The organism is Pedobacter sp. ASV28, assembly GCF_016428855.1.
Classification (GTDB): Bacteria; Bacteroidota; Bacteroidia; order Sphingobacteriales; family Sphingobacteriaceae; genus Pedobacter.
This window is the reverse complement of sequence record NZ_JAELTN010000008.1, coordinates 57,672-115,342: the sequence shown is the minus strand read 5'-3', so window position 1 is coordinate 115,342 and position 57,671 is coordinate 57,672. Positions and strand designations below refer to the sequence as shown.

At 39.1% G+C, this 57,671-nt stretch carries 51 protein-coding genes and 1 tRNA gene (2 of these 52 cut by a window edge); 38 read left to right on the top strand and 14 right to left on the bottom strand.

Features of this window, described 5'->3' with window-relative positions; translation table 11 throughout:
• On the top strand, positions 1-144 hold the 3' end of the coding sequence (locus JHD79_RS04710; protein ID WP_199118046.1) for a hypothetical protein. It extends 276 nt beyond the left edge of the window; 144 of the gene's 420 nt are visible here — the last part of the coding sequence; the start codon falls outside the window, past its left edge; the stop codon is at positions 142-144.
• A 70-nt stretch (positions 145-214) separates the two neighbouring features.
• Here the strand turns inward: JHD79_RS04710 and JHD79_RS04705 are convergent, their stop codons facing one another.
• Entirely contained in the window at positions 215-1,078 is an 864-nt protein-coding gene (locus JHD79_RS04705; protein WP_199118045.1) for a DMT family transporter, read from the bottom strand.
• 293 nt (positions 1,079-1,371) lie between these two features.
• Here JHD79_RS04705 and JHD79_RS04700 point away from each other — a divergent pair, with 293 nt between their 5' ends.
• The 9 genes from JHD79_RS04700 (at position 1,372) to JHD79_RS04660 (ending at position 12,350) form a co-directional block, all read left to right on the top strand.
• Entirely contained in the window at positions 1,372-2,706 is a 1,335-nt protein-coding gene (locus tag JHD79_RS04700) for a sigma-54 dependent transcriptional regulator (protein ID WP_199118044.1), read from the top strand.
• Between the two features lie 248 nt (positions 2,707-2,954).
• Positions 2,955-3,032, top strand: a complete 78-nt coding sequence (locus JHD79_RS04695) for a potassium-transporting ATPase subunit F (protein WP_199118057.1) — start codon at positions 2,955-2,957, stop codon at positions 3,030-3,032.
• A gap of 74 nt (positions 3,033-3,106) precedes the next feature.
• On the top strand, positions 3,107-4,825 hold the full coding sequence (kdpA, locus tag JHD79_RS04690) for a potassium-transporting ATPase subunit KdpA (RefSeq protein ID WP_199118043.1): 1,719 nt from the start codon (positions 3,107-3,109) through the stop codon (positions 4,823-4,825).
• Positions 4,826-5,038: 213 nt separating this feature from the next.
• Positions 5,039-7,069 carry a potassium-transporting ATPase subunit KdpB gene (gene kdpB, locus JHD79_RS04685; RefSeq protein ID WP_199118042.1) on the top strand — a complete coding sequence of 677 codons (2,031 nt, stop codon included), beginning with the start codon at positions 5,039-5,041 and terminating at the stop codon, positions 7,067-7,069.
• 84 nt (positions 7,070-7,153) lie between these two features.
• The gene (locus JHD79_RS04680) at positions 7,154-7,717 is read left to right on the top strand and encodes a K(+)-transporting ATPase subunit C (RefSeq protein WP_199118041.1); all 564 of its coding nucleotides are present in this window, start codon (positions 7,154-7,156) and stop codon (positions 7,715-7,717) included.
• 215 nt (positions 7,718-7,932) lie between these two features.
• On the top strand, positions 7,933-9,003 hold the full coding sequence (locus JHD79_RS04675; protein ID WP_199118040.1) for a porin: 1,071 nt from the start codon (positions 7,933-7,935) through the stop codon (positions 9,001-9,003).
• Positions 9,004-9,012: 9 nt separating this feature from the next.
• Positions 9,013-10,128 (top strand): sensor protein KdpD, encoded by a 1,116-nt coding sequence (locus JHD79_RS04670; protein WP_199118039.1) that lies wholly within the window; start codon positions 9,013-9,015, stop codon positions 10,126-10,128.
• Positions 10,129-10,154: 26 nt separating this feature from the next.
• Entirely contained in the window at positions 10,155-11,900 is a 1,746-nt protein-coding gene (locus tag JHD79_RS04665; protein ID WP_199118038.1) for an ATP-binding protein, read from the top strand.
• 66 nt (positions 11,901-11,966) lie between these two features.
• Complete coding sequence (locus JHD79_RS04660) at positions 11,967-12,350, top strand: YchJ family protein (protein WP_199118037.1); 384 nt, start codon at positions 11,967-11,969, stop codon at positions 12,348-12,350.
• A gap of 18 nt (positions 12,351-12,368) precedes the next feature.
• Here JHD79_RS04660 and JHD79_RS04655 read toward each other — a convergent pair whose 3' ends face one another.
• A complete protein-coding gene (locus JHD79_RS04655; RefSeq protein WP_199118036.1) occupies positions 12,369-13,268 on the bottom strand; it encodes a WD40 repeat domain-containing protein in 900 nt (299 codons plus the stop codon).
• Between the two features lie 142 nt (positions 13,269-13,410).
• Between JHD79_RS04655 and JHD79_RS04650 the strand changes: the two genes are divergently transcribed.
• The 8 genes from JHD79_RS04650 (at position 13,411) to JHD79_RS04615 (ending at position 19,539) form a co-directional block, all read left to right on the top strand.
• A complete protein-coding gene (locus JHD79_RS04650; protein ID WP_199118035.1) occupies positions 13,411-14,292 on the top strand; it encodes a MerR family transcriptional regulator in 882 nt (293 codons plus the stop codon).
• Positions 14,293-14,520: 228 nt separating this feature from the next.
• Positions 14,521-16,023 (top strand): NAD(P)/FAD-dependent oxidoreductase, encoded by a 1,503-nt coding sequence (locus tag JHD79_RS04645; RefSeq protein WP_199118034.1) that lies wholly within the window; start codon positions 14,521-14,523, stop codon positions 16,021-16,023.
• Positions 16,007-16,861 (top strand): phytoene/squalene synthase family protein, encoded by an 855-nt coding sequence (locus JHD79_RS04640; protein ID WP_199118033.1) that lies wholly within the window; start codon positions 16,007-16,009, stop codon positions 16,859-16,861. Before JHD79_RS04645 ends, JHD79_RS04640 begins: the two co-directional genes overlap by 17 nt.
• Positions 16,862-16,913: 52 nt before the next feature.
• A complete protein-coding gene (locus JHD79_RS04635; RefSeq protein ID WP_199118032.1) occupies positions 16,914-17,357 on the top strand; it encodes a hypothetical protein in 444 nt (147 codons plus the stop codon).
• Between the two features lies 1 nt (position 17,358).
• The gene (idi, locus tag JHD79_RS04630) at positions 17,359-17,886 is read left to right on the top strand and encodes an isopentenyl-diphosphate Delta-isomerase (RefSeq protein WP_199118031.1); all 528 of its coding nucleotides are present in this window, start codon (positions 17,359-17,361) and stop codon (positions 17,884-17,886) included.
• A gap of 2 nt (positions 17,887-17,888) precedes the next feature.
• The gene (locus JHD79_RS04625) at positions 17,889-18,356 is read left to right on the top strand and encodes an SRPBCC family protein (RefSeq protein ID WP_199118030.1); all 468 of its coding nucleotides are present in this window, start codon (positions 17,889-17,891) and stop codon (positions 18,354-18,356) included.
• The gene (locus JHD79_RS04620) at positions 18,356-18,838 is read left to right on the top strand and encodes a sterol desaturase family protein (RefSeq protein ID WP_233164566.1); all 483 of its coding nucleotides are present in this window, start codon (positions 18,356-18,358) and stop codon (positions 18,836-18,838) included. The genes JHD79_RS04625 and JHD79_RS04620 overlap by 1 nt, the downstream gene beginning before the upstream one ends.
• The gene (locus JHD79_RS04615) at positions 18,835-19,539 is read left to right on the top strand and encodes a lycopene cyclase domain-containing protein (RefSeq protein WP_199118029.1); all 705 of its coding nucleotides are present in this window, start codon (positions 18,835-18,837) and stop codon (positions 19,537-19,539) included. Before JHD79_RS04620 ends, JHD79_RS04615 begins: the two co-directional genes overlap by 4 nt.
• Before the next feature lie 129 nt (positions 19,540-19,668).
• On the opposite strand, the gene hisIE is transcribed toward JHD79_RS04615, so the two are convergent.
• The 8 genes from hisIE to hisG all read right to left on the bottom strand — a co-directional run bounded on the left by hisIE (position 19,669) and on the right by hisG (position 27,257).
• A complete protein-coding gene (gene hisIE / locus JHD79_RS04610; protein WP_199118028.1) occupies positions 19,669-20,274 on the bottom strand; it encodes a bifunctional phosphoribosyl-AMP cyclohydrolase/phosphoribosyl-ATP diphosphatase HisIE in 606 nt (201 codons plus the stop codon).
• Positions 20,275-20,437: 163 nt separating this feature from the next.
• A complete protein-coding gene (gene hisF / locus JHD79_RS04605; RefSeq protein WP_199118027.1) occupies positions 20,438-21,193 on the bottom strand; it encodes an imidazole glycerol phosphate synthase subunit HisF in 756 nt (251 codons plus the stop codon).
• A gap of 154 nt (positions 21,194-21,347) precedes the next feature.
• Positions 21,348-22,097, bottom strand: coding sequence for a 1-(5-phosphoribosyl)-5-[(5-phosphoribosylamino)methylideneamino]imidazole-4-carboxamide isomerase (hisA, locus tag JHD79_RS04600; protein ID WP_199118026.1), 750 nt, complete (start codon positions 22,095-22,097; stop codon positions 21,348-21,350).
• A 1-nt stretch (position 22,098) separates the two neighbouring features.
• Positions 22,099-22,716 (bottom strand): imidazole glycerol phosphate synthase subunit HisH, encoded by a 618-nt coding sequence (gene hisH, locus JHD79_RS04595; RefSeq protein WP_199118025.1) that lies wholly within the window; start codon positions 22,714-22,716, stop codon positions 22,099-22,101.
• 148 nt (positions 22,717-22,864) lie between these two features.
• Positions 22,865-23,998 (bottom strand): bifunctional histidinol-phosphatase/imidazoleglycerol-phosphate dehydratase HisB, encoded by a 1,134-nt coding sequence (gene hisB, locus JHD79_RS04590; RefSeq protein WP_199118024.1) that lies wholly within the window; start codon positions 23,996-23,998, stop codon positions 22,865-22,867.
• On the bottom strand, positions 23,995-25,038 hold the full coding sequence (hisC, locus tag JHD79_RS04585) for a histidinol-phosphate transaminase (protein WP_199118023.1): 1,044 nt from the start codon (positions 25,036-25,038) through the stop codon (positions 23,995-23,997). Before hisC ends, hisB begins: the two co-directional genes overlap by 4 nt.
• A 12-nt stretch (positions 25,039-25,050) precedes the next feature.
• Entirely contained in the window at positions 25,051-26,337 is a 1,287-nt protein-coding gene (gene hisD / locus JHD79_RS04580; protein ID WP_199118022.1) for a histidinol dehydrogenase, read from the bottom strand.
• A 68-nt stretch (positions 26,338-26,405) separates the two neighbouring features.
• Positions 26,406-27,257 (bottom strand): ATP phosphoribosyltransferase, encoded by an 852-nt coding sequence (hisG, locus tag JHD79_RS04575; RefSeq protein WP_199118021.1) that lies wholly within the window; start codon positions 27,255-27,257, stop codon positions 26,406-26,408.
• Positions 27,258-27,524: 267 nt separating this feature from the next.
• On the opposite strand from hisG, the gene JHD79_RS04570 reads away from it, so the two are divergent.
• The gene (locus tag JHD79_RS04570) at positions 27,525-29,102 is read left to right on the top strand and encodes a L,D-transpeptidase family protein (protein ID WP_233164565.1); all 1,578 of its coding nucleotides are present in this window, start codon (positions 27,525-27,527) and stop codon (positions 29,100-29,102) included.
• Between the two features lie 52 nt (positions 29,103-29,154).
• On the opposite strand, the gene JHD79_RS04565 is transcribed toward JHD79_RS04570, so the two are convergent.
• The 3 genes from JHD79_RS04565 to JHD79_RS04555 form a co-directional block, all read right to left on the bottom strand.
• Positions 29,155-30,138 (bottom strand): EamA family transporter, encoded by a 984-nt coding sequence (locus tag JHD79_RS04565; RefSeq protein ID WP_199118019.1) that lies wholly within the window; start codon positions 30,136-30,138, stop codon positions 29,155-29,157.
• 10 nt (positions 30,139-30,148) lie between these two features.
• Positions 30,149-30,616: an Lrp/AsnC family transcriptional regulator gene (locus tag JHD79_RS04560; RefSeq protein ID WP_233164564.1), complete on the bottom strand. Its 468-nt coding sequence runs from the start codon at positions 30,614-30,616 to the stop codon at positions 30,149-30,151.
• 585 nt (positions 30,617-31,201) lie between these two features.
• Positions 31,202-31,972: a murein L,D-transpeptidase catalytic domain family protein gene (locus JHD79_RS04555; RefSeq protein WP_199118018.1), complete on the bottom strand. Its 771-nt coding sequence runs from the start codon at positions 31,970-31,972 to the stop codon at positions 31,202-31,204.
• A gap of 271 nt (positions 31,973-32,243) precedes the next feature.
• Between JHD79_RS04555 and JHD79_RS04550 the strand changes: the two genes are divergently transcribed.
• From JHD79_RS04550 to JHD79_RS04470, 17 genes are all read left to right on the top strand, one after another.
• Positions 32,244-34,316, top strand: coding sequence for a BatA and WFA domain-containing protein (locus tag JHD79_RS04550; RefSeq protein WP_199118017.1), 2,073 nt, complete (start codon positions 32,244-32,246; stop codon positions 34,314-34,316).
• Between the two features lie 30 nt (positions 34,317-34,346).
• A complete protein-coding gene (locus tag JHD79_RS04545) occupies positions 34,347-35,606 on the top strand; it encodes a dihydroorotase family protein (RefSeq protein WP_199118016.1) in 1,260 nt (419 codons plus the stop codon).
• 90 nt (positions 35,607-35,696) lie between these two features.
• On the top strand, positions 35,697-36,371 hold the full coding sequence (locus JHD79_RS04540) for a hypothetical protein (RefSeq protein WP_199118015.1): 675 nt from the start codon (positions 35,697-35,699) through the stop codon (positions 36,369-36,371).
• A gap of 4 nt (positions 36,372-36,375) precedes the next feature.
• On the top strand, positions 36,376-36,972 hold the full coding sequence (locus tag JHD79_RS04535) for a DUF4199 domain-containing protein (RefSeq protein ID WP_199118014.1): 597 nt from the start codon (positions 36,376-36,378) through the stop codon (positions 36,970-36,972).
• Between the two features lie 132 nt (positions 36,973-37,104).
• The gene (locus JHD79_RS04530) at positions 37,105-38,052 is read left to right on the top strand and encodes a glycosyltransferase family 2 protein (RefSeq protein WP_199118013.1); all 948 of its coding nucleotides are present in this window, start codon (positions 37,105-37,107) and stop codon (positions 38,050-38,052) included.
• A gap of 72 nt (positions 38,053-38,124) precedes the next feature.
• A complete protein-coding gene (locus JHD79_RS04525) occupies positions 38,125-39,090 on the top strand; it encodes a glycosyltransferase family 2 protein (protein WP_199118012.1) in 966 nt (321 codons plus the stop codon).
• 58 nt (positions 39,091-39,148) lie between these two features.
• Positions 39,149-40,024, top strand: coding sequence for a hypothetical protein (locus tag JHD79_RS04520; protein ID WP_199118011.1), 876 nt, complete (start codon positions 39,149-39,151; stop codon positions 40,022-40,024).
• A gap of 92 nt (positions 40,025-40,116) precedes the next feature.
• On the top strand, positions 40,117-41,616 hold the full coding sequence (locus JHD79_RS04515) for a GH3 auxin-responsive promoter family protein (RefSeq protein WP_199118054.1): 1,500 nt from the start codon (positions 40,117-40,119) through the stop codon (positions 41,614-41,616).
• Positions 41,617-41,710: 94 nt separating this feature from the next.
• Entirely contained in the window at positions 41,711-42,877 is a 1,167-nt protein-coding gene (locus JHD79_RS04510; protein WP_199118010.1) for a 1-deoxy-D-xylulose-5-phosphate reductoisomerase, read from the top strand.
• 19 nt (positions 42,878-42,896) lie between these two features.
• Positions 42,897-44,288 carry an RIP metalloprotease RseP gene (gene rseP, locus JHD79_RS04505; protein WP_199118009.1) on the top strand — a complete coding sequence of 464 codons (1,392 nt, stop codon included), beginning with the start codon at positions 42,897-42,899 and terminating at the stop codon, positions 44,286-44,288.
• A 59-nt stretch (positions 44,289-44,347) separates the two neighbouring features.
• On the top strand, positions 44,348-44,872 hold the full coding sequence (hscB, locus tag JHD79_RS04500) for a Fe-S protein assembly co-chaperone HscB (protein ID WP_199118008.1): 525 nt from the start codon (positions 44,348-44,350) through the stop codon (positions 44,870-44,872).
• Positions 44,873-44,915: 43 nt separating this feature from the next.
• Positions 44,916-45,818, top strand: a complete 903-nt coding sequence (locus JHD79_RS04495) for a LysR family transcriptional regulator (protein WP_199118007.1) — start codon at positions 44,916-44,918, stop codon at positions 45,816-45,818.
• Between the two features lie 59 nt (positions 45,819-45,877).
• The gene (locus tag JHD79_RS04490; RefSeq protein WP_199118006.1) at positions 45,878-47,074 is read left to right on the top strand and encodes a threonine synthase; all 1,197 of its coding nucleotides are present in this window, start codon (positions 45,878-45,880) and stop codon (positions 47,072-47,074) included.
• 80 nt (positions 47,075-47,154) lie between these two features.
• On the top strand, positions 47,155-47,451 hold the full coding sequence (locus JHD79_RS04485) for a DUF3817 domain-containing protein (protein ID WP_233164563.1): 297 nt from the start codon (positions 47,155-47,157) through the stop codon (positions 47,449-47,451).
• Between the two features lie 100 nt (positions 47,452-47,551).
• A complete protein-coding gene (locus tag JHD79_RS04480) occupies positions 47,552-48,682 on the top strand; it encodes an aminotransferase class V-fold PLP-dependent enzyme (protein WP_199118005.1) in 1,131 nt (376 codons plus the stop codon).
• 71 nt (positions 48,683-48,753) lie between these two features.
• A tRNA-Leu gene (locus JHD79_RS04475) sits at positions 48,754-48,833 on the top strand.
• Positions 48,834-49,195: 362 nt separating this feature from the next.
• Positions 49,196-52,369 (top strand): chemotaxis protein CheB, encoded by a 3,174-nt coding sequence (locus tag JHD79_RS04470; RefSeq protein WP_199118004.1) that lies wholly within the window; start codon positions 49,196-49,198, stop codon positions 52,367-52,369.
• A 50-nt stretch (positions 52,370-52,419) separates the two neighbouring features.
• Here the strand turns inward: JHD79_RS04470 and JHD79_RS04465 are convergent, their stop codons facing one another.
• Positions 52,420-53,466 carry a GntR family transcriptional regulator gene (locus JHD79_RS04465; RefSeq protein WP_199118003.1) on the bottom strand — a complete coding sequence of 349 codons (1,047 nt, stop codon included), beginning with the start codon at positions 53,464-53,466 and terminating at the stop codon, positions 52,420-52,422.
• Positions 53,467-53,760: 294 nt separating this feature from the next.
• Here JHD79_RS04465 and JHD79_RS04460 point away from each other — a divergent pair, with 294 nt between their 5' ends.
• Positions 53,761-56,268 (top strand): glycoside hydrolase family 3 C-terminal domain-containing protein, encoded by a 2,508-nt coding sequence (locus JHD79_RS04460; RefSeq protein WP_199118002.1) that lies wholly within the window; start codon positions 53,761-53,763, stop codon positions 56,266-56,268.
• Between the two features lie 60 nt (positions 56,269-56,328).
• Positions 56,329-57,671, top strand: partial view of a TonB-dependent receptor gene (locus JHD79_RS04455; RefSeq protein WP_199118001.1) — the beginning only. 1,801 nt of this gene lie beyond the right edge of the window; the window shows 1,343 of its 3,144 coding nt (coding positions 1-1,343); the start codon lies at positions 56,329-56,331; its stop codon lies off the right edge, out of view.

Sequence of the window (57,671 nt, the reverse complement as noted above, 5' to 3'; positions counted from 1 at the left end):
GAAAATTCGGAAAGTCTGGAAACCAAACAAATTCATCTGGAAAATTCAATGAAAGAGCTAACCATCGCTTATCGTAGTATGAAAAAAGATCTTTTTGTGATTGTAGAAGAAGTAATCAGAGATGATACATTTTTTGAATCGTAGCTGCATCACACTGTGATATGCCGAATAGGGTTTAGCATAGTGAAGTACATTTGGTAATGAGGTATTTCCGTTAATCAATTGCACTGACTTTCTTGTTGCTCCAAGCAGCACCAGTACTGGCTATTACCACCAATGCAATAGCGGTCCATTCAAAAAAAGAAAGGTGTTCATGAAGAAATAGGAGTCCACAAAGAGCAGCTACTGCAGGTTCTAAGCTCATGAGTATACTAAAGGTACGTGCCGGAATATGCTTTAGTGCGTTCATTTCCAGGGTAAAGGGAATGGCACTCGACAGCAGCGCCAAAGCTAGGCCCAACCCTAGTAAAGCGGGACTTAGATTGACCAGGGTACCGCTAAAAAGTGCAAAGGGTAACACCACTAAAGTAGCAACGAGCATGCCAACACTTACGGCAGCTCCTCCATCCATGATTTTGGAAATACGACCACCAAGTATAATATAGGCTGCCCAGAAACCTCCGGCTAAGAGCGCAAGCAATGCGCCCCATAAATCTATGCTATTTCTGTCCCAAGGTGCAATTAGGGCAATGCCTATGGCAGCTAACAATACCCATACAAAGTCGATGGCACGTTTAGAACCCAATACAGCCAGTAATAAAGGGCCAATAAATTCTAATGTAACGGCCAAGCCCAAGGGAATGCGGGAAAGTGCAAGATAAAAGGTAGCATTCATAGCTCCTAAGGCAATGCCATAGGGAATTACCGCCTTCCATTGTGCTCGGGTAATGCTTTTAAAGGAAGGTCTGTTGAACAGAACCAGGATAATGGAAGATAGCCCAATGCGGAGGGCGGCGGTACTGGCAGCGCCTAATAATGGGAAAATGCCTTTGGCAATGGCTGCCCCCCCTTGCACACTGATAATGGCCATAAGTACGGAAGGAACAGGAGGTATATTTTTGAGGGGTTTGTTTTTCATGTAAAAAGCTAAGCAATTCGACAAATTTAAGGTTTTTATTTTTAGCACAGAACCGTTGGTCTAGCTTATACCGTATAATATCCATAGCCTATATCTTTTCAAAAAGGATTAATCAGATAGTTGAAAAATGCATTAAGCTAAGTTGATAAACATTTGGTATAAGGTCACACATGGGGAAGAGAAATGATCTTTCATTAACGAAATCTGTTTATGTGATTAAATAATACTTATTCAATAGTTCTCCTATAATTTGCAATCGTAATGTTTATTATTGTACCGTTAAATTCATTCACATGGGGGCAACTATTCTCATCATTGATGATGAAATAAAAATCAGAAGTTTATTGGCAAGGATTATTGAACTTGAAGGTTTTATAGTACTTCAGGCCGAAAATGCCAGAGAAGGGTTGAAAATGCTGAATAACCATGAGGTGATTGTGGTGTTGAGTGATATCAAACTGCCCGATGCCAATGGTGTAGAGCTAGTCAAACAGCTAAAAATGGTCAAGCCCTATGTTGAAATTATCAACTTGACTGCCTATGGAAATATAGCCGATGCCGTTTTGGCGATTAAAAATGGTGCTTTCGATTACCTGACCAAAGGTGACGACAATGAAAAGATCATTCCTTTGATTTATAAAGCCCTTGCAAAGGCAGAATTACAGCATAAAGTTTATGAGCTGGAACAGAAAGTAGCCAAAAGATATAGTTTTAAGCATATTTTAGGGCATAGCAAACCTATTAAAGAGGCTATAGAACTGGCACAAAAAGTATCCATGACGGCTACTACTGTACTGTTATTGGGTGAAACGGGCACTGGAAAGGAAGTTTTTGCGCAGGCCATCCATTATGAAAGCCCAAGAAAAATGAAGCCCTTTGTGGCTTTGAACTGCAGTGGTTTTAGCCCCGAATTGTTGGAAAGTGAACTTTTTGGTTATAAGGCTGGAGCATTTACGGGAGCCAACAAAGATAAAAAGGGCCTAATTGAAGAAGCTAATGGAGGTACCCTGTTCTTAGACGAAATAGGAGAAATGAATTTGGACCTTCAGGCCAAATTATTACGGGTACTGGAAAACCAATCTTTTATTAAATTGGGGGCAACCGTTACCCATCAGGTAGATGTTCGCATCATTGCAGCCACCAATAGAAATCTGAAAGTCCAGACCGATAATGGAAATTTTCGCCTTGATCTCTATTACCGACTATCTGTTTTTACCATTTATCTTCCCTCATTGAGGGAAAGAAAGGCAGATATTCCCTTATTGGCCAACTATTATTTAAAAGAGTTCGCAGGAAAGGTCAATCGGCCCTATTTGAAAATGAACGACCAACTGTTAGGTATTTTACAAAAGCACAGTTGGAAGGGAAATATTCGGGAACTTAAGAATGTAATGGAACGTTTGGCAATTCTCACCAATGGAGAAATTGTTGATACCAGTCAATTACCTGCTGAGTTTTTCATAGATGAAGTTTCTGCAAATGCTTTTGACCTGCAAACCATAGAGAAACAACACATCCAAAAAGTATTGGCCCATACCAAAGGTAATAAAACAGAAACCGCTAGGTTATTAAACATTGGCCTGACCACCTTATACAGGAAACTGGAAGAATACCAGATTGCCAATTAGCGTATCAGATCTTATCATTTTGATAAAAACCCTTCCATTTTGGAAGGGTTTTTTTGTGCTTTAAATTTTGTGATTTTATTTAAGTTGTTGATAATTATATTGTTGTATTTGTTTTTTTTGCATGGCATATGAATTGGTACAAGGTGCAAAAACAATTTATATGAATACTATTTTCTTATTGCTCACCTTAATTGCCATGTGCTGGATCCTATACCGATCTATCGACTGGTTTGAAAAAATTTAACCCGATGACTGCCTTATTTATCATTTCGATTGCTGTATTCCTATATATGGTTTACGTACTCATTAAACCCGAAAAATTTTAAAAACGTAGAAAAGTAGAAGCGCAGGTAGGATATCGCCAAAGTCGCTATAGCTATTTCTAATTACTAATCAAAAAATGAACACAGAATTATTGGGCATTGTTGCCACATTCCTACTTACATTGCTTATTGCCATTCCGCTGGGGAAATACCTGGCAAAAGTATTTGCAGGAGAAAAAGTTTGGACAGATTTTTTAAATCCATTAGAAGCGGGGATTTTCAAACTTTCTGGCATTAGGCCAAAAGAAGAAATGAACTGGAAACAACATTTGAAAGCATTGTTGACCATCAATATGCTTTGGTTGGTGTATGGTTTTTTTATGTTGATCTACCAGGATCGATTGCCCTTAAACCCCGATGGTAATCCTGGAATGTCAGCAGATCTTTCATTCAATACCATTATTAGTTTTGTGGTGAACTGTAACCTTCAGCACTATTCTGGAGAAAGTGGGGTAAGCTATTTCTCGCAGCATTTCATATTAATGTTTTTGCAGTTTGTAAGTTGTGCCACAGGTATAGCTGCTGCTGTTGTATTGTTTAAGGCATTCAGAGATAGAACTACCGAAAAGTTGGGGAATTTTTGGAATTTCTTTGTAAAGTCAATTACCCGTTTGTTATTGCCCTTGTCCATTTTTATGGCCTTAATTTTGGCTTTTAATGGAACTACAACCAGTTATGAAGGTAAAGACCAATTTATTTCTTTGGAGGGAGATACCGTACAGGTATCGAGAGGCCCAGCGGCAGCTTTTATCGCCATTAAACATTTAGGTACCAATGGAGGTGGTTGGTTTGGGGCCAACTCTACCCATCCGCTTGAAAATCCTAACTATGTGACCAATATGGTAGAGTTGATTGCACAGGTCATTATCCCTATGGCTATGGTAATTGCTTTCGGGATTTTTATCAGAAGAAGAAAGCTAAGTTGGATTATATTTTCAGTAATGACCATTGGAATGTTCTTATTGCTCATTCCCACCATAAGCTCAGAATTGGGAGGGAACCCTGCCATTGCCAAAATGGGCATTTCGCAAGCCAGCGGAGCTATGGAAGGCAAAGAAGTTCGCTTCGGACCTGCCATATCGGCATATTGGAGCACCGTAACCACTATTATTTCCACCGGATCGGTAAATAGCATGCATGACAGTACCATGCCATTAACTGGTGTTTGGTTGCTTTTGGGCATGATGGTCAACTCCTTTTTTGGGGGCTGTGGAGTAGGTATACTTAATTATTTTGTCTACCTGATCATTGCAGTATTCATATCCGGTTTAATGGTGGGGCGTACCCCCGAATTTCTGGGGCATAAACTCGAAGCTAGAGAAGTTAAGATCGCGGCCATTATAACTTTGTTAAGTCCATTACTAATATTGGGTGGTACAGCCTTGTCTGCTTATACCTTTATGCATTATGGCCAGGCCAATTGGACCGTACAGCCACAGCACTGGTTAAATAATACCGGATTTCACGGCTTTTCAGAAATGCTTTATGAAATGACCTCTTCCAATGCCAATAACGGCTCTGGTTTTGAAGGCTTGGCTGATAATAATATGTTCTGGAATGTAGCGACTGGTATCGTATTAATGTTTGGCCGTTTTCTGCCAATTATCGGTCCAATTGCTATCGCAGGTCTTTTGGCAAAGAAAAAATATATTCCAGAAACTGCGGGAACATTGAGAACAGACACGTTAACCTTTGGCATTATGACCTTGGCCGTAATTGTGGTGCTCAACGCACTTTCCTATTTTCCGGTATTGGCACTAGGGCCTTTGGCAGAATACTTTACCATGATAAAATAGAGGTAGCCATGTCATGTTTTAATGGTCATGTATCCTTACAAAACAAAGTTTATACTTAATTATTTTTTGATGAAGTAAGCATGAGCATACTCCTCATAAACAGCAATGAACATGTGTTCATGCTAACTCCATTACGGTCAAAAAACAAACCGAGCTTGCGAGCTCATTAATACCATTAAAAACAATAGATACACAATTAATAATCATATACTGATGAAACCTAGTCATAAATTATTCGAACGTACCTTGGTACAAACTGCTTTAAAGCAATCGTTCATCAAACTTGATCCGCGTAAAATGGTGAGAAACCCCGTAATGTTTACGGTAGAGATAGGTACGTTGATCATGGCTTATGTAACCGTTTATTCCATTACTCACCATGGTCAGGGATCAGCACTCTATAATTTTTTTATCTTTTTCGTTCTTTTTCTTACGGTGTTGTTTGCCAATTTTGCAGAGGCTATTGCCGAAGCCCGGGGAAAGGCACAGGCAGACAGTTTACGCAAAACCAGAGAGGAAACCCCAGCAAAACTATTATTGGGTAATGGCGAATATGAAATTCGTTCTTCAAGCCTATTAAAAAAAGGGGATATATTCATTTGCGAAACAGGTGATTTAATTGCTACAGATGGGGAGATCATAGAAGGTATTGCCACTATAGACGAATCAGCCATTACTGGCGAGTCGGCACCTGTTATCAGAGAATCAGGTGGAGATAAATCATCGGTTACTGGTGGTACAAAAGTGCTTTCAGATCGGATTAAAGTAAGGGTGACTACACAACCTGGAGAGAGTTTTCTTGATAAGATGATTGCCTTGGTAGAAGGGGCGTCACGCCAAAAAACACCAAATGAAATTGCACTGATTATACTTTTGGCGAGCTTCACCCTGGTGTTTATCATGGTTTGCGTAACCCTAAAGCCCTTTGCTGATTATGCCAATACACCCATTACCATTGCTGCGTTAATCTCACTTTTCGTGTGCTTAATTCCAACAACCATAGGTGGTTTATTGAGTGCTATTGGCATTGCCGGAATGGATCGTGCCCTGAGGGCCAATGTCATTACCAAATCGGGCAAAGCGGTAGAAACAGCTGGAGATATTGATGTTTTGTTATTGGACAAGACAGGTACCATAACCATTGGTAATCGTAAAGCCACCCAATTTTATGCAGGTAACGGAGTTGAAGAAGCTCATTTTGTTAACGCTTGTGTTTTAGCTTCTTTGGCAGATGAAACACCTGAAGGAAAGTCTATTGTTGAACTGGCTGAAGCCATAAATACCAACAACAGAATAACTATACCAGAAGGAAGTACTTTTATGAGTTTTACGGCAGAAACACGGTCTAGTGGTATCGATACAGAAAATGGTCGTCGCATTAGGAAAGGTGCTTTTGATGCAATTAAAAAAATGGTGGAAAACGCAGGCCATCAGTTTCCTAATGAAATAGAAGAACATGTAAAACAAATTTCTTCTAAGGGAGGGACTCCTTTGGTGCTTGCAGAAAATGAGACTGCCCTTGGGGTGATCGAATTACAGGATATCATTAAGCCGGGAATTAGCGAACGCTTTGAGCGCTTACGTAAAATGGGCGTGAAAACCGTTATGGTAACGGGAGATAACCCGCTTACAGCTAAATATATTGCCGAAAAAGCAGGTGTTGATGACTTCATTGCAGAAGCTAGGCCTGAAGATAAGATGAATTATATTAAAGCAGAACAGGCTCAGGGCAAATTGGTGGCAATGATGGGCGATGGAACCAATGATGCACCTGCTTTGGCACAGGCTGATGTTGGTGTGGCCATGAATAGTGGTACGCAGGCTGCTAAAGAAGCGGGAAATATGGTAGACCTCGATAACGATCCTACCAAACTGATCGAGATTGTGGAGATCGGCAAACAATTGCTGATTACACGAGGTACACTGACTACTTTTTCCATTGCCAATGATGTGGCCAAATATTTCGCGATTGTTCCCGCATTATTTATTGCTTCCATTCCGGCTTTGCAGTACCTCAATATCATGGGCTTGAATAGCCCTGAAAGCGCCATTCTATCAGCTGTGATCTTTAATGCCATCATCATCCCCATATTAATTCCGTTGGCTTTAAAAGGAGTAGCCTATAAACCAATTGGAGCTACGGCATTATTGCGCAGAAACTTACTGGTATATGGTCTTGGGGGGCTTATTGCTCCTTTTATAGGCATTAAGTTAATTGATCTATTGATAGGGCTATTCATTTAAAACATAAGAATATGAGCTTTGATCTCTATGATCGAGGAGTTTCATATAGCTAACGTTACACAAATCATTAATTATCATATTACAATGAAAAAATATCTTGTTCAGTCCATTCGCCTCACTTTGGTGTTGACTGTTTTATTAAGTATTATTTATCCTTTAGGTATTGCCTTGATGGGCAAATTAAGCAAAGGTAATGGCGAGGGAGAAAAGGTTTACAAAAATGGAAGAGTAGTGGGTTACGCTTTGATAGGGCAATCGTTTAAAAAGCCTGAATACTTTTGGGGACGGCCTTCGGCTGTAGGTTACAATGCTGCAGGATCAGCAGGATCCAATAAAGGGCCATCTAATACCGAGTACCTGAAAGAAGTATCCAATAGGATAGATACGCTTTTAAAATATAATCCAAGTCTAGATAGGACGGCTATTCCCGCTGATATGGTTACTGCATCTGGTAGTGGCCTAGATCCTGATATTTCAGTACAGGGGGCAAAAATACAGATCAAAAGAATTGCTGCTTACCGTAACATAGAAGAAAAGAAAATAGCTGAACTGGTGACGCTACATACAAAAGGACCATTGCTCGGACTTTTCGGACCTTCTACTATTAACGTGCTACGACTTAACCTGGCTTTGGATGAAATAAAGTAGTTGCTGCTTATGCACTCTACTGGTAAAAATTAAAGATAAAATAAATACCCATGTTAGCTCAACCACTAAAAACAAACTAAGCTTGTGGGCTAATGGATACCAATAAAAACTACATTAATAATATTATAATGAAATCATCATGAGTTCACCAGGCCCCAAAACCGAGATGAATAAATGCTCATGGTAGTTTTATCACCAATAAAAAACATATACTGATGAAAAAAATAATGCTGATGGTTGTAATTTTGTTTACAGCCCTACACACACAGGCCCAAGAAAATCAGAAAATCAAATTCTCCGGCTACCTGGAAACTTATTATGGCTTCGACTTTAACAAACCAACCGATAACAATAGACCCAGTTTTGTGTATTCACATAATAGACATAATGAGGTTAATCTAAATTTAGGTTTAATCAAAGCCAGTTATGAAGGCAATAAGGTAAGGGCAAATCTGGCCCTTATGGCAGGTACCTATGCCAATGCAAATTTAGCGGCCGAAACCGGGGTACTTAAAAATGTGTTCGAGGCCAATATGGGCATTAAATTGAGCGAGAAACAGAATTTATGGTTGGATGTAGGTATTTTTCCTTCACATATTGGTTTTGAAAGCGCCATTGCTAAAGACTGTTGGGCGCTGACCAGAAATATATCATCTGAAAATACACCCTATTATGAAGCGGGAGCAAAACTTACTTATGTTACTGCTAATGGTAAATTTACAGCCGTTTTACTCTATCTGAATGGTTGGCAGCGCATTACTCGTGTGGATGGTAACAGTAAGCCTGCAGGAGGTGTACAGTTGGTGTACAAGCCAACTTCAAATATTACACTTAACTATAGTAACTATTTGGGTAAAGAAGGATTAGACGCTGTAGCAGTAACTCGTTTTTATCATGATTTTTATGCTACAGCACAGCTTACCGATCGTTTGGGCTTAACTGTTGGTTTTGACTATGGTAGACAACAAAAAGTAAAAGGGCAAACTGACCAAAGTGAGGTTTTGTCTCCAGTAGCAGTTGCCCAGTATAAATTTAACGATAAATGGTCCATGGCTTCCCGAGTAGAGTATTACCAAGATAAAGACGGTGTGATGATCGCTTCCCCTACGCCAAATGGATTTAGAACAATGGGCTATGCCATGAATTTAGATTATTCGCCCATCCATAATGCAGTGTTAAGATTGGAAGGTAAGCTCTATCATAGCAGGGATAAATTATTTGTGAGAGATAATGGTTTGGTTAATCATAATGCCTTGGTTACGGCAAGCTTGGCAATCTCATTTTAAAGAAAGCGGATGGAAAACAAGGTAGATGAGTTTTTGGCGTTGTTAAGGAAATCAGAGCGTGGCAAGCTCAAAATTTATATTGGCATGAGTCCAGGTGTGGGGAAAACCTATCGTATGCTTAAGGAGGCCCATTCTCTGCTAAACAATGGAATAGATGTACAAATTGGCTATATAGAAACCCATTTAAGAAAAGAGACTCATCCGTTATTACATGGTATTCCGATTATTCCCCGTACAAAAGTATTCTACAGGGCAAAAGAGCTGGAAGAGATGGATTTACAGGCTATTTTAAATCGCCATCCGAAGGTGGTTCTTGTTGATGAACTGGCGCATACCAATGTGGAAGGCAGTAAGAATGAAAAGCGGTGGCAAGATGTGTGCGATATTTTGGAAGCCGGAATCAGTGTGATTTCTGCGGTAAATATTCAGCATTTGGAAAGTATAAATGCTGAAGTGGAAAAGATCACCGGAGTTGAGATCAGGGAACGTGTGCCAGATCAGCTTTTGGAAATGGCGGATGAAATTGTGAATATCGACCTTACCGCCGATGAGTTGATCAATAGGTTAAAGGAAGGCAAAATTTATAGGGAAGATAAAATAGGGCAGGCATTGCAGCATTTTTTCTTGCCCGAAAAAATTCTGCAATTGCGGGAACTGGCCCTGAAGGAAGTAGCCCATCAGGTAGAGCGTAAAGTAAATATAGAAGTGCCTAAACAAGTCAAGTTAAGGTCCGAAAAATTTTTGGCCTGCATCTCTTCCAATCACGAAACCGCAAAAACGGTCATCAGAAAAACGGCAAGATTAGCCTCCTATTACCATTCCAAATGGATCGTGCTGTATGTACAACAACACCAGGAAGATGCGGGTAGGGTAAGATTGGACAAGCAAAGGCATTTGATCAATAACCTGAAGCTAGCTTTGGAATTAGGGGCAGAAGTCATAAAGTTAAAAAATAACGAAGTGGCACAGACCATTGTACAAACGGCATTAGAAAAAGAAATCACCACAATCTGTATAGGTAGGCCTAGCTTTAGTTTGCTTAGGGCCATCTTAAAACTAAATTTGTTCAGCAGACTTTTAAGGTCAATGGCAAAAAAAGACATAGATTTGGTTATACTTTCTTAACGCTGATAATCATAACCTATAGATAGATGAAAATAAAAACAAAACTTCGACTGGGATTTATGTTCCTGTTTTTGGTAGTGATAGGTTTCGGTACCATTTCGCTCTATCATATCAATGAGATCTCCATTAGATCTAAAATTGTACTTAAAGACAATTACAACTCACTGGTATTTGTTAGCCAGATGAGAAAATGGTTGGATGCCCAAGATGGATTGTTGAACGATGAAAATCGTAAAAATTTTTATGCCGCTTTAGAGAGTGAAACAAAGAACCTAACTGAAGCAGGCGAGGAAACTGCCGTAAGAAAATTGAAAAATTATGCCGATATGCTCATTGGTGGAGGGGAAGCAATACGGCAAAATGCCCTGAGGGCAGTTAGGGAAGAACTTTCTAGAATTGATGAGCTAAACATGTTGGCTATTGTAAAAAAGAATGACGATGCTCAGCGTGCAACAGAAAAGGCTACCATGTATTTGGGAGTTACTGCAGGATTGACTTTTATGGTTCTTTTTAGCTTTGTGGTAAATTTTCCAGGTTTTATTGCCAACCCGCTTCGCAATCTATTGGAGGGAATTCGGGAAATTACACGTAAAAATTATAGTCAGCAGTTATACTTTAAGGGCAATGATGAATTTAATGAATTAGCAAAAGCCTTTAACAAAATGGCTAGGGAACTGCGCAATTGGGATAATTCCAACTTGGCCAAACTTAAATCGGAAAAACAACGGATAGAAACGATTATTGAACAAATGCAGGATGGTATTATCGGATTGAACGAACATCAGGAAATTTTGTTTATGAATAGGGTAGCGCTAGATTTGCTACAGTTGCAACAAGATAAAGTATTGGGCAAAAATACTTCAGAACTGTTAGCGCATAATGAACTGTTAGGTAGGATTTTGGTAGAGCACGGAAAGGACACACCTTTGAAGATCTACATCGATGGTAAACAATCCTATTTTATGGTAGAGAAACGAGCTATCATGATCCCAAATGTAGAGAGTCAGGATGAAGAAACCTTGCTCGAGGTCAGTAAATCGGCCGGGAATGTTTATATCCTTAAGAACATTACACAGTTTAAGGAACTTGATGAGGCCAAGACCAATTTTATTGCTACTGTTTCGCATGAACTAAAAACACCGCTTTCTTCTATTAAAATGAGTTTAAAACTATTAGGCGACAAACGTATTGGTGAGATGAACAACGAACAGCTTCAGCTTATAGGCCATATTAACGACGATAGTGAGCGGCTTTTGAAGATTACCGGAGAACTATTGAATTTGGCCCAAGTGGAAACGGGTAACCTGCAACTTAACATGGTACAAGTTGATCCTTTGGAAATTACGGTTTTTGCCATGGAGGCTGTTGCTTTTCAGGCTACGCAAAAAGAAATTGAACTGCAATTGGTTAGTAGGAAGAAATTGCCATTCATTAATGCCGATGTGCAGAAAACCACCTGGGTATTAGTCAATTTTCTATCGAATGCATTAAGATATAGTACCATGAAGTCAAAAATTATCATCCAGGTAGTACAGATAAATAAGGAGATAGAATTTTCGGTGAAGGATTTTGGCAAGGGCATTGAAGAACAATATCAAAAGCGTTTATTTGATCGGTATTATCAAGTACCTACAGACGGGCAGAATAAATCTGGTTCCGGTTTGGGCTTGGCTATTTCAAAAGATTTCATTGAGGCGGAAAATGGAAAAATCTGGGTAGAGAGCGCCATTGGAGAGGGAAGTAGATTCTGTTTTTCATTACCGTTAGCTTAATGCCGTATTTGTTTGCCCATTGAAAGACTTATGCTATTTTTGTTAGCATATCTATTTTAAAGATTTATGACGGTTTTGCTTTGTGCTTGTTGCTCTGGTTTAAATTATCAGGAATGTTGTGCCCCTTACCATAGAAATATCATAAATCCCGAAACCCCAGAACAGCTGATGCGTTCTCGTTATAGTGCTTATGTGCTATTTCTAATAGATTATCTTATACAAACTACGCATCCAGCTAAAAGACACCTGCATGCTAAAAAGGATATAGCGCATTGGGCAAAACGTAGTGTTTGGCTAAAGTTGGAAGTCTGTACCGCCTATAACGAAATGGTAGAATTTAAGGCTTACTACCAAAATGGTTTGAAAACCATTATCCATCATGAACTTTCCACCTTTAAAAAGCAACATGGAATTTGGTATTATTTTTCTGGGGAGCACATAGGACTTTAATATTCAACAGTTCGGGTTTTAATCTTCCATTTCCCAAACCATTATTTTTTTGTCATCACCTGTAGAAAGTAGTTTGGTACCATCTTGGCTCCAAATTACTTTGTTGATGGAATGGCTATGTCCAATACCTGTTTTTTCCAAACTTAAGATTTTATAGAGCTTAAAATTGTTGGCATCCCATAGTTTAATACTTTTGTCTTGGCTACCTGTAGCGAAATAAGGTAGCTGCGGATGAAACGCAATGTCATAAATGGCAAAAAGATGGGCAGGTATATTGCGGCTAAGTTCGTAATGAGGTAAGGTCCATATTTTGAGCTGGGCATCACGGCTACCCGAAATCAGGTATTGTCCAGAAGGATGATAGGCCAAGGAGGTAATGGGTAGGGTGTGGTCCTTCAAAACTTGTTTTAGACTATAATCAATCGAGTTGTAAATGTATATGGCATTATCCTTACAACCAAAGGCAATTTCTTTTTCATCTGGGGAAATAGCAATGCACCTTACGGTTTCATACGAAATCTGTAAACGGTATAGCTCCTTAAAATCGATTAGAGACCATATGCCTACAGTACCGTCTTCACCACTGGTAAGCAGTTCGTTTTTATAGCGTATGCTCTTTATACTAAATATGGGTTTAGGATGGGCATTAATCCTAGCGCTGATCTTTTGTGTTATGAAATCATATACACTAAAGGCCCCACTGCGTTCACCCACAAATAACCTGTGGTTATAGTTGTGGAGCGCATAAACAGAGCTCTGTACGGGCATTTTTACCATTAAGAAGACCATTTTCTCTAAAGACCATTCCACTACACCTTTATCATTGCCACCCGTAAAGAAGCTACCTTCTTTATCGGAATTTATCAGGGCATAAACCGGATTTTGATGGCCAGAAAAAGTGTGGAGATATTTTAGCATATGGCTACTTTTTAGCAAAAGTAACCTTTTCGGCTATCAATTGATACTAGATAGGTACTTCTTTTATATTTTCTGATAGAATTTCGAAACAATTTTTGTTTAGATTTGTAGTCTGTTTGTTTAAACAAAGTGTTGTGAAGCCATGGGTATTGTTGCCAAATATTCAATAAAGGATCTAGAAGTGCTGACTGGCATTAAGGCTCCAACCATAAGAATGTGGGAAAAACGATACCAGATCATCATGCCGCCCCGAACGGAAACCAATATCCGTTATTATGGAAATCAGGAGCTCAAACTATTACTGAATATTAATGTGCTGAATAGAAATGGCATTAAGATATCGCACATTGCCAAAATGGGCCATGAAGAGCTTGTAGCCAAGGTAAAGGATTTTAGCTTCGTGAAAAGTGGAGATGATGATCTTTTTGATGGGTTGATGCTCAGTATGATCGATTTGGATGAAAGTCTTTTTCATAAGACATTTTATAAAGCCGTTTCCAGATTGGGGTTTGAGGAAACGATCAATCGTATTATCTTTCCCTTTTTTAGCCGTATAGGCATAATGTGGCAAATCGATTCGATTAATCCGGCGCAGGAGCATTTTATGAGTAATATCGTAAGACAAAAGATCATTTCTGCTATTGATAACCTCCCTATAGATTTGCCTTCTAAGGCAAAAAGGGTCTTGCTTTTCCTTCCAGAAGAAGAACTGCATGAACTGGGCATGCTCTTCTTAAATTATGTGCTAAAGAACAGGGGATATCGTACTGTTTATTTAGGGCAGGCTGTACCTTTAAACGATCTGAAAAAGATCGTAGAAATTACTGATCCAGATATACTCATCTGCCATGTCTCTAATCCTATGGCCATTGGTGATGTCAATTCATTTCTGGACAAACTTAAGATGATACCCTTAAATAAAAGAATGATACTGGTAAGTGCTTCGATTTTTGAGTTAAATCCATCTTTGCCTTCTCATTTACAGTTATTTGAGAGTTTGAAAGTGCTGGCAGAACAATTATAAAACTATTCCCTTTTAGTATTGTTGTGAATGAACCGGAAGGATTTAGCAAATCCTAGTGGAAGCATTGTGACTTATGGGTTTACATCAGTAATGGTCTACATGATGAGGAGGGGTTAATAGGGAGAGAAAATTGTGTTTTAGTAATTTTTTTTAGTTTTTATTTTGTTTAGCTTTTTAATTAAAAAATTAAACAAAATAAATGTATGTTTGTTGTCATAGTTCATCATAATGAAAAAATCCATTCCACATACGGTGATCATAGGTGCTGGTTTTGCGGGCTTAAGTGCTGCGGTTACGCTTGCAGCTAAGGGGCACAGGGTAACAATAGTAGAGAAAAATAAGCAGGTAGGAGGTAGGGCCCGTGTATTCGAAAAAGGAGGGTTTACTTTTGATATGGGGCCTAGTTGGTATTGGATGCCAGATGTAATGGAGGATTTTTTTAGGCAATTTGGTAAATCAACTTCCAGTTATTTCGAATTGAAAAGATTGTCACCTTCCTATCAGGTCATCTATGCCAAAGACGATGTTTTTTGCGTTCCGTCTGATGAAGAGGAGCTAAAAACTGCTTTTGAGCAAATAGAACCGGGTAGTTCTGATAAGCTCGATATTTTTTTAAAAGAAGCTGCCTATAAATATGAGGTGGGAATGAAAGAGTTCGTACATAGGCCGGGCTTGAGTGTGATGGAATTTATGGAACTGAAAGTAATAAAGGCGGCAATGAAATTAGACTTGCTTCAATCTTTTGCCAAGCATGTGCGCCAATATTTCAAATCCCCCAAATTACTTCGGTTGTTGGAGTTTCCTGTACTATTTTTGGGGGCTATTCCCCAAAATATCCCTGCTTTATATAGTATGATGAACTATGCGGATATCAAATTGGGCACTTGGTATCCTATGGGTGGATTTGGTCAATTGGTGAATGCCATGTATAGCTTGGCAAAGGAATTGGGAGTAGATTTTTTAACTAATACTGAAGTAAAAAAGATCAATATAGTTCATGATAAGGTAAGTAATGTAGAGACTACATCGGGAATTTTGCCAGCAGATATTGTAATTGGTGCGGGCGACTACCATCATGTTGAACAGCAGCTTTTACCCAAGGCTGTTAGAAATTATAGCGAAAAATATTGGGAAAAGAGGGTAATGGCCCCTTCCTGTTTGCTTTACTATATAGGAGTAGGCAAGAAATTGCCAAGGTTACAGCACCATAACCTCTTTTTTGAGAGTGACTTTGCGCTTCATGCCCAAGCAATATATGAAAAACCAGCTTGGCCTGAAAATCCGCTTTATTATGTTTGTTGTCCCTCCAAAACAGATCCAACTGTAGCACCAATAGGGATGGAAAATTTGTTTATGCTCATTCCAGTAGCACCTGGGTTAAAAGATACGGAACAGATAAGGGTAAAATATTTTAATGAGCTGGTGGAAAGATTGGAAGCCTTTTGCGGTGAAAAATTTAAAGATGACATTGTAACAACAACTACCTATGCCTATACCGATTTTGTGAACGATTATTATGCTTTTAAAGGAAATGCCTATGGTTTGGCCAATACCCTAAACCAAACTGCTATCCTTAAACCTCGTATCAAAAACAAAAAGTTGAAAAACTTATTCTATACTGGACAGCTTACGGTACCTGGTCCTGGAGTTCCGCCCGCTATTATTTCTGGACAGATAGTGGCGAATTACATCATTAAGCATCAGAAAAATATATATGAAAGCACTATTTGATCAAGTTTCTGCGAAATGCAGTCAAATTACTACCCAAACATATAGCACTTCATTTTCTTTGGGCATAAAATTTTTGTCAGCCAAAATTAGACCTGCTATTTATGGTATTTATGGCTTTGTAAGATTGGCCGATGAAATTGTAGATTCTTTTAATGATTATGATAGAAAGGTATTGCTTTCCCAATTTAGGTCGGAAACCCATGCCGCTTTGGAAAATAAGATCAGTTTAAACCCCATTATCAATAGCTTTCAGCAAGTTGTGCACCAATACCAGATAGATCAGATCTTGATAGACGCCTTTTTAGATAGTATGGAAATGGATTTGGAAAAACAGGTCTATACCAAACAATTGTATGAAAAATATATTTTTGGTTCGGCCGAAGTGGTGGGGCTAATGTGCTTAAAGGTATTTTGTAATGGAGAAAAGAAGCTGTATGAAGATCTTCGATATGCGGCCATGAAATTGGGCTCGGCTTTTCAGAAAGTGAATTTTTTAAGGGATATCAGGGCCGATCATTTAGAATTGGGCAGAATGTATTTTCCAAATATGAATTTCGATAATTTTACCGATTCAGATAAATTGACTATAGAAAATGAAATTAACATAGAGTTTGAAGAGGCCTTGCACGGTATAGCCAAACTACCTAATAGCGCAAAGAGGGGAGTTTATTTAGCTTATATTTATTATAGGACCTTGTTTAGAAAAATACAGAACATCCCTGCCAAGCATATTATGGATAAAAGGGTAAGGGTGCCTGATGTTGAAAAGGCTATGTTGATGCTCAATACCTTTTTTATGCCGCAAACTGGAAGGAGATCATTGGAACATGTGGGCTAAAAGTTGCACAATTATAGCGTTGTGTTGTCTGTCGTTTTTAGAAAGTTCTTCGGTGCAAAGTATTAGGGATATGTATGTAAAGGCAATAGAAAGCAAGAAAAGTACGGAACAGTTACTTAATATACTGGAGAAAAAGGAGCAGACACCTTTTGTAATAGGATATACTGGTGCCACAAAGATGCTGATGGCTAGGCATACGTTTAACCCATTTAAAAAGTTGAGTCATTTCAGGACAGGCAAACAATTATTGGAAAAAGCGATCAGTAAAGATGCGGAAAATGTAGAACTGATATTTCTGAGATATGCTATACAGGTATCACTCCCTCCAATTTTGGGATATAATGAGCATATCGAAACAGACAAGAATTATATATTAAAGACATTGCAAAAGCAGGAACTAAAAGAAAAACACTTGGAAATAGCCATCGTTAATTTTTTAAAGAAACAGCAGTTGGCACCGGCAGAAAGGCAACAACTTTTAAAACAATACAATTGATATGGCAGAACAGGTTGTTTTGGTGGATGAAAAAGATCGGCAGATAGGGCTGATGGATAAAATGCAGGCACATGTGGAGGCCAGGTTACATAGGGCATTTTCTGTTTTCTTGTTCAATGATAAAAATGAGTTGTTATTGCAGCAAAGGGCGCAAAGTAAGTATCATTGTGGTGGTTTATGGACCAATACCTGTTGTAGCCATCCTAGGTCAGAAGAAAAAATGAAAACCGCAGTAGACAGAAGGTTGTTAGAAGAAATGGGTATCATTTGTCATACAGAGAAAGTGTATGATTTTATATATAAGGCTCAATTGGAAAATGGGCTGTATGAACATGAATTTGACCATGTGTTTTTTGGTAGGTTTTCAGAAAAACCCAATCCAAATCCCAAAGAAGTGGTCGATTGGAAATACATGGAGATGAGAGAATTGAAAACAGATATTGACAAATATCCTGAAAAATATACACCCTGGTTTAAGCTGATTTTTGAGGAAATCTGTAATAAAGATATCGCTAATATAATTGTATAGGAATGAAGAAATATGAACTATATAGAGAAACGCTTTTACCTGTAAATATCGATGAAGCCTGGCAGTTTTTTAGTAATCCATACAATTTAGCGGAAATTACACCAAAGGAAATGGATTTTAAGGTAGTGACCAAAGAACTGCCGAGCGAAATACATAGTGGATTGACCATTTTATATACTGTAAAGCCCCTTGCTAACGTTCCTTTAAAATGGTTAAGTAAGATTAGAGAAGTAGAGGCGCCGTATCGTTTCGTGGATGAACAGCTAAAAGGACCCTATGCCTATTGGTACCATGAACATACCTTTGAGGAAAAAGAGGGCCTAACCGTAATGAAAGATAAAATTACTTATGCCGTTCCTATGGGCTGGTTGGGTCAGTTGGCCAATACGTTGTTGGTGAGGCGAAAGCTCGAGCAGATATTTGATTATCGTTCTCAAAAGATTTTGAAACTTTTTAAAGGAATTGGCTGATGATACTAATGGTATTGCTTTGTGTAATAGGTGCATTTGTGGCGATGGAATGTGTGGCGTGGCTGGCACACAAATACCTGATGCATGGCTGGCTATGGGCACTTCATCAAGACCATCACAAAAAAGATGATGGTCAGGTATTCGAAAAGAATGATTTCTTCTTCCTTATTTTTGCCACACCAGGTATTTTATTGTTTTTGTTTGGTTCTATTTATGGTAACTATATTTTAATAGGTATTGCAGGCGGAATTACCCTGTATGGCTTTTGCTATTTTTTGGTACATGATATTTTTATACACCAGCGGTTTAAATGGTTTAGAAATACAAATAATATCTATTTGAAAGCCATTAGGAGAGCGCATAAAATGCACCATAAACATTTGGGAAAACATGATGGGGAGTGCTTTGGCATGTTGTGGGTGCCGTTTAAATATTTTAGGGAAGCTTACCGATACCAAAAGATGCAGCAGCAAAAAACATGAACCATTATATTTATCTTTTAGTCAATTTTTTGGCAGTCATTGTGCCCTTTATGGCCTCTTTTCATCCTAAGTTGATGTTTTGGAAGAAGGTAAAAGCCTTTATGCCAGCTAATATCATTACTACGGTTTTATTTCTGGTTTGGGATGTTTGGTTTACTGATAAAGGAGTTTGGGGCTTCAACCACGACTATGTAATAGGCGTCTTTATTTGGGGTTTACCTATTGAAGAAATCCTGTTTTTCTTGTGTATTCCCTATGCTTGTTTGTTCTCTTACCACTGTTTTGGTGTTTGGAAGGAATTAGGTTTAAGAAAGTATGCTACCAGGGCTATTTCTATCGTTTTGGTGCTTTTTGGAGTGGTGATGTTTTCGCTGTTTTACAACAAGATGTACCCAATGATGAATTACCTGGTTTTTACCTTACTGATTTCTTATTTAGCATTCATTAAAAAACCAAGTTGGTTAGGGCAGTTCTATTTCACTTACCTCATCATGATCATCCCATTTCTAATTGTGAATGGCATGTTGACAGGAACTGGTTTAGATGCACCAATTGTTTGGTATAATAGTAACGAAATTATGGGAGTTCGTATTGGAACAATTCCTTTCGAAGATGTATTTTATGGCATGAGTTTAATTGGCTTAAACATTATGCTTTACGAACGTTTTCTGGCAAAATTGAAGTATAGTAGAAGCGTTTAATGGTATGTTCCGTCATTTCGAAAGAAAGTACGACTGAGAAATCTTCCTGATAGTAGCATAGAACTAACAGATTTCTCCCTCGCTGCACTTCGCTTGAAATGACGACTAGGATAGAATATTATAACGGACCTATTTATGCCTCTTTTCCAAATTCTCTGCAATATCCTTCACCGTTAGGCCTTTTTCTCTTAACAAGAACAACAAGTGGAAAACCAAATCCGAAGCTTCGTTGATTAAATCTTCCTTCGTTTCGGCTAAAGCGGCAATTACTGTTTCTACGCCTTCTTCACCAACTTTTTGAGCTATTTTATTTAAACCTTTAATCCTCATTTTGTTAATGTATGAGCCTTCTACAGGGTTTTTATACCTATCGGAAATAATGTTTTCCAGTTCGAAAATAAAATTTTGATTGTATTCGGTTTTAAAGCAACTTCGGGCACCCGTATGACAGGTTGGGCCAACAGGCTCGGCCTTAATTAGAAGGGTGTCGTTATCGCAATCTATGGCCATAGATTTTACGAATAAAAAATTACCACTTTGCTCGCCTTTGGTCCATAAACGGTTTTTAGAGCGTGAAAAGAAAGTAACCTTACCTTCTATTTGGGTTTTTTCAAAGGCTTCGACATTCATGTAGCCCAACATCAATACTTCTAAGGTTTGGTGGTCTTGTATAACTACGGGCACCAAACCTTCTGTTTTTGTAAAATCTATTTGGTTGCTGTTAATGTTACTCATTGTTTTTTTGTAATTGTTAGTCCATATTGTCGTCATTGCGAGCTTGCGAAGCAAGCTTTCTAACTATCATTCCAGTATCAGGAGGAATCTGTCTATCATTGTTAATTACTTACAGGTTCTTCGCCACACTCAGAATGACAAAAGGTCAAATGACGTAAGCACGTTAAATGCGTATCGGTATATTATGTTTACTTAATTCTGTTTTTAATTCAGGTATTAAAATTTCCCCATAATGAAAAACAGAGGCAGCCAATGCGGCATCGACCCCAGCTTTTTGAAAGACTTCGGTAAAGTGGGCCATACTGCCCGCTCCGCCAGAAGCGATAATCGGGATATTGATCATTTGGTTCACTTTGCTTAGCAATCCACAATCGAAACCGGCCTTGGTGCCATCATGGTCCATAGAGGTTAACAGAATTTCGCCAGCACCTAGATTTTCAGCTTGCTTGATCCAATCTTCAGTTTCTAGTGCCGTAATTAAACGGCCCCCGTTAAGATGCACCCAGTTTTTGCCATCTACCTGTTTGGTGTCTACTGCAACTACCACAAATTGTACGCCGAAGGCCTTGGCCAGGTCTTCGATCAGTTGAGGACTGCGTACCGCTGCCGAGTTGATGCTTATTTTGTCTGCCCCGGCATTTAAAAGTGCGTCAGCATCGGCAATTTCGGTAATGCCACCACCAATAGTGAAAGGGATATTGAGTTGTCTGGCTACAGATTTCACCATTTCAATCATCGTTTTACGACGTTCATGAGTGGCGGTGATATCTAAGAAAACCAACTCATCTGCACCTTGTTGGGCATATTGAGCTGCTAATTCTACAGGGTCGCCTGCGTCACGTAAATCAACAAAGTTTACGCCTTTTACCGTGCGACCATCTTTTACGTCTAAACAAGGGATTATTCTCTTACTTAACATGTTTGTTGGGTTTCGTCATTGCAGAGCATGAAGCAGTCTTCTTTCTGTCGTTCCGACAGTTGGAAGGATCTGTAAAGTGGTACTTCTAATTGTAGATCCTTCACTGCGTTCAGAATGACACGCTGGTCGCTATGACGATTAAAAAAATAGGAGGTTAGATCGAACTCAATTGTTGTAAATTCCATTTTTTAACCTCTTCAATAGAAATTCTGTTTTCATAAATGGCCTTGCCCACTACTACGCTTCTGATATCCAGTTTTGCCAATTCCCTAATGTCGTCCATAGAACTCACACCGCCAGAAGCAATCAGTTTGATCATAGGCGAATGGGCTAATAATTTTTGGTAAAGATCAACGGCTGCACCACCCAATTTGCCATCTTTATTGATGTCGGTACATAAAAAGCGGAAGAAGCCAAGTTGTAAACACTTGTCTACATAGTCCATTAATTTAATGGGCGAGCTTTCCATCCAGCCCGAATATTTGATCACTTCATCTAATACATCGATGGCAATTACAATCCTGTTCGCATAATTGTCTTTTTTTGCAAAAGCTTCGCTAAGTTGGGGAAGGAAATCAGGGTTGCTAATTGCTTGTGTACCCACAATTACCCTATGTATGCCAGCATCAAGTAGGTTGGTGACCTGTTCTATGGTACGTATGCCGCCGCCATATTGTACCTTCATTTCTGTTTTTTTGATAATACTGAATAAGGTCTTTTGGTTACTGAAGTCACCTTTTGCACCATTAAGGTCAATAATATGGATAAAATCGGTGCCGTTTGACCGGTAGCGCTCAATCATGTCTTCGATAGACACATCGTATTCTGTTTTCTGGTTGTAATCGCCTTCGCGTAAGCGAACAACTTTACCGTCTAAAATATCTATTGCAGGAATGATATACATTTTAAAAATTTAGGTTTGAGAAATTCTTTAACAATTGCTCTCCGGCTTCACCAGATTTTTCTGGATGGAACTGAACGCCGAAGAAATTATCTTTTTGTATAGCGGCCGAAAATTTGTTGCCATAATTTACCGACGCGATGTCAAAAGTAGGGTTATATTCAATAAAATAAGAATGAACGAAATAAAATTGTGTATGTGGTTTAACATTGGAAAACAGGAGGTTGTTTGTAAAATCTATGTTATTCCAGCCCATGTGGGGAATTTTAATGCCCAAATTCTTGTCGAAAAGTTTGGTCTGCAATGGGATGATGTCCAAAAGGTCGGCATTGCCCTCTTCAGAATGAGTGGTTAACAATTGCATGCCTACACAGATTCCTAAAACAGGTTTTTTCAATTGTTTAATGGCTTTCACAAGTCCTGTTTGTTGCAGTTTCTGCATTGCCGTACCTGCGTGTCCAACACCTGGAATGATGATATGGCTGTGCTTTTCCAAATCGGCTTCTGTATTTACCATAGCATAGGGGATATTTTGCCTATCTAAAGCTGCGGTTAGCGAGAAAATATTACCCGCACCGTAGTTCACGATTCCTATACTGTTATTTGTTGTATTGTTATCCATTTTTATTCGTTTCTTTTTCGCGATTGCGAGCTTTGCGAAGCAATCCTAAGTCATTTAACGCATCACCTAGCATGGTAAGATTACTTCTCGCAATGACAGTAAAAGGCTAAGCAGACAATCCTTACTCCTTTATCTTTGCTCTTTATTCTTACAAAACCCCTTTCGTACTTGGCAATACCATTTTCTCGGCATCACGCTTAACTGCCATTTTAATAGCTTTCGCAAAGGCTTTGAAAATAGCTTCAATCTTGTGGTGTTCGTTTTCTCCTTCTGCTTTAACGTTTAAATTGCACTTTGCTGCATCGCTAAACGATTTAAAGAAGTGAAAAAACATTTCTGTTGGTACATCGCCAACCTTTTCCCTTTTAAACTCGGCTTCCCAAACTATCCAATTCCTACCTCCAAAATCTATGGCTACCTGGGCCAAACAATCATCCATAGGTAGGCAAAAGCCATAACGTTCAATGCCCAGCTTATTGCCTATGGCCTTGGCAAAAGCTTCGCCAAGTGCAATACCGGTATCTTCTACGGTATGATGCTCGTCAATGTGCAGGTCACCGTTGGCTATAATATCCAAGTCCATTCCGCCATGACGGGCTATTTGATCTAACATATGGTCAAAAAAGTTCAGGCCCGTTTTGATGTTGGCTTTTCCCGTCCCATCTAAATCCAGCTTGATATAGATGTCAGTTTCATTGGTTTTTCGGATATGCGTAACCGTTCTGGCCCCACCACGTAGAAAGGTATAGATGTCTTCCCAGTTTTGGGTTTCCAAAGCAATAATATCTGTTAGGTTTTCTATTTTTTCCAGGTTTTCATTAATGCCCAGATTGTCGTTTTGACGTAGGAATATGCCCTTTGCCCCCAGGTTTTTAGCTAAGATGATGTCATTTAACCTGTCGCCAATGACAAATGAGTTACTAAGGTCATAAGAGCCGTCAAAGTATCTGGTCAGTAAGGCTGTGCCAGGTTTACGAGTAGGTGCATTGTCTTTGGCAAAAGTTCTGTCAATTACCACTTCGTCAAATACCACGCCTTCACCGGCAAAGGTGTCTAGTATGAAATTGTGTATGGGCCAAAAATTCTCTTCCGGATTTGAAGGGGTACCTAATCCATCTTGATTGGTAACCATTACCAATTTGTAGTCCAATTCCTTGGCAATCTTAGAGAGGTAATATAGTGAACGAGGGTAGAACTTTAGCTTGGCAAAGCTGTCTACCTGTTCATCTGCTGGTTCAATGTTTAATGTACCGTCTCTGTCTATGAATAAAATCTTTGTCATGATAGTTGGTCTAGGGTATTTAAAAGTAAGTTGTTTTCTTCAACGGTACCTATGGTTATTCTGAGGCAGTCTTCACAGAGGGTTACTTTAGATCGGTCGCGAACAATAATGCCTTCGTCTACTAATTGGTTATAAACTTCATGTGCGTTTTCAATGGCCACTAAGATGAAGTTTGCATCAGAAGGATAGACCTGTTTTACTTTTGGTAGCCTGCCCAATGCGTTGCTCAGTCTGTCTCTTTCACTTACAGTTAGCTTGATCCAGTCATTCACCTGTTGTATATTCTGTAATGCGGCAAAGGCCAGGTCTTGCGTAGCCTGATTAATGTTGTAGGGAGGCTTTACCTTGTTCAGTATATCAATGATTGGGGTAGAAGAAAAAGCCATGCCCAATCGTAAGGCGGCCAGTCCCCATGCCTTAGAGAAAGTTTGCAATACCACCAAATTAGCGTATTCGGTTAATTCTTGAATAAACGTCTTCTGTCTGGCGAAATTGATGTAGGCTTCATCTATTACCACAAGACCGTTAAAGTTAGCTAAGATCGTCTCTATGTCGCTTCTATTTAAAGAATTTCCAGTAGGATTGTTAGGTGAGCAGATGAAAATGATCTTGGTGTTTGAATCAATAGCTTCTGCAATCTTTTCCAGATCGAGCTGGAAATTGGGCAAAAGATTTACTTTTTTTATGGCTACATCATTGATGTTGGCCGATACTTCATACATGCCATAAGTTGGGGGCAGGATAATGACATTGTCCTTTCCTGGATTGCAGAAGGCCCTGAACAAAAGATCTATGGCCTCGTCACTCCCATTGCCTAAAAAGGTGTTTTCAATGGGCACACCCTTTATCTTGCTAATGGCCTCTTTTAAGTCCAGTTGTAAAGGATCGGGGTAACGATTATAGTTTGCTGGAAGCGGGGAGCCGAAACTGTTCTCGTTGGCGTCTAGGTAAACGCTGGCCTGCCCCTTAAACTCATCTCTTGCAGTAGAGTAGGGGCGTAGTGTTTTTATATTTTCTCGTTGTAAGTCGCGTACATCCATTTTTAAAAGAATTTAATTGAGCTTGGTTAGTCTAATGCTGATGGCATTTTTGTGTGCTTGCAGGCCTTCAGCTTCTGCTAGGGTTTCTACGGTCGTTCCAATATTTTTTAAGCCATTACTGTTAAGATGTTGAAACGTTATTTTCTTAATAAAAGTGTCAACTGAAACACCCGAATAAGCTTTTGCATAGCTACTTGTGGGCAAGGTATGGTTTGTTCCAGAGGCATAATCGCCAGCGCTTTCTGGAGTAAGGTTGCCTAAGAATACCGAGCCGGCGTTGATAATCAATGGAATAAGGTTTTCGTAGCTTTCGCTGGCTAAAATCAAGTGCTCGGGCGCATAAATGTTGCTAAATTGCATGGCTTCCGTTAAATTTTCTGTTAAAATGATGTAGGAATTTTCGATAGCCTGTGCCGCTATTTCTTTTCTTGGAAGTTTAACTAGTTGTTTTTCAATTTCTTTAACTACGTTTGTTGCTATCTTGTTTGATGTAGAAACTAAAATAGACTGACTATCAGTTCCATGTTCGGCCTGTGCTAATAGGTCTGCGGCAACAAATGACGGAATGGCAGTCTCATCGGCAATCACTAAAACCTCCGAGGGTCCTGCAGGCATATCTATGGCTACTATATTTTGCACTAGTTTTTTGGCTTCTGTAACATACCTGTTCCCGGGACCAAAGATTTTGTCGACCTTGGGGAGGGTAGCGGTTCCAAGGGCCATGGCAGCTATGGCCTGTGCTCCTCCTATCAAGTAGATTTTTTCGATGTTAAGCAGGGTGGCTACATAAGCAATGTAGCAGTTAATCTTGCCATCGCTTTGAGGAGGGGAGCATATCACGATTTCTTTACAGCCCGCTATTTTAGCAGGAATGCCCAGCATCAAAAAAGTGCTGGGTAGCACAGCGGTTCCACCAGGTATGTAGAGGCCTACCCGTTCAATCGGTCTGCTCTCTCGCCAGCATTTTACGCCAGGCATGGTCTCTATTTTTTCTTCAGGTTTTAACTGCGAAGCATGAAAAGTATAGATGTTTTGGTAGGCCGTATCAATGGCACTTTTTACTTCTGCTGGAATTTGTTCTGCAATAGAGCCGATTTCTGATGTGCCGATATATAGTGAGGTCAATGTGACTTTGTCGAACTGTTGCGTGTAGGAAAACAGGGCTTCGTCACCGTTGCTTTTTACATTGGCAATGATGTCTTCCGCTCTTGATTTAACCAAATCGTCGTCGGCTATGCTCCGAGAACATAGTTTGTTAATTTCTTGTTTAGTTAAATTTTTTAAATTATAGATTTTCAATGTTTTAATATTTTAAATTAACTAATAGTTAATAGTAAAATTGATGATTTTTCTTGTTTTGAACCAGCTTAGGTAATGATTTTTTCGATGGGCATAACCACAATGCCCTGTGCGCCCGCTGCTTTTAAGCTGTTGATCTTTACCCAAAAATCCTGCTCTGCAATTACCGAATGAACCGCCACCCAATCTTCTTCAAACAAAGGGACAACAGTTGGACTTTTTACGCCAGGCAATAATTCTACTACAGCCTTTAGATTTTTCTTTTCCACATTAAGTACTACGTATTTGGTCGTTTTAGCTCGTAGTACTGACTGTATCCGTTGTACCAATTCTACCACCTCGGCATTGAACTCTAAGCCTGGGCTGGATATCATGACCGCCTCCGAATCCATGACGCTGGTGAAAGGTCTTAGTCCGTTATTTTTTAAGGTGCCGCCTGTAGATACGATATCGAAAATGGCATCGCTTAGGCCAAGGCCTGGGCCAATTTCTACAGAGCCGGAAATGTTTCTGATCTGTGCATCTACCTGGTTGGCTTTAAGGAATTTTTCAAGAATGACAGGGTAGGAGGTGGCAATAACTTTTCCGTTAAGTTGTGGAACGGTATTGATGTCGCTATCGTTTTTCACAGCGATTTTAAGGGAGCACTTTCCAAATCCCAGTTTTTGCAAGTAGGATACATTGGCACCTGTTTCTACAATCACATTTTCGCCAACAATGCCCAAGTCGGCAATGCCATCCTGTACATATTCGGGTATGTCGTCATCTCTAAGGAAAAGGATTTCCAACGGGAAGTTGGTAACGGTGGAGATAAGTGAGCTTTTGTAGTTTTCAAATACTAAGCCACAATTTTTAAGAATTTCTACTGATTTTTCGTTGAGTCTACCCGATTTCTGGATAGCAATTTTAAGTGTTTTCACTTTGTTAAATTATAGGATAAGAAATATAAAATCTATTTAAAAACCATTCTGAAGTACAGAACATAACATTACATATCGCCACAATGGCGATGGTGTAGATGTGCATGATGGTTTAAATATTGATTCATTTAAAGTTCTTTTCCTTAATTTTGTGGTAAGGTATGGCAAATATATACTAGTTTGGTATACAATCCAAAAATTAATGGCATTTAATTTGATACAAGAAGAATTCTACCGATTTAAATGTTAAAACTTTATACGCTAAATTTGAAAAAAACGCTACTTTTTATACTTTCCTGCCTGTTTTTAACTTCTTGCGCTTGGTTTCAGGAGAAGCCGGAAATTGCGGTCGTATTGTCAGCACATTTCGATAATAAGCTGTACAATAAATTCGACACGGCTATATACAAACCGATATTCAAGGCTAAACTCGAAAAAAGACGCGAAGAATTCCTTAATCCGAAAGTGATTACTGCCTTTTACGAAAAAAATGAATACCTGCCCCTTTTGGTGACCAAATTTTATACAAATGGCAGTTTGGATAGTTTAAAAAATTATATCGCCCAAAGCTCACAAGATGGGTTTAATCCCGAGATCTTTGGGGGGATGGTGTTGGAGCGGCAATTGCAGGTGTTGTCTGCCAATCGGTTTAAAGACATTGGGGAAGTGTATTCGTTGGTGGCAGATTTAGAATTAAGTTCGGCATATGCCTTGAATAAATACACCAACTTTATCCAGTATGGAAGTATTAACCCACGTAATTTTTTCAATCGCTATTATATTCAGGTAAAACGTCCCGATAGTGCAAAGATGGATTCGGTGCTGAATACGAACGATCTGCTTTCGGTGCTGCGGAATGCTCAACAGACTTCAACATCTTATCTTGGACTAAAAAAGGGCTTGGCGCACTATCGTGATAGCTTGAAGAAAGAAGATGCGCCCGAGATCAAGACCATTAAAATGAATTTAGAGCGTATGCGTTGGCAGCTGCCCATGCAGACTGAAGAGCGGGTAGTGGTTAATATTCCAGATTTTACATTAACCTGGTTTAGCAAAGAAGATACTTTGGTACATATGAAGGTTTGCGTTGGAGGGAAAAGAGAAGCTGGTTATGTCGAAAAAATGAAAATTTACCTGAAATCTGGTAAGCTTGATGATAAACCCAAAAACCATGAAACCCCACAGTTGTTCAGTATTTTTAACTCTATACAGGTTAACCCCATCTGGAATATTCCGGTAAGTATTGCCAAAAGTGAAATTTATTGGATGGCTCTGAAGGACCCTTTCTATCTCTCCAACAATAATATCAAAGTTTATTATAAAGGGAAATTGGTGGCTGATCCGGATACGATACAGTGGAACCGCTATCCGAGAGAGAAACTGCCTTTTCAATTTAAACAGGGATCTGGAGAAGGAAATGCATTGGGTAAGTTTAAATTCATATTTGATAATAGTTCGAGTATCTATCTGCATGATACCAACAACAAATACGGATTTAAATTAGCCAATAGGGCTATAAGTCATGGTTGTGTACGTATTGAAGCACCCCTGAAATTTGCCGAGTTGATGGTGAGGGATAAATATCAGTATGACAAATTGCGTATGGAGGTAGATCTACCTCCGGTAGATACGACAAAAAATGAGATCTTTAGAAAAAAACTAGCCAAAAAAACGGATACATTGAATGCTTTTCAGTTAAAACCAGCTTGGTTTGCAACCAGAAAGAATATAGCTGTTGTCATTGCCTATTATACGGCTTGGGCTGATCATGGTGTGGTGCAGTTCAGGCCAGATGTTTACGATTATGATCCTGTTTTGTGGGAAGCCATAAAACGATATATGTAAGTGAATACCATCCTTTTCTAGCCTCCCATTTGTGGAGCTGATAGGAGAATTATCAAGTGTTTTCTGTGCTCAATGTGGGTTGTGGGCAAGCCTGTCCAGAATGGTTTTTGCTGTTCCTGTATTTGCTCAGGTTGATGAGCAATACGCTGACCAAAATAACCACTAGGCCTATGATTTGTAATAGACTGATTTTCTCTTCGGTAAAGCACAGGCTTAGCAAAACTGCCACCACGGGGTTTACATAGGCATAGGTGCTTACTTGTGTGGCTGGACGAACTTTTAATAGCCAAACGTAAGCGCTAAAAGCTGCTATAGAACCAAATATCACAAGGTAGCCTACCGATAGCCAAGCATCCAAAGGAATGGTGGTCCAATTGAAAGTTTTAAATTCTGAAGTGATCAATCCGCCAGGTAGGAAGGCAATTCCGGCGGCAATCATTTGCCATGCCGTATTTACAGATACCGAATCTTCGGGTTTTGAATGGTGCTTGGCATAGAGCGAACCGGCAGCCCAAGCGGCTGGTCCCAGTACCAAGAGTATCATGCCAAAGATCAAGGCAGGGCTTTGGTCTGTATTCAGAATTTGAAGTAATTGTTCTCCAAACAAAAGAATTACCCCAATAAAGCCTACAATAAGACCAGCTACGGTAGAAGTGTTCCCGAAATTTTCTTTCCATTTTGGTTTGTCCAAAATAACAAACCATATGGCGGCAGAAGCAACCATGATGGCTACCAATCCGCTCGGAATAAACTGTTCTACCCAAATAACGATGCCGTTACCTATGCCTAACATAAGAACACCTGCCACGGCAGCGTGTCTAATTAATCGCTTGTTGAATATTTGCTGGCCTGTAAGCTTGCACCAGGAAATCAGGAGCAGGCCAGCTACAATGAACCTGAATGATCCCAGGATGAAGGGAGGGAAACCGGCCAAGGCCTTTTGGATGAAGAAATAAGTTGAGCCCCACACAATGTAAACAATGGCAAAGGCTAGATAGACGAATAATAGAGGGGCTGTTTTTTTTACATTTGCCATAAGGGTGTGGTTAGGTATTGGTTTCTGGAATGATTAATTTTTGGTCTTCTTTTGCGGTTTCGAGTACAATGGTGGTACGGACAGAAAGAATATTTGATATTTTACTGAATTCGTCGCGCATTAGGGCCATAAGCGAGGCGGAGTCCCTGGTTCTTACTTTTACCAGATAACAGTCATCGCCGGCAATGATATGTACTTCCTGCACCTCTTTTATTTTCGATAGCTCGTCGGCGGTGGTGGTACAACCTACGGTGTTAGATGTTTTCATGGAGATGAAGGCCAACAAGCCCATGTCAATTGCGGTGGGGTCTATTTTGGTGGTATACTGTGTAATTACTTTTCGTTGTTCCAGTTTTTTTACGCGTTCCAGTACGGCCGACGGTGCCATTTCCAATTCCTTGGCCATGTCTACGTTAGAGATCCGCGAGTTTTCCTGCATCAATCGCAAAATGGCCAAATCTATTTTGTCTAAATTCATTTTTGTGATTTTAATTCAATAAAATTATGTTAAATATGAATATTATTCGTAATTTATTTGTAATAAATGATTTTTATTCTGTTTTATTGGTTTGTGGTCCACAAGGAATTTAAATTGATGTATAAACTTATAGCTATACGTAGTTAAACTTATATTGCGATATAAGTTGTAATAATGTTTTTAGTAAAATACGGCCGGGAGCCCTATTATAGAAATACTCTACAAATGGCACCTTTTCTAATTGTTGAGATAGGGAATTAGGGTAAGATCTGAAGGTCAACTAGTGTATTGTCACTCAATGGACTATGAGAAGAAATTATGATTCAACGTGATTTCGAGATAAGAAATAGTCTAATTTCAAGACCAGTAGCCTGTTAGTCCCTCGTCTGTCTTGGTTGGTGTGGCAAGTAAGTAATAAGCCAGAGCATTTCCTTTGAAGCATCAGGCGCTTTGACGATTTTTTGTTCTTTTTCCTATGAAATTGCTTAGCAATCTTGAGTAAAATAAAAAAAACAATAAAAGAAGAGCTTAAACGAAAAACTGTATTTTTCTAAGCTTGCTTAATCCAAACTCACATTAGTTTAATTAATCCATTGACGAATTAAGCGGTTCATTGGCAAAGTTGGCCGCCAATGTTTCGTCCAAATACTTAGAGTGATATTGCTCTACACTTTTATTGATGAAAAGTAATGTTTTGTCTGCAATGGTTTTGATAACCTCATTGGCAAATTCAGGTGCCACTGCTGGGCAGCCTTGGCTACGGCCAAGGCGGCCCAACGTATTAATGGTGTTAGGGCTAACGTAAGGAGCACCGTGCACCACAATGGATCGGTTTCTGGCATTATTGTTAAATCCTTCGTCCATTCCGTCTAATTTTAGAGATTTGCCGTGACTGCCCCAATAAACCTCGCCGGTAATATAAAAACCTAAACTGCTACTCAAGGAATTATAAGTGTTGGAAAAATTTACCGCCTCATCATTTCCGCTTTTTTGTCCATGGGCCACCCAGGTATTCAGTAATACTTCCTTCTTTTCCAAGTCTATAACATATAGTCGTTTTTTAGTGCTTAACTGATCAAAATCAGCAATGCTCAAGATCTGTTTTGAAGAAAGTTGCCCGGCTTTTTTGAGGTTGTAAAAGCCCGTTAAAGCTTTCTCGAATACATTGAGTGCCAAGCCAGCCTGCTTAAGATGGAGATCTGCGTAGAGAATGTTCACATGCTGATGATAACTACTGTCTAAAGTAAGTTTAATGTATGGAGGTTTAGTGGGTATGGAATCGGATTTCCAAGCGGAAATGGATAATAATATGCTAAGGGATATCAGCCCAATCATTCCTAAAATGTATTTTCTCATTCGCTCTCTCTGCTTCGTTAAAATTTTAGGTACAGTTTTATAAATAGGCTAATACTTTTAATAAATGAATGTTACAAAAGTACAACACTGTTGCAGTAAAAAATAGGTGTACTGATATTCTTGCCTTTATATGACATTGTTAGGGCTTTGTAATCAGTAACTTGATAAGTTGGCTGCTGTCAAAATCAAGATTTTCCCCAATAAGTTTATAATGTTAAATCACCTCAAGACGCTTTTCATTATGCTATAAATTTCCTACCTTTGGTTTTTAATGAATTTCCTCTATCCGGGCTTTCTTTTTGCACTTGTAGCGGTCGTTATTCCGGTCATCATCCATTTGTTCAATTTCAGGAAATTTAAAAAGGTTTATTTCAGTAATGTAGCCTTTCTCAAAGAGGTAAAAGAACAAAATTCTTCAAGGGAAAAATTAAAAAATCTCTTGATCCTGATTTGTCGCATACTGGCAATCACTTTTCTGGTGTTGGCCTTTGCCCGTCCGTTTTTTAGTACTTCTACAACTGTAGATAACAGCAAGGGAAACATTATTAGTATTTACATCGACAACTCCTATAGCATGGATGCGGTGAATAAGGAAGGAAATTTATTGGACGAAGCTAAACGAAGGGCAAAGGATATTGTAAAAGCTTACCAACTGAACGATAGATTCCAATTGTTGACCAACGATTTTGAAGGAAAACATCAGCGTCTGTTGAATGCCGATGAATTTTTACAGGCCATTGAAGAAGTGAAGATTTCTTCGGCGAATAGAGCGCTGCAACAAGTGATCAATAGGCAACAGGCCATTTTTACAGGGAATAGTAATCGGTTTTCTTATATCATCTCCGATTTTCAGACGGGTTTTGGAGGTAGTGAACCACTAAAAAAAGATAATAATACCCAGCTAACTTTAGTTAAATTAAATGCTAACGCTTTGCCAAATGTTTCGGTAGATAGTGTTTGGTTTTTATCTCCTGTTCATCAGCCCAATGTATCAGAGAAGATTGTCGTACGCTTAAGGAATTTTGGAAATGAGGATGCCAAGAATGTGCCCCTAACACTAACCATTAATAGCCAACAAAAAGCGGTAGGAAGTGTAAACGTAGCAGCAGGAGCAGCCTATATAGATACGCTTTCTTATAGTGGCTTGTCACTGGGCTGGCAGAAGGGGGTAATTAACATTAAGGATTTCCCACTCACTTTTGACGACCAGTTGAATTTCAGCTTTAATGTGAGTGCACATTATAAGGTGTTGGCTATTAATGGGCAGGAAACAGGAAAATATATCCATGCACTTTTCCATGCTGATCCTTACTTTAAATTGGAGGAAATGTCGGAAAATAATATCAATTATTCGATGTTGACCAATTATAGTTTGATCGTGCTTAATGGCTTGTCAAATCCGTCGAGCGGTTTGGCCCAGGAACTCAAGAACTATATCGGTAATGGTGGGTCTGTAGCAATTTTTCCGAATACCAAGAACGATAAAATAACACTTTCGGCTTTTCTTACGGCATTGAATTTACCAGCAGTGGGTAACTTAAGTACCGAAATAAGTAAGGTGAGCAATATCGAATTGAAGCATCCCCTGTTCAAAGATGTTTTTGAAACCTTACCCAAAAACATGGACCTTCCGCAGGTAAACCGGTACTTTACCTTTATAGAAAATAATAAGAGCAACAAGGAAAACTTATTACAGTTACCCGCAGGAAAATTATTCTTTGCCCGCTATATTTTGGGTGCCGGACAGGTTTTCTTATCGGCTACGGGTTTGGCAAATGAAGATGGGAATTTTGCCAGGCATCCATTGTTTGTGCCCTTAATGTATAAGGTAGCTTTTGAAAGTGCATCGCATCAACCCTTATTCTATACTATAGCAAAAGATCACGTTATCTTATTGCCACAGGTTAAACTAGGGGCCAACCAAACCTTAAAATTATTGGCCAATGGGTTTGAAGTGATACCCGATGTAGATCAACAGCAAGGTAAAACATCCCTTTACGTTGCTGATCAGATCAGTAAACCTGGGTTTTACGAAGTGAAAAAAGCAGATTCTACCTTGGCCATTGTTGCTTTTAATGATAACAGGGCAGAATCTAATATGGAATATGATGATCGGGATGTTTTAGAGAAGCGCTTCGGGGCAAATCCCGTTCATTTTATAGATACTAAAACTGCCAACATTTCATCGGCCATTGCCGAAAAAAATAATGGCACCGAGATATGGAAACTTTGTCTAATTTTGAGTTTAGTTTTCCTAGCTGCCGAAATATTACTGCTCAGATTTTATCATACCCAAAAAACAATCCCGATTAATCGGGAGAGCTCATTGATACAAAAAAAATAATATAAGCTAATCCATAAAATATAAAAATTCATGAACCTCTTAGTTAAGGGAATTACCATTGTTGATCCAAGCAGCGAGTTTAATGGAAAAACTTGCGACATTCGAGTAGAAAAAGGAATCATTGTTGCTATCGATAAAAGCTTATCACCGTTAAAATCGGAGAGTGTTTTCGAAGCACAGGGAGCCCTACTTTCTCCAGGTTTTTTTGATCTCAACTGCTTTATTGGTGACCCGGGTCTGGAAACGAAGGAAGATCTTAAGACAGGTACAGCCGCTGCCAGTGCCGGAGGGTTTACCGGAATAGCGGTAATGCCCAATACTAAGCCGGTAGTGCAGAGTAAGGCAGAAGTGGAATATATCCTTAACCGTTCAAAGGGAAATGTAGTTGACGTATACCCAATTGGAGCCATTAGTAAAGATGTAGAAGGGAAGGAACTGGCCGAACTTTTTGATATGAAACAGGCAGGGGCAGTGGCTTTTGCCGATGCGGGAAAGGCATTGGCAGATGATGGCTTTATGAGCAGGGCTTTACAATATGCCTTAGGCTTTGATGGTTTGTTGTTTGCCCATCCCGAGAACAGGTCAATAGCAGGTAAGGCGCAGGTCAACGAAAGTAAGAATAACGTTTTGTTGGGAATGAAGGGTGTTCCGGCATTGGCCGAAGAGATGCAAATAGCAAGGGATATTTTTTTGGCAACCTATCATAAGGCGCCTATACACATTAGCAATATTTCTACAGCCGGAGCTGTGGCATTAATTAAGCGAGCCAAAAAGGATGGCGTAAAGATCACCTGCGATGTTGCCGCACACCAGTTGGTGTTTACCGAAGAATTGCTCAACGACTTTGATAGTAATTATAAGGTAAAACCTCCATTGCGTAGCAAGGCCGATAATAAGGCACTGATCGCAGGATTAAAAGATGGGACCATCGACGCCGTTTCCTCTCAACATCGGCCACATGAAATAGAATTTAAAAATGTAGAGTTCGAAATTGCAGCCTATGGCATCATTGCATGGCAGACCGTTCTGCCCTTATTATTACAGGCAGGCCTGGATCCCAATCTGATTGTAGATAAACTGTCTGTCGGACCACGTAAGGTGTTAAGGCTTGCCGTACCCCATATCCATGTAGGAAATGAAGCTAATTTTACGGTGTTCCATCCAACTAAAGAATGGAAGTTTGACGCCTCATCCAATCAATCGAAATCGGCGAATTCTCCTTTGTTAAATACGGTTTTAAAAGGGAAGGTAGAGCTGGTTTATAATAATAGTCAATACAGAATATATTAAATATACTTCCTGTCGTTCCAACGATAAGAGGAAGCTATTAAAATAATGGTTTCTTCACTTCGCTCTGAATGACAGACAAACAAAAATATAATGAATAGCATCGTAAAAAAGACATTAACGGAATCTTTGGCAAAGTTTGCTGAAATTACCAAAATAGGCAGTGAAGAACTATTGGATAAATTAGTTGGCGTTTTTGAGGCCGACGATCATTTTATGGCCAAAGTCGCCAAATTTGATGAGGTTTTCAATGAATACCCAAAATTTGATGAATTAAGGGAGGTTTATTTCGACCTGTTGATGATCAATTTCTTTACCAGCGATGTAAACAAATTGGAAGCTGATTATCTTGATTCGAAAGAATGGGAGGATATTGAAGACCAGACGATAGATCGAGGTACAGAATTACTTAATCTTTTACTGTACATCAACGAATGCCATGATGAACAGATCAAACCTGGTTTGGAAGATTTCCTTAAAGAATTTCTTTTGGTAGATGAAGATGAATTTCAGGATGAGTTCAATATTTACGAAGACCTGATCAGTAACCAGCAATTGGCCGAAAGCAGCGTGGAAGATATCTGTAATAATGCTAAATTGATGGATTTGGGAGAGGAAATGGAAGAATTATTCGTACCTTTTATGGTTTTCTTCTTGCAGCCAAATGCGAATGAACAAACCTTAAAAGAATTGGAAGGATACAGTAACAATACCGCTTTTGATGTTGCAGTATACAGTTTAATTGCTAATTTTAACCAAAACAGATAAACAAATGATGATGGAAACCACACAAAACACAGTGAACATAAAAACTGAAGCCTTAAAAAATGGCCTGATTTGGGGCGTAATAAACATTGTAATTTTTCTGATTACATGGTATTTGATGCCAAGCTTGATGAGTTCCTATGTGTATGCCGGTATTACTATACTGATAGGCATTGCCCTAGCTGTTTTCTTTACGATAGACATGCGTAAGAAAGTTGGGGGATATTGGACTTTTGGTCAGGCTTTGTGGCCAATATTTGTCACTTTTGTACTGGCCATGGCATTGGTTTTTGTGTTCAATATTGTATTTGGTAAATATATAGATCAGTCGTACCCGGTGAAAATGAAAGAATTGGTAATGACAAAGTCTGAGGCTACCATGAAATCATTTGGCTTGGGTGACGAAGAAACGGCAAAAGCTTTAGCTAAAACACAAGAAAATTTGGATAAACAATTCACCCCTTCTTTTGGTCAGGCCGTTATGGGATTTGGTATATCGGCCATAATGTATTTTATCGGTGCCGTTATTTTTGCACTGATCTTTAAAAAGAATGATCCTAATCCTTTCTCCGATCAAAAGGACGAGCATTTTGGTACAAATTAAGGAAGCTTAATATTAGTTTTTCAAACGTGCAGATATCTCAATTTAATTGATGAAATTTGCACGTTGTTTTTTAGAGTAAGGTTTTTGGACTATTTGTGTCTTGATCCTCATACTCAATACTTGATGCTAAAAATGGACATATCAATAGTAATTCCGTTATATAACGAAGAAGAATCATTGCCCGAGCTGATGGCTTGGATAAATAAGGTGATGGAGGAAAATAGCTTCTCTTATGAAGCTATTTTTGTGGATGACGGTAGTACGGACACCTCATGGCAGGTAATTACCGAACTTAAGGAAAAGTACGGTAGCCTCAAGGCCATTAAGTTTAGAAGAAACTATGGCAAGTCTGCAGCCTTAAATGTGGGCTTTGAAGCTGCACAGGGAGAAGTGATTATTACCATGGATGCTGATTTACAGGATAGCCCAGATGAAATTCCTGGGTTGTATCGTCGTATTAAGGAAGAACGTTATGATGTGATCTCGGGTTGGAAGAAGAAACGCTACGATCCCATTACCAAAACCATACCTACCAAATTATTTAATGCCGCTACCCGTAAAATGAGCGGTATAGAGTTGAACGATTTTAACTGTGGCCTAAAAGCCTACCGCAAGGATGTCGTGAAAACCATTGAGGTGTATGGGGAGATGCATCGTTATATTCCCGTTTTAGCTAAATGGGCTGGTTTTACTAGAATAGGAGAGCAGGTAGTTGAACATCGGGCACGTAAATATGGCATAACCAAGTTTGGTTTGAGCAGATTTATCAACGGTTTTTTAGACCTGATGTCTATCTTCTTTGTGGGTAAGTTTGGTAAAAGACCTATGCACTTTTTTGGTTCTTTGGGCGTACTTAGTTTTTTCTTGGGCATAATCATGGCCATCTATATTATGGTGGAAAAGAAAGTTTTGATATGGAATAATCTGCCTTATCGTAATTCAACTGACCAGCCTTTGTTTTATTTGGCGTTGGTAGCCATCATAGTAGGTTCACAGATGTTTTTGGCGGGTTTTGTAGCAGAATTGGTTGGTAGAAATGCACCAGAAAGAAACCAGTATTTAATAGAAAAAGAAATTTAATTGAGCTTAAAGACCAAAGCTTAAAGCTCAAAGTGCTTTAGTTTTTAGTCTTTCGGCTTTTAGTCTCAAGACATGTTTTTCTCCATCATTATTCCCTTATATAATCGTCCTCAAGAGATCAAAGAACTTTTATCTACCTTGTGCAGGCAAACTTATACACAGTTTGAAGTGCTGGTGATAGAGGATGGTTCTGTAAATGATGCCAAAGACATCGTTGCTTCGTTTGAAAACGAATTGGATGTGAGGTATTTCTATAAAGAAAATTCTGGTCAGGGATTTTCCAGAAATTATGGTTTTGAACGTGCTAAAGGTGATTATTTCATTATTTTCGATTCAGATATATTGGTTCCTTCAGATTATCTGGAGATCGTATATAATTATCTTTTTGAGCATCAGCTAGATGCTTTTGGAGGTCCAGATGCGGCCCATGATAGCTTTACACCAGTACAGAAAGCCATTAGTTATGCCATGACCTCGCCTTTTACCACAGGAGGCATTCGTGGAAATAAAAAACACATCGGACAATTTCATCCACGTAGTTTTAACATGGGGATTTCGCGTGAGGTTTATGAGCAGGTAGGTGGTTTTATCCTAACAAGATTGGGCGAGGATATTGAATATAGTATCCGTATACATGAAAAAGGCTTTAAGATAGGATTGATTCCTGCAGCTAAGGTTTATCATAAACGTAGGACAAGTTTTAAACAATTTTATAAGCAGCTGCATTTTTTTGGTAGGGCAAGGATCAATATTTACAAACATTTTCCTTCAGAACTAAAAGCGGTGCATTTCTTTCCCGCGATCTTTACCTTGGGCTTGGGTTTTACCCTGCTCTGTAACATACTGTACCGTCCGTTGGCCTATGTAGGCAATTTCTTTTTAGGGTTGTATTTTTTGTTGATATTTTTTCATGCTTTACAGGTTAATAAATCAATAAAAATCGCATTTTTGAGTGTGATAGCTTCATTTATCCAACTTACCGCGTATGGACTGGGCTTTATACAAGATTTTACAAAGCGTGTGATACTGAAGAAATAAAAATTTACAAGGTAAGATTAACCAGTTAAACAATTATACAGTTAACCAATAAGTAACTATGATTAACTATTTAAAAGAAAGTACTTTCGCCGTTAAGGATGTTATCATGCAGGCATGGAAGGTAACCAAAGAGAATTATTTCTCCATTGCCACACTATGCTTCCTGATTTTTTTGACCGCCTCTACTTCTACCTTCATGGCTTTTTTTATGGAAGATGTGAACCTTGGCATTAGGATAGTGATGTTATTGATCTTTATTATGAGCTATTGTGTGGTCGAACTATGTATGATCAAGTATATGTTTCGTTTGCTCGATGAAGAAAATGCCGATATCCAGATCATCGAAACCTTGCCCACTCGGGTAGAGGTGATCAAATTCCTTATTGCTACGGTATATTTTGGGGTCAGTATTTTTCTTGTGGGCATATTGTTGATGCCTGTTCTATATGTGATTGACCTATTTCTGAAATTATTGCTCAGTCAGGGAATTATAGAGAGCTATGCAGCTACGGGTGCAATTATAGTGAATATAGCGGTTGGAATTGCCATATTGAGTATCTTCTTCACTTTTATTAGAATTATCTTTTTTCCGTTCTTCATCATTGATAAACATAGTTCGCCATTTGAATCCATTAAATTAAGCTTAGCTACTACGAAAGGCAACTTTATCAAACTTTTATTCATCCTCTTGGGCTTGGTTGTGGTGCAGGCAATTGTTTTTGGTTTCTTCTATATTGTCATACTAATGGGGTTTAGGTTGGTCAACCTATTCTTTGATTATGACATTACCCAATACAGCTCTTTGATCGTAGTGGTTTTCAGTTCATTTGTTATTGTACCATTTTCAACTGCCTTTTTTGCCGTAGCCTATCGTAAGATCATGAACGATTATAAAGGAGACGAACATCCCGATATCATTCATAATATCGTATAATCAGATGTTGTAATTTGTGATGGAAAAACTTACCAAGAAATTTCATGCGAATTGAAAAGAATGTAACTTAAAACTAGTAATTGATAAGAAAAATGGGATTGAAATCGGCTTTAAGTAAGGTTTTTGCATCATTTGTGGTAAAAAAGATCAACAAATGGAAATATAATGCCGTAGAAGCGCAACATAAAACATTACGCTATCTTGTAAAAGAGGCCAAACATACGGTATTTGGGGCCGATCATCAATTTGAAAGCATCCATACCTACGAAGATTTTAAGGCCCGAGTACCGATTAGCGATTATGAAGAGATAAGGCCTTATATAGAAAGGGTAGTAGGAGGAGAAGCAGATATTTTGTGGAAAGCCAAACCTCAGTATTTTGCCAAAACTTCGGGTACCACTTCTGGGGTAAAATATATTCCCATTTCTAAGGAATCCATGCCAGAGCATATCAAAGCGGCCCGTAATGCATTGTTGACCTATATCCACGAAACAGGTAGGGCCGAATTTGTGAAGGGTAAGATGATCTTTCTACAGGGTAGTCCTATATTGACAAAGAAGAATGGTATCAACGTAGGTAGACTCTCGGGAATTGTGGCCCATTTGGTACCCGGCTATCTGCAAAAAAATAGGATGCCCAGTTATAAGACCAATTGTATAGAAGATTGGGAGGAAAAAGTAGAAGCCATTGTAGAGGAAACCATTCACGAAGACATGACACTGATCTCGGGCATCCCACCTTGGGTGCAGATGTACTTCGATAAACTCACCGAGAAGAGCAATGGAAAAAAGATCAAGGATATATTCAGGAATTTTCAGTTGTTTGTATATGGTGGGGTAAATTATGAACCCTATAGGGCAAAGATAGAAACAAGCATTGGCAAAAAAATAGATGCTATTGAAACTTATCCGGCTTCTGAAGGCTTCATTGCCTATCAAGATAGCCAGCAAGAGAAGGGGCTGTTGTTGTTGGCAGATGCGGGTATTTTTTACGAGTTTATTCCGTCAGAAGAATATTATAATGACCATCCTACACGTTTAAGCTTAGGAGAAGTAAAGTTAGATCAGAACTATGCATTGATCTTAAGTACCAATGCCGGACTATGGGGCTATAGCATTGGCGATACAGTAAAGTTTGTTTCCTTAAACCCTTACAAGATCGTAGTAACCGGACGGATTAAGCACTTTATTTCTGCTTTTGGAGAACATGTGATTGGCGAAGAAGTAGAGCATGCCCTGCTATCCATAGCAAATGAAGAAGGTGTAGAAATCACCGAATTTACAGTAGCGCCACAGGTAAATCCACCTTTAGGTGAATTACCGTATCACGAATGGTTTGTGGAATTTGGAAAAGAACCGAAAGACTTAAATGCTTTTGGTAAAAAAGTAGATGAAGTTTTACAGCAAAAAAATATCTACTATTTCGATCTAATTGAGGGAAATATATTGCAGCAATTAAAGGTAAGGTCTTTGCAAAAAGATTCTTTTGTCAATTACATGAAGACCCAGGGTAAATTGGGTGGGCAAAATAAAGTGCCAAGGTTAAGTAACGATAGGAAGATTGCAGAAGGGTTAGAAAAATATATTGTTTGATTGTACCGTCATGCTGAATTTATTTCAGCATCAGTAGGCTAAAATAAAATGATCCTGAAATGCATTCAGGGTGACGATAAGAAGAGATAAAATTTTGAAAAACATATCCATATTAGGTTCAACAGGTTCCATTGGCACGCAGGCCTTGGAGGTGGTTCGCGCAAATCCCAATTTATACAAAGTGGATGCGCTTACCGCTCAACATAATGCAGAATTGTTGATACAGCAGGCTCTGGAGTTTAAGCCAGACTTGGTGGTGATTGGCAATGAAGCATTTTACCAAAAGGTGAAATCGGCCCTGCCGCATATCAAGGTAATGGTTGGAGAAGAAGGATTACTTGCTGCAGTGCAATTGCCCCAAACTAAAATTGTGCTGACGGCCATTATGGGCGCAGCCGGGCTTACGCCAACCATCGCGGCTATTGAAGCCAAAAAAGATATAGGCCTGGCCAATAAAGAAACCTTGGTGGTAGCAGGGGAACTAATCATGATGCTGGCCAAACAACATAGGGTTAAAATTATTCCGGTTGATTCGGAACATTCGGCTATTTTCCAGTGTTTGGTGGGCGAGAAGGAAGAGACCATAGAAAAAATTTTATTGACTGCCTCTGGAGGTCCATTTAGGGGAAAAGATCGGTCATTTTTGGCTACGGTAACTAAAGAGGAAGCCCTAAAGCATCCTAATTGGGTAATGGGCGCTAAAATTACCATCGACTCGGCCTCGCTAATGAACAAAGGTTTGGAAGCTATTGAAGCCAAATGGTTGTTTGGCCTGCAGGCAGACCAGATTGAGGTAGTAGTACACCCACAGTCTATTATTCATTCTATGGTGCAATTTAATGATGGATCTATTAAGGCGCAAATGGGGCTGCCAGATATGAAATTGCCTATCCATTATGCTTTTGCCTATCCAGATAGATTAGTGGCTAATTTTGAGCGATTTAGCTTTGTCAACTATCCTGAATTAACATTTTCTAAGGCAGATACAAAAAGTTTTCGTAACCTTGACCTTGCTTACAAGGCGATGGAGGTGGGAGGAAATATGCCCTGCATCATCAATGCGGCAAATGAAGTGGTGGTCGATGCGTTTTTGAAAGACAAAATAGGATTTTTAGAAATGAGCGATGTTATAGGAGAATGTATGAATGCAGTTGACTTTATAACGCATCCAACATTAGACGATTATTTAGAAACCGATAGGCTTACGCGTATATTTGCAGGCGAATTAGTAACAAAACAAGTATTAACAAATCTAAAATAGAAATACACTAAAATAGAATATGGACGGATTGATTATGGCGGGCCAGCTGTTGCTGGGATTATCGATACTAGTAATTTTACACGAATTAGGACATTTTTTAGCAGCACGTGCTTTTGGAATTAAAGTAGAAAAATTTTATCTTTTCTTTGATGCCTGGGGATTTAAGCTTTTCAGTTTCAAAGTTGGCGATACAGAATATGGGGTAGGCTGGTTACCATTGGGAGGCTATGTGAAAATAGCGGGAATGATCGACGAGTCGATGGATACCGAACAACTAGCGCTACCAGCACAACCTTGGGAATTCCGTTCTAAACCAGCTTGGCAACGTTTAATCGTAATGTTGGGTGGTATTATTGTGAATGTGGTCGTAGGGATCTTTATTTTTTGGATGCTTACTTTCAAATACGGCGAAACTTTTATCCCTAACAACCAATTGGCCTACGGTGTTCATCCGGGTATTATAGGGCAGGAAATTGGATTGAAGGATGGAGATAAGATATTGGCCATAAACGGACAAAAGTTGATTTATTTCGATGAGTTGCTAAGTTCTAAGGTATTGTTGGGCGACACAAGGTTGACCATTTCTAGAGAGGGTAAGGCGATGGACCTAAAAGTGCCAGAATCAGTCCTTAACAGTATCAGTAAACACGGTATTGAAGAATTTGTAGCACCAAGAATGGTGGCCCAGAAAATTATTAAGGTAAATACACCAGAAGACGTAGCGGTAAAACAAAGTTTTCTAGCCAAGTTATTGGGCAAGGAAGCCCCGGCTAAAGTGCCTGTTCCAGCTTTTAATGCAGGCATTAAGGTAAATGATAGTATTTTGTCAGTTAACCAGAAGCCAGTACGCTTTTTAGATGACGTAACTACCGAAATAGAAAAGAATGCCGGAAAAACCATTAGCTTTAAAGTATTAAGGAATGGTAAGGAACTAGACTTAAAACCTAAAATAGCGGCAGATGGAACCATTGGCATTGCTATAGGTCGTTTAAGATTGCCTACCAAAACCATCAATTATGGTTTGTTCGAATCCTTCTCTGTTGGGGTAGACAAAGGATGGACCACTTTTGCCGATAACGCAAAGGGAATCTGGAAAATGATTACCGGTAAGGTAAGTGCCCGTAACATCAGCAGCCCAATTGGTATTGCCAAGGTTTATGGTTCGGAATTTGAGTGGGAGAAATTTTGGCGCCTAACAGGACTCATTTCGATGGCTTTGGCCTTTATGAACCTATTGCCAATTCCGGCTTTAGATGGTGGACATGTTGTTTTCCTGATCATCGAGATGATAAAAGGTCGTCCACTAAGCGATAAGTTTATGGAAAAGGCCCAAATTGTAGGATTTGTAATTTTGCTGAGCCTAATGGTATTTGCCTTTGGCAATGATATATTGAAGATATTTGGGAAATAGCTAAAAGCAGAAAGTTAAGTTCCATAAACTTTCTGCCTTCAGCTTCTAACAATTTATGTATGAACTACTTTGAACTTTACGGCTTGCCAATTACTTTTCATCCAGACCAAAATGTGGTGAAACAGCAATTCTATGCATTGAGCAAAAAGTATCATCCCGATTTTTATATTAAGGAGAGCCAAGAAAAGCAAGAGGAGGTTTTAGAGCGTTCAACACTTAATAATAAGGCTTTTCAGGTGTTAAAAGATCCTGCAAGAGTACTCCAATATGTGCTGGAGCTTAAAGGTGTAATAACAGAAGGAGAACATTATGTTTTGCCCCAATCTTTCTTAATGGACATGATGGAGGTGAACGAGACTTTAATGGAGTTGGAATTTGATGAAGATCAAGGTAAACTGGACATCTTAAAAAAACAAATTGCACAAATAGAACAAGCTCTTAATCAAGAATTGGAGATACTGACCAAAGGTTTTCACTACGAAGGAGATAATCGGGAAAATATCCTTAAAGCTATAAAAGATCTTTATTATCGTAATAAATACCTTCGTCGTATAACAGAAAGCCTAGCTAAATTTGGTAAATAAAATATTCCATTGGCTTAATTATTTTATTGGTATTTTTGATTGAATGCTATCTTTTAATCATCTGGTCTTTATAGAAGTAGCCAAATACTTGAGCTTTACACGCGCTAGCGAAGTGTTATTTATTAGTCAACCCGCTATCAGCAAACATATCCATAATCTGGAGCAGTATTACAAAACACCTTTGTTCGAGCGTAAGAAAGGGACGGTAACACTTACCCATGCTGGCAAGATTTTACAACAACATTTACAAGTAGCGGTTTCCTTGGCCCAGCAAATAGAATTCGATATTGGCAGTGTGTATAATCAACAATTGCTTAAGGGCGAATTGAAATTGGGTGCTAGTACTACTATTGCACTTTATGTTATTCCGGCCGTGCTTTCGGCTTTCAGAAAACAGAATGAAGCGGTAAAGATCAGTTTGTTGAACCGGAATTCAGAAAATGTGATGACGGCCCTGTTGAACCATGAAATTGATCTAGCCATTATCGAAGGAAAAGATAAAATGGCCAATGTAAATAGCCAGTATTTTCTGGCAGAGAGGGTTGTGGCGGTTTGTGCAAGCAAAAGCTATTTGGCCAAGCAACAAACCTATAGCCTCATGGAACTTAAAAATATTCCACTCTCTTTGCGTGAGCGCGGTTCGGGAACTTTGTTGGCCATAGGTCAGGCTCTTGCCGAACATGGAATGAAAATCGGTGACCTGAATGTATGTATGCGATTGGGTGGAACAGAGGCCTTAAAAAACTTTATTTTGGCTGATGATAGCCTAGGTTTTCTGCCCTTAAAAGCTGTAGCTAAAGAATTGGAAAGAGGAGAGCTTATACAATTGAATATAGATGGACTAACCATAGAAAGACATTTTTATTTTATCCAGCGCCTTGGCGATGAAAATAATGGAATGAACAAGGCCTTTATTAAGTTTGCTAAACAATGCTATAACTTTTAGTTATAGGTTATGCAAAAAGAGTATTGGCTATTCGTTTATTTTGAAGCTATTTTAGCTCAATGAAAACGAATTCTTCCCTAATGGAGCCAACGGTTATAACCAGTCTTTATCAACTAAAATGTAGTTCTTGCCAAGCTGTTTACGATAGTACGCAATTACAGACTTTTTGTACAAGCTGTCAGTCGCCCATAATAACCGCATTTGAACTTGCCCCTGCCTCGCCCTTTGAAGTGATCGATGTGGCAGAGAGGTCAATGTGGCGTTATGCCAAATTTTTACCCTTATTATCAAGGAAGCATAGGGTGAGCTTGGGCGAAGGATTGACCCCTATTTTAGAACTGTCTACCTTGGGCAATATATTGGGGTTGGATAAGCTGTGGTTAAAGGACGAATCGTTTAATCCTACAGGATCTTTTAAAGCACGTGGATTAAGTATGGCTGTTTCAAAGGCAAAAGAACTTGGTGTGGAAGCCTGTATTGTGCCTACAGCAGGGAATGCAGGTGGAGCCCTGAGTGCCTATTGTGCCAAGGCTGGTATCCAGTCTACCGTAGTGATGCCTAAACATACACCAGAAGCTTTTAAAAAAGAATGCTTGGCTTTTGGAGCAGAACTGATCTTGGTAGATGGTCTGATTAACGACTGTGCCCAAAAGGTGGCTTCCATTAAAAAGGAGAGAAACTGTTTTGACATGTCGACCATGAAAGAGCCCTATCGCTTAGAAGGTAAAAAAACACTGGGCTACGAATTGGCAGAACAATTGAACTGGAACTTGCCAGATGTGATTTTGTATCCGGCAGGAGGTGGAACTGGGCTCATTGGGATATGGAAGGCTTTTCAGGAAATGAAGCGCATGGGCTGGATCACTCATATTCCTACCAGGATGATTGCGGTACAAGCTGAAAACTGCCAGCCCTTAGTGGCTACTTTTAAGGGCTTACAGCCAAATTGTAGTAACTATCAGGGCAAGGCAACGGTAGCTAATGGTCTGGCCGTGCCTCGTCCTTTTGCAGAAAGGATGATGTTGGAGGTATTGGCCGAATCAAATGGAAGTGCATTGGCCATTGCAGAAGCTGAAATCATAGATAACCTTAAAGAAATATCTACCGCAGAAGGTCTTTTAATTGCACCAGAAGGAGCCGCGTTATTGGCTGCCTTAAAGAAGCTCCTTAAAAGCGGACAGGTACAGCCCTATGAAAAGATATTGCTCCTTAATACTGGCTCTGGTTATAAATATTTGGATAATTTCGATTTTTAAGTAGGTTAGGGGATTGTCAAAAAGGAAAATTAACCTATTAGGCGATTTTTTAATGGTTACTTTTGGGCAAATTACACTGCATGATGTCATCGTTAAATCTGTTCAGAAAGGTAGCGCTTACCGAAGGTATTTCCTATCTCGTCCTTTTGTTTATGGCTATGCCACTTAAATATGTCTGGAAAATGCCCCTAGCTGTTAAATATGTAGGTTGGGCGCATGGAATGTTGTTTGTATTGTATGTAGTTTGTTTGATCATGGCCTGGCAAGAAAAAAAATGGGGCATAGGGAAAGTAATTGTGTTGTTTGTAGCCTCATTACTTCCGTTTGCGCCTTTTTGGGTCGATAAAAAGCTAAAAGAAGAGGAAAGCCCAAGATGATACCCTTAGCATGTGTGCTTGAGTTTGTTGCTTGAAAATGGTTGCAAGAGGCAAGCTTGATATCCGTTTTACAACCCTTTTTAAGGGAGCTTTGTTCTGTATGGCCTATTGTTTTGGCTTTAAGAAAAAAGAAATCCAGTTTCACAAAAAGCAATTACCCTGTCTTTCGGTCAGAACAGGTTTTGACCTTGTACTGCAGGCATTGAATCTTGAACGTGGTGCTGAAATTTTGGTCGCTGATATTAATATTCCCGATATGTTTACCATTATGGAGGTCCATGGATTAAAAGCGATACCATTGGCTGTGGATAAACATACATTGGGCCTATCTCCGGCAGAACTAAAAGCTGCCATAACCCCTCAAACAAAACTGTTGTTAATTACGCATCTATTTGGTGCGGTGATGGATACAGAAGTGTTGCTGCAGATAGCCCAAGCAAATAATCTAGTCGTAATAGAAGATTGTGCACAAGCTTTTGATGGAGACTATGTTGGTCATCCGCAATCGGATGTAGTCATGTTCAGTTTTGGGCTCATAAAAACCAATACAGCCTTAACTGGGGCAGTGCTTCAGATTAATAGTGAAATACTTTTTGCTAAGATAAAATGGCTAAACGAGCAGCTGCCAGAACAGCCAACTTCGCGCTATCTTAAAAAGATAATCAATGCTATGTTAATTAACTTGATAACCAAGCAATTGCCATATACCATTGCTTATCAATTGTGCAAACTGGCCAATAAGGATTTTGATACCCTGATTTCTGGCTTTACCAGAGGTTTTCCAGGAACAGATGTGATGAAGAAGATCAGCTATAGACCATCTTATCCCAATCTGCGTGTGTTGAAAAATAAAATAGAAAACTTTGATCGTGCAGTTATCTATAAAAGACAAACATTGGCCAGCCAATTATTACAACAGTTAAATGGAAAAGTGAAGATTGGTGCACATAATTCGAAGCATACGCACTGGGTGATCCCAATTGAAACAGAAACCCCCGCTTTATTGATTAGACAATTAAAAGATAAAGGTTTCGATGCGACTGCTAAGGCCTCTAGTTTAGTCAAATTAGATATTTGTAGATCAGGAATGGGCTTAACAAATGAACTAAAATTAGAGAATTTAGTTTATTTACCTATGAATCTGGGTATGAAAGAAAGTGAAGTTAGGGCGCTAAATCAATTGTTGCTAGATATATGTAGAAACACTAGCAGTGAACTATTCAAAATTTGAATAAAAAGAAGAAATAAATTTGCTTATTTAGAACCTAATTGATACATTTGCGCTCCGCAATTCAAACAAATGCCCAGCTGGCGGAACTGGTAGACGCGTCGGTCTCAAACACCGATAGGAAACTGTGCCGGTTCGATTCCGGCGCTGGGTACATTTAAAATAGCTAACATATTTATTGTTAGCTATTTTTTTTATAAAGTCTTTTAATTCAAGCCGATCTGTTCAGTTTATTCGCATCATGGAAAACTTTGGGTAAGACGTTGTCGAATGTTTAGGTAGTGACAACTCAAATTTGACATTGAATTTTATTACAAGGTCATGAAAAAGTACCACCAATAACAACTTTCAAGATCCCGAAAATATTCGAAATCACATTTGATAGATCGATGCAAAGAATGTTAAGGGATTAAAATGTTGTTTAAAATAAGTTCCTCATCGTCAATAATTTGTATATTTATACGGTCAAGCTGAAACAGATTTTCTGATACGGTCAAGCTCTTAAAAATAAAATTTATGCTTTCAGATCACCCGAGTTATATCATTGCCATTGGTGCATCTGCCGGCGGCATGGAAGATATCAATGCTTTTTTTGATTATACGCCATTAGACGGAGTTTCTTATGTAGTTATACAGCATCTGTCAGCGGCTTATAAAAGCCACATGGTTGAACTACTTTCCCGGCATAGCAAATTGGTCGTTCAAGAAGCTAAAAATGGGATGACTGTCCGTGCTAATCAGGTCTACCTGATTCCTAACAATAAGTTTATGACTATCCATGATCATTGTTTATACCTAACTAATAAGAAAAGTGATAAAGGGCCTCATCTAACCATCAATACCTTTTTTAGTTCTCTTGCTATGCATAGTGGGAAAAAGGCCATTGGTGTTATCCTATCTGGTATGGGTTCGGATGGTGCAGAAGGGATTCGCGTCATAAAAATGGCTGGAGGGCTGGTGATTGCCCGAAATCCGGAAACGACAGAATTTGGAAGCATGCCTACCAGCGCCGTAAACACTGGTTTTGTCGATTTTCTATTGGAACCGGAACTCATGCCGGGAACTATAGAAGAGTATGTTAAATATACCAGTGAAGCTGGTGCGGAACAGGAAGATCAGGAGAATGTTGAAAAATACTTCAAAGGGATTATTGATCTGATAAAGGAGCAATTGCCGATGGACTTTTCGGATTATAAATTAAGTACCCTGCTCCGCAGGACAAAAAGAAGAGCAGCCTACCTCAAACTCACATTGAACAACTATCTTGAATTTTTAAAAGTAACACCCGATGAAATAGAGGCACTTGCAAGGGATTTTTTAATCAGTGTTACCTCTTTCTTCCGTGACCGGCAGGCATTTGATGTTATCAATGCTAAGGTTTTGCCAAACCTGCTAACTCAACTTTTACCCGGGGAGGAATTAAAGATCTGGATAGCTGGCTGTGCAACAGGAGAAGAGGCCTATTCCTTTGCCATAATGATTGCCGAACAGTTGACTGGGCCATATGAAGGTCTTACAGTGAAGATCTTTGCTACAGATATTGACAGTTTAGCCCTGAAACAAGCGGGTCAAGGGATCTATCAGGCAGGGATTACTAAGGACATAAGTGCTGAGCAAATAGGAAAATATTTTATTAAAGAAGGTGAAAATTATCGAATCTCACCAAGGATCAGGCAGATGGTTATTTTTGCCCAGCATGACATAGCTAGGAACCCGCCCTATTGCAATATGCATCTAATCAGTTGTCGGAATCTATTGATCTATATGACGCCAGTATTGCAGAAAAAAATATTCAGTATGTTACTATTCGGTTTAAAAATGGGCGGTTACCTATTTTTAGGCACCAGCGAAAATCCCTCTTCAATCATGAATAGTTTAGAGGTGGTTGATAAAAAATGGCGTTTGTATAAAAACCTTAAAGTTAAGCAGGATATTAGCTTTAGCACATTTTCAATGCCTGAATTATTGAGCATAAAACGGACAGAGTTGTCACGGCCAATGACATTTGCTAACATGACTAATCACACGCTTGCTGAAGCCATGAGTAATGCCTTAGCAGCCGAACAATCATATTTAGCAATTTGTGTTGACGAAAATAATCAAGTCTTGAAATCAATCGGCGATACCAATAAATACTTAATCAAACAAAATTTCAATTCCGACTTGGTGGCCCTTTTACCTAAAGCGCTAGCGATAGCATTTATTACTTTGAGAGTAAAGGTCTTGAAAACTAAGTCGCCGGTTAGTGTTATCGGTATCAAAGTCAAGCTCGATCAAAAACAGCTCGATGTCAACTTGTGTGTTAGCCCATTGATATTAAATAAGGATGGCCAGGTATTATTGCTAGTTACGTTCAGCGAGGGCAAAACTGATGGTGTTCCATCAAGCGAGGACAAGGTATTTGATGAAAAGGTCTACTATAACAAATATACGCTGAATTTGGAGGAAGAGCTGAAGGAAGTCAGAATTGGACTTAATTCGGCCTACGAAAAACTAGATGCATCGAATGAAAACATGCAGTCTTTTAGCGAGGAACTTATATCTGCTAACGAAGAGATGCAAAGTACAAATGAGGAAATGCAATCTGTTAATGAAGAGTTGAATACTATCAATTCGGATTACCAGCTAAAGAATAAAGAACTTTCTGAAGTCAATGATGACCTTAACAACTATTTCAGGAGTAACCTTAATGGTCAGTTGTTTGTGAATAAAGAACTGCTGTTAATGCGTTTTTCTCCCAGTGCAGCCAATCAGATTAACCTTATGGAAACAGATATAGGACGTCCGCTAAGTCAAATTACGACTAATATTAGACTGGAACCCATTATTGAAGATGTAAAAAAGATACTCATTGACAACGATGCAATCACCAAGGAAATCGAAACGACTAATAATCGTTGGTACCAGATTATGATTATGCCCTATGTGCAGCAGTCGGATCACAAGACCGTTGGTGCTATCATCACATTTAATGATATTACAGAACTAAAAAGGATACAATTAGAATTGGACAGGAAAAATGAAAGCCTGTTGCGCATTAATGCGGACCTGGATCGTTTTGTATTAACCGCCTCCCATGATCTCTTATCACCTTTAGGTAATATAGAAGGTAGCATTGGTATTATCAATACTCTGGATGCTAGTGACCCTGATATAGGAGTATTTATAAATATGATCGGTGAATCTGTTAAAAAGTTCCGCGAGTTGATAAAAAGCCTGTCTACTATTAGCAAAATAGAAAACGATTTGCGGGAACAGGTAGATATGGAAGAGCTAATTAAAAATATCGAATGGAGCTTAGAAGATAGAATTCGCTCAGCCGGTGCAGTTATAAAATGTGAACTTGAAGTGAAACACATTCTTTTTTCTAAAAAGAGTCTTCGTAGTATCCTTTATAATTTAGTGTCCAATGCGATTAAATTTAGACGTGAAGAATTACCAGTTGTCCATATCAAGACTGTCAATTACGGTGACGAGATTATACTTTCAGTGGAGGATAATGGTGCGGGCATGCCTGAAAATCAGCTTGACAAGATTTTTGATATGTATGGCCGGCTACAGAAAGAAATTGAAGGGCAAGGCATAGGCTTGTACCTGGCGAAAAAAATAGTAAATGCTGCAGACGGAAAAATTATTGTTGAAAGTGCTCTGGGAATGGGAAGTAAATTTACAATATATCTTAAAAATTGATTTAGATGTAGGTATAATGATATTGAAACAGTATGGCAGTCAGCAATAACCTAAAGCGAGTTTCTTAAAATAACCTTGGCAGGGTCACGCATTTTAACCACTTCCTTTTTCAATATGGCTTTGGCCGCTTCTTCGCCCATTTTATTAAAATCGGTACTGATTACGGTAATGCCATCTTCTAAAACTTCCTTAACTGCAGTATCGTTGTAGGAAAGCAAACCAATGTCCTTACCTAGTTTCCAGTCTTTTTTGCGAGCTATTTTGATCAGGGTCACATCATCCTGGTCATATCTACTAAAAGTGATGTAGGCATCTCCCTTTTTAGCAAACGAATCATCTATGGTATTGACGATGGTGTGTTTTTTCGAATTAAGTTTCGAGAATAATTCAAAACCATCAATCACTTCCTTGGCATGGAAAGCTTCCAGGGGAGCAACCAGCACCAACCTTGAATACTTTTCTAACTGTGGAAGTAATGCTGTAAGTGATTCTTGGATGTCGGTTTTATAGTCTTGGTAAATGCAGGTATAGTCGCCATCCAGATTTTTCTCCTGATAATCAATGATGATTCTTTTTTGAGGTGGAATGCGATTTAAGACTTCCTTTGTGTTTCCATGCAAAAAAGTAGTGATGACAAAGTGGGTGTAATTGGGAAGATTTTCGTCGATTAATTTCTCAAAAACCTTGAAGTTATGGTGGTGAAAATAAACGTCAATATCAGCTTTATCCTTAATGGTTTCTAAAAAGGAATGATAGATTCGATCCCTCAAAACGTTCATCTTATCAAGAATTAAACAGATGCGATAAGGATGGTACTGTTTTTTCTTTTTTACATAATATCCTTTTCGATATTCAGCCTCGATAATCCCTTTTTCCAAAAGGTAGTTTAAACCTTTTAAGGCAGTTTCCTTACTGATTTTCAGTTGCTCGGTCAATTGATTTAATGAAGGCAAACGATCATTAATTTTCAATTTGTTGGTTTCAATCAGGTGGTTAATATGCTCAGCAAGCTGAAGATATTTCATTCTGTGCGTAGAAACGTTCGGGGTAGCTTTTGCTGTCTTTTTAGTATGGTCCACTTTTATAGGTTTTTCCATGCAAAGCTAAGGGATATTTATGAAAAAAAGTCCATACCATACCAAACTAATCATAAAGCGCCTGTAGCTAGGTTTTATCGCAAATTTTAGCTTTAAAAACAAAAAAAATAAAATGTTTGATAATTAAGAATATTTTATACTTTTGTTTAACTAATTAAACCAAACCAAACCAAACCAGTTTCTCGACTGGATGTAGCCAAATATAATGATTAAGCCATGATGCTGTCAGTGTAACCAAATGGTGCTGTTAGCGATAGTAAGATCACTATAAAAAAAATATAAATTACTTTATCAATGACTAGATCAATTTCTTTTAAGCGCATATCCCTGTTCTTTTTTGTAATTTGCTGTGCTACAAATACCTATGCACAAGTGTATGCCAACAGTAAAGCTCCTGTAGAAGATCGAGTGAAAGCCATTTTGGTCCAAATGACGTTGGAAGAAAAACTAGATTATATTGGTGGATACAAAGGTTTTTACATTAGACCCATCCAACGATTGGGTTTGCCCGAAATTAAACTTACCGATGGTCCAGTAGGTACGCATAAAGATGGAAGAGCAGTAGCTTATCCAGCCAGTATTTTATCGGCAGCTACTTGGGACACCCGATTGATTACAAGGTTGGGCAAGGAGTTGGGTAGAGACTCAAAAGCACGTGGCGTACACATCTTGCTTGCGCCAGGGGTGAATATTGTGAGGGCACCTATGAGCGGAAGGAACTTTGAATATTTTAGTGAAGATCCATTCCTGAATTCGAGAATAGGGGTGAGTTACATTAAAGGGCTGCAAGGAGAAGGAGTAGTGGCCACGGTAAAACACTATGCAGCCAATAATCAGGAGTGGGATCGTAACAATGTAAGTTCAGATATTGATGAGCGTACCCTTCACGAAATTTATTTTCCTGCTTTTAAAGCAGCGGTTCAAGAAGCGAAAGCCGGATCGGTAATGAACAGCTATAATTTAGTAAATGGTGTTCATGCTACCCAAAGCGATTATCTGAATAATGAGATTTTAAAAGGGCTTTGGGGCTTTGATGGCTTTGTCATGTCAGACTGGTCATCAACCTATAATGGGGTAGAAGCTGCTAAAGGTGGTTTAGACTTGGAAATGCCCAGAGCAGTGCGAATGAATAAAAAAGATCTTGATTTGGCCATTAAAAATGGCGTGCTCAATGAAGAAGTGCTCAATGATAAGGTGAGAAGGATTTTGCGTATTATTTTCAGATTTGGTTTTTACGACAAGCCACAACTTGATGCCTCCATCCCAAAAGATAATCCTGATGGCGCAAAAGTAGCCCTTGATTTGGCTAGAGGCGGCATCGTGCTATTAAAGAATAGGAAACAAGTATTGCCATTATCTACAAACATTAAAACGTTAGCGGTAATTGGTCCCAATGCCGATGCTTATGTATCAGGTGGTGGTAGTTCCTATACTTTTCCATTTCATTCTGTTTCGGTGCTTAAAGGCATCCAAGAGTATTCAAAAGACATTAAGGTCATAGCATCTACTGGTTTACCTGTCCTTTCTGATCAGGTAGCCAAGTCGGTGTTTTACCATAATCCAAGTGCTCCAGTACGCGGCTTAAAAGCAGAATATTTTAACAACACCAAATTGTCTGGAACGCCTTTTAAAACAGCTATAGATACCATTGTAAGTATCAATAATGGCTGGCACATTGCGGCCGAGGGAAGAGGATTCCCTTTTGATCACTGCTCTATGCGCTGGACAGGTTTTGTTAAACCAGAAAAGAGCGGAAAATATAAGTTTACCGTAAAAGGTTTTGATGGTTTTAGGCTTGAAGTAGCAAACGAGAAAGTGATTGATCTTTGGAAAGACCAAGGCATTACCACTAAAAGTGTAAGCTTGCAATTAGAAGCTGGTAAGGAATATGCCGTAAAACTTGAATATTATGCTGGTCCACATCCAGTAGATATCAATTTTGCTTGGGCTCCAGATGTACTGGATTTCTCTGAAGCCATCAGTGCTGCAAAAAGTGCAGATGCAACCATTGTTTGTGTGGGCTTTAATGAAAGTAGTGAGCGTGAAGGAAATGACCGTCCGTTTGAATTGCCTGATTACCAAGATAGCTTGATCAATGTGATTGCAGGTCTTAACCCTAAAACGATTGTAGTTTTAAATGCGGGTGGCAATGTGGACATGGAAAAATGGATTTCCAAAGTGCCAGGATTGTTGTTTGCCTGGTATCCTGGACAAGAGGGCGGAACAGCCATTGCAGAAATACTTTTTGGGAAAACCAATCCAAGTGGAAAACTTCCGATCAGTTTTGAGAAAAAATGGGAAGATAACCCTGCTTTTAACTATTATTACGACGAGGCTAATAGTAAAAGGGTGAGTTACAAAGAAGGTATATTTATGGGCTATCGTTATTACGACTCAAAGCATGTAGCACCTCAGTTTCCTTTCGGTTTTGGATTGTCTTACACCTCTTTTAAATACAGTGATCTGAAAGTTACGGTAAGTAGCAAAGGGAAATCGCCCCAAGCCATAGTGAGCTTTAAGCTTAGCAATACAGGAAATAGCGATGGTGCAGAAGTGGCGCAGCTTTATGTGAGAGATGTAGTAAGTCCAGTACCACGACCTTTTAAAGAGCTTAAAGGCTTCTCGAAGGTGTTTTTGAAAAAGGGCGAAACAAAAACCATTACCCTTAAACTGGATGAATTGGCTTTTGCTTACTACAAAACCAAGCTTAAAAAATTTGGATATGATCCAGGTGCATTTGAAATCCTGATCGGGTCATCTTCCGCAAATATTCATTTAAAGAAAGCAATTGCTCTAAAATAGACTGCCTTAAGCTAATAGGGCGAAGTTTTAACCAAATATGTTGTACTAACCAAATATGTAATGAAGTTTTATGTTGTTTTAATCTGTGCCGTTTTGAGTTTTCAAAATGTGAATGCACTAAAGCGCCTCAAATCTAATACTACACCCGCACCAGTGTACATTACTGGTACGGTAACCGATGATATGGGTGAACTATTACCAGGTGTCAACGTTAAATTAAAAGGAACCAACAGCACAACACAAACTAATAGCGATGGTACTTTTAAGTTTGCTATTCCAGAGCCAAAAGGTACCTTGGTGTTCTCTTACACGGGCTTTATCACTAAAGAAGTAATCATTACCGCTGCTACCGTTTACCGTATAAAATTGACCAAGGATTTAAAAGTTTTGGACGAGATTGTAGTGATCGGCTATGGTACTACTACGAAAAGAGATTTAACAGGAGCCGTAAGTCAGGTGAGCATAGAGGATTTGCAAAAAGCGCCCGTAGCCTCGTTAGAAGATGCTTTAGCAGGTAGGGTTGCAGGGGTTCAGGTGACGGCATCAGACGGTCAACCAGGAGCACCTATGCAAATTTCCATCAGGGGAAATAACTCCATCACACAAAGCAATTCACCTTTGTATGTCATTGACGGCTTTCCCATTGAAGATCCAACCAACAACATCATTAACCCAGCCGAGGTAGAATCGATCGATATCTTGAAAGATGCTTCTGCAACTGCTATTTATGGTGCTAGGGGGGCTAATGGTGTTATTATCATCACCACCAAAAAGGGAAAGATAGGCGATCCTACCATTTCTTATCAGAACTATTTTGGATTTCAGCAAAACCTTAAACAGCAGGAGTTATTAAGTCCTTATGAGTTTGTTAAATATCAACTGGAATTTAATTCGGCCGTTTACACCCCCATCTATCTTAAAGATGGAAGGGATTTAGAATACTATAGAAATGTACCAGGAATCAACTGGCAAGATAAAGTATTCAGAACCGCACCGATGCAAAACCATTTCTTATCCATTAATGGCGGTACCGATAAAACCAGATATTCCATTTCGGGTTCTGTTTTAAATCAGGATGGGATTATCGTTAACAGTGGCTTTAACCGATATCAGGGTCGAATTGTATTGGATCAGACCATTAACCCTAAGCTTAAAGTCGGCGTAAATCTTAATTATTCTAATACAAAAACCTATGGTACCATTGCTACAGAGCAAAATGGTAGTGCCACCGCCAGCTTAATGTACAGTGTTTGGGGCTACAGGCCTATTACTGGCGATGCCTTGACCGATGAACAATTGGTAGAGCAACCTTTTGATCCAGATGTGAACCCTACGGCAGAATATCGCATCAACCCAGCCATATCTACCCGAAATGAATATAATCCTTCTTTTGTGAATGCGAT

Excerpts from the sequence above, each read along its gene's own strand:
- JHD79_RS04705 (WP_199118045.1), bottom strand. The coding sequence starts at position 1,078 with ATGAAAAACAAACCCCTCAAAAATATACCTCCTGTTCCTTCCGTACTT.
- JHD79_RS04700 (WP_199118044.1), top strand. The coding sequence starts at position 1,372 with ATGGGGGCAACTATTCTCATCATTGATGATGAAATAAAAATCAGAAGT.
- JHD79_RS04695 (WP_199118057.1), top strand. The coding sequence starts at position 2,955 with ATGACTGCCTTATTTATCATTTCGATTGCTGTATTCCTATATATGGTT.
- kdpA (WP_199118043.1), top strand. The coding sequence starts at position 3,107 with ATGAACACAGAATTATTGGGCATTGTTGCCACATTCCTACTTACATTG.
- kdpB (WP_199118042.1), top strand. The coding sequence starts at position 5,039 with ATGAAACCTAGTCATAAATTATTCGAACGTACCTTGGTACAAACTGCT.
- JHD79_RS04680 (WP_199118041.1), top strand. The coding sequence starts at position 7,154 with ATGAAAAAATATCTTGTTCAGTCCATTCGCCTCACTTTGGTGTTGACT.
- JHD79_RS04675 (WP_199118040.1), top strand. The coding sequence starts at position 7,933 with ATGAAAAAAATAATGCTGATGGTTGTAATTTTGTTTACAGCCCTACAC.
- JHD79_RS04670 (WP_199118039.1), top strand. The coding sequence starts at position 9,013 with ATGGAAAACAAGGTAGATGAGTTTTTGGCGTTGTTAAGGAAATCAGAG.
- JHD79_RS04665 (WP_199118038.1), top strand. The coding sequence starts at position 10,155 with ATGAAAATAAAAACAAAACTTCGACTGGGATTTATGTTCCTGTTTTTG.
- JHD79_RS04660 (WP_199118037.1), top strand. The coding sequence starts at position 11,967 with ATGACGGTTTTGCTTTGTGCTTGTTGCTCTGGTTTAAATTATCAGGAA.
- JHD79_RS04655 (WP_199118036.1), bottom strand. The coding sequence starts at position 13,268 with ATGCTAAAATATCTCCACACTTTTTCTGGCCATCAAAATCCGGTTTAT.
- JHD79_RS04650 (WP_199118035.1), top strand. The coding sequence starts at position 13,411 with ATGGGTATTGTTGCCAAATATTCAATAAAGGATCTAGAAGTGCTGACT.
- JHD79_RS04645 (WP_199118034.1), top strand. The coding sequence starts at position 14,521 with ATGAAAAAATCCATTCCACATACGGTGATCATAGGTGCTGGTTTTGCG.
- JHD79_RS04640 (WP_199118033.1), top strand. The coding sequence starts at position 16,007 with ATGAAAGCACTATTTGATCAAGTTTCTGCGAAATGCAGTCAAATTACT.
- idi (WP_199118031.1), top strand. The coding sequence starts at position 17,359 with ATGGCAGAACAGGTTGTTTTGGTGGATGAAAAAGATCGGCAGATAGGG.
- JHD79_RS04625 (WP_199118030.1), top strand. The coding sequence starts at position 17,889 with ATGAAGAAATATGAACTATATAGAGAAACGCTTTTACCTGTAAATATC.
- JHD79_RS04620 (WP_233164566.1), top strand. The coding sequence starts at position 18,356 with ATGATACTAATGGTATTGCTTTGTGTAATAGGTGCATTTGTGGCGATG.
- JHD79_RS04615 (WP_199118029.1), top strand. The coding sequence starts at position 18,835 with ATGAACCATTATATTTATCTTTTAGTCAATTTTTTGGCAGTCATTGTG.
- hisIE (WP_199118028.1), bottom strand. The coding sequence starts at position 20,274 with ATGAGTAACATTAACAGCAACCAAATAGATTTTACAAAAACAGAAGGT.
- hisF (WP_199118027.1), bottom strand. The coding sequence starts at position 21,193 with ATGTTAAGTAAGAGAATAATCCCTTGTTTAGACGTAAAAGATGGTCGC.
- hisA (WP_199118026.1), bottom strand. The coding sequence starts at position 22,097 with ATGTATATCATTCCTGCAATAGATATTTTAGACGGTAAAGTTGTTCGC.
- hisH (WP_199118025.1), bottom strand. The coding sequence starts at position 22,716 with ATGGATAACAATACAACAAATAACAGTATAGGAATCGTGAACTACGGT.
- hisB (WP_199118024.1), bottom strand. The coding sequence starts at position 23,998 with ATGACAAAGATTTTATTCATAGACAGAGACGGTACATTAAACATTGAA.
- hisC (WP_199118023.1), bottom strand. The coding sequence starts at position 25,038 with ATGGATGTACGCGACTTACAACGAGAAAATATAAAAACACTACGCCCC.
- JHD79_RS04565 (WP_199118019.1), bottom strand. The coding sequence starts at position 30,138 with ATGGCAAATGTAAAAAAAACAGCCCCTCTATTATTCGTCTATCTAGCC.
- JHD79_RS04560 (WP_233164564.1), bottom strand. The coding sequence starts at position 30,616 with ATGAATTTAGACAAAATAGATTTGGCCATTTTGCGATTGATGCAGGAA.
- JHD79_RS04555 (WP_199118018.1), bottom strand. The coding sequence starts at position 31,972 with ATGAGAAAATACATTTTAGGAATGATTGGGCTGATATCCCTTAGCATA.
- JHD79_RS04550 (WP_199118017.1), top strand. The coding sequence starts at position 32,244 with ATGAATTTCCTCTATCCGGGCTTTCTTTTTGCACTTGTAGCGGTCGTT.
- JHD79_RS04545 (WP_199118016.1), top strand. The coding sequence starts at position 34,347 with ATGAACCTCTTAGTTAAGGGAATTACCATTGTTGATCCAAGCAGCGAG.
- JHD79_RS04540 (WP_199118015.1), top strand. The coding sequence starts at position 35,697 with ATGAATAGCATCGTAAAAAAGACATTAACGGAATCTTTGGCAAAGTTT.
- JHD79_RS04535 (WP_199118014.1), top strand. The coding sequence starts at position 36,376 with ATGATGATGGAAACCACACAAAACACAGTGAACATAAAAACTGAAGCC.
- JHD79_RS04530 (WP_199118013.1), top strand. The coding sequence starts at position 37,105 with ATGGACATATCAATAGTAATTCCGTTATATAACGAAGAAGAATCATTG.
- JHD79_RS04525 (WP_199118012.1), top strand. The coding sequence starts at position 38,125 with ATGTTTTTCTCCATCATTATTCCCTTATATAATCGTCCTCAAGAGATC.
- JHD79_RS04520 (WP_199118011.1), top strand. The coding sequence starts at position 39,149 with ATGATTAACTATTTAAAAGAAAGTACTTTCGCCGTTAAGGATGTTATC.
- JHD79_RS04515 (WP_199118054.1), top strand. The coding sequence starts at position 40,117 with ATGGGATTGAAATCGGCTTTAAGTAAGGTTTTTGCATCATTTGTGGTA.
- rseP (WP_199118009.1), top strand. The coding sequence starts at position 42,897 with ATGGACGGATTGATTATGGCGGGCCAGCTGTTGCTGGGATTATCGATA.
- hscB (WP_199118008.1), top strand. The coding sequence starts at position 44,348 with ATGAACTACTTTGAACTTTACGGCTTGCCAATTACTTTTCATCCAGAC.
- JHD79_RS04495 (WP_199118007.1), top strand. The coding sequence starts at position 44,916 with ATGCTATCTTTTAATCATCTGGTCTTTATAGAAGTAGCCAAATACTTG.
- JHD79_RS04490 (WP_199118006.1), top strand. The coding sequence starts at position 45,878 with ATGAAAACGAATTCTTCCCTAATGGAGCCAACGGTTATAACCAGTCTT.
- JHD79_RS04485 (WP_233164563.1), top strand. The coding sequence starts at position 47,155 with ATGATGTCATCGTTAAATCTGTTCAGAAAGGTAGCGCTTACCGAAGGT.
- JHD79_RS04480 (WP_199118005.1), top strand. The coding sequence starts at position 47,552 with ATGGCCTATTGTTTTGGCTTTAAGAAAAAAGAAATCCAGTTTCACAAA.
- JHD79_RS04470 (WP_199118004.1), top strand. The coding sequence starts at position 49,196 with ATGCTTTCAGATCACCCGAGTTATATCATTGCCATTGGTGCATCTGCC.
- JHD79_RS04465 (WP_199118003.1), bottom strand. The coding sequence starts at position 53,466 with ATGGAAAAACCTATAAAAGTGGACCATACTAAAAAGACAGCAAAAGCT.
- JHD79_RS04460 (WP_199118002.1), top strand. The coding sequence starts at position 53,761 with ATGACTAGATCAATTTCTTTTAAGCGCATATCCCTGTTCTTTTTTGTA.